Origin of the sequence: Aerococcus urinaeequi (assembly GCF_001543205.1) — a bacterium.
Classification (GTDB): Bacteria; Bacillota; Bacilli; order Lactobacillales; family Aerococcaceae; genus Aerococcus; species Aerococcus urinaeequi.
The window spans coordinates 576,714-634,384 of record NZ_CP014162.1; the positions used below are offsets into that span (position 1 = coordinate 576,714).

Annotated in this window: 51 protein-coding genes, 2 pseudogenes, 1 riboswitch and 1 other annotated feature (1 of these 55 only partly in view); of the genes and pseudogenes, 13 read left to right on the top strand and 40 right to left on the bottom strand. The window is 38.9% G+C overall.

Annotated features, from left to right (window positions below):
- Positions 1–113 precede the first annotated feature (113 nt).
- The 5 genes and pseudogenes from AWM74_RS09615 to rlmH form a co-directional block, all read right to left on the bottom strand.
- Positions 114–787, bottom strand: a pseudogene (locus AWM74_RS09615) (DUF6994 family protein).
- 102 nt (positions 788–889) lie between these two features.
- Positions 890–4,015: a type I restriction endonuclease subunit R gene (locus AWM74_RS02615; RefSeq protein WP_026466531.1), complete on the bottom strand. Its 3,126-nt coding sequence runs from the start codon at positions 4,013–4,015 to the stop codon at positions 890–892.
- Between the two features lie 40 nt (positions 4,016–4,055).
- Complete coding sequence (locus AWM74_RS09330; RefSeq protein ID WP_081665678.1) at positions 4,056–5,219, bottom strand: restriction endonuclease subunit S; 1,164 nt, start codon at positions 5,217–5,219, stop codon at positions 4,056–4,058.
- A complete protein-coding gene (locus AWM74_RS02625) occupies positions 5,212–6,714 on the bottom strand; it encodes a type I restriction-modification system subunit M (protein ID WP_026466532.1) in 1,503 nt (500 codons plus the stop codon). The genes AWM74_RS09330 and AWM74_RS02625 overlap by 8 nt, the downstream gene beginning before the upstream one ends.
- A 195-nt stretch (positions 6,715–6,909) precedes the next feature.
- Positions 6,910–7,389, bottom strand: a complete 480-nt coding sequence (rlmH, locus tag AWM74_RS02630) for a 23S rRNA (pseudouridine(1915)-N(3))-methyltransferase RlmH (RefSeq protein WP_026466533.1) — start codon at positions 7,387–7,389, stop codon at positions 6,910–6,912.
- 230 nt (positions 7,390–7,619) lie between these two features.
- Between rlmH and AWM74_RS02635 the strand changes: the two genes are divergently transcribed.
- Together AWM74_RS02635 and AWM74_RS02640 are read left to right on the top strand one after the other, a co-directional pair.
- Positions 7,620–8,957, top strand: a complete 1,338-nt coding sequence (locus AWM74_RS02635) for a TrkH family potassium uptake protein (protein ID WP_034258331.1) — start codon at positions 7,620–7,622, stop codon at positions 8,955–8,957.
- Between the two features lie 10 nt (positions 8,958–8,967).
- Positions 8,968–9,642, top strand: a complete 675-nt coding sequence (locus tag AWM74_RS02640) for a potassium channel family protein (RefSeq protein WP_026466535.1) — start codon at positions 8,968–8,970, stop codon at positions 9,640–9,642.
- A 436-nt stretch (positions 9,643–10,078) separates the two neighbouring features.
- Here AWM74_RS02640 and AWM74_RS02645 read toward each other — a convergent pair whose 3' ends face one another.
- The 11 genes from AWM74_RS02645 to AWM74_RS02695 all read right to left on the bottom strand — a co-directional run bounded on the left by AWM74_RS02645 (position 10,079) and on the right by AWM74_RS02695 (position 24,853).
- Positions 10,079–11,437 carry a S1C family serine protease gene (locus AWM74_RS02645; protein WP_026466536.1) on the bottom strand — a complete coding sequence of 453 codons (1,359 nt, stop codon included), beginning with the start codon at positions 11,435–11,437 and terminating at the stop codon, positions 10,079–10,081.
- A 111-nt stretch (positions 11,438–11,548) separates the two neighbouring features.
- Positions 11,549–12,364: an MBL fold metallo-hydrolase gene (locus AWM74_RS02650; RefSeq protein WP_026466537.1), complete on the bottom strand. Its 816-nt coding sequence runs from the start codon at positions 12,362–12,364 to the stop codon at positions 11,549–11,551.
- Between the two features lie 65 nt (positions 12,365–12,429).
- Positions 12,430–14,208, bottom strand: a complete 1,779-nt coding sequence (locus tag AWM74_RS02655; RefSeq protein WP_026466538.1) for a DUF2207 family protein — start codon at positions 14,206–14,208, stop codon at positions 12,430–12,432.
- An 18-nt stretch (positions 14,209–14,226) separates the two neighbouring features.
- Complete coding sequence (locus AWM74_RS02660) at positions 14,227–15,048, bottom strand: two-component system regulatory protein YycI (RefSeq protein ID WP_026466539.1); 822 nt, start codon at positions 15,046–15,048, stop codon at positions 14,227–14,229.
- Positions 15,049–15,050: 2 nt separating this feature from the next.
- Complete coding sequence (locus AWM74_RS02665; protein WP_026466540.1) at positions 15,051–16,616, bottom strand: hypothetical protein; 1,566 nt, start codon at positions 16,614–16,616, stop codon at positions 15,051–15,053.
- The gene (walK, locus tag AWM74_RS02670) at positions 16,603–18,498 is read right to left on the bottom strand and encodes a cell wall metabolism sensor histidine kinase WalK (protein ID WP_026466541.1); all 1,896 of its coding nucleotides are present in this window, start codon (positions 18,496–18,498) and stop codon (positions 16,603–16,605) included. Before walK ends, AWM74_RS02665 begins: the two co-directional genes overlap by 14 nt.
- Positions 18,499–18,507: 9 nt before the next feature.
- Positions 18,508–19,224 carry a response regulator YycF gene (yycF, locus tag AWM74_RS02675; protein ID WP_026466542.1) on the bottom strand — a complete coding sequence of 239 codons (717 nt, stop codon included), beginning with the start codon at positions 19,222–19,224 and terminating at the stop codon, positions 18,508–18,510.
- Between the two features lie 214 nt (positions 19,225–19,438).
- Positions 19,439–20,956: a C40 family peptidase gene (locus AWM74_RS02680; protein ID WP_026466543.1), complete on the bottom strand. Its 1,518-nt coding sequence runs from the start codon at positions 20,954–20,956 to the stop codon at positions 19,439–19,441.
- A gap of 377 nt (positions 20,957–21,333) precedes the next feature.
- Entirely contained in the window at positions 21,334–22,074 is a 741-nt protein-coding gene (locus AWM74_RS02685) for a CPBP family intramembrane glutamic endopeptidase (RefSeq protein WP_026466544.1), read from the bottom strand.
- A 61-nt stretch (positions 22,075–22,135) separates the two neighbouring features.
- Positions 22,136–22,564 (bottom strand): pyridoxamine 5'-phosphate oxidase family protein, encoded by a 429-nt coding sequence (locus tag AWM74_RS02690; protein WP_026466545.1) that lies wholly within the window; start codon positions 22,562–22,564, stop codon positions 22,136–22,138.
- Between the two features lie 141 nt (positions 22,565–22,705).
- On the bottom strand, positions 22,706–24,853 hold the full coding sequence (locus AWM74_RS02695) for a beta-glucosidase family protein (RefSeq protein ID WP_026466546.1): 2,148 nt from the start codon (positions 24,851–24,853) through the stop codon (positions 22,706–22,708).
- 262 nt (positions 24,854–25,115) lie between these two features.
- Between AWM74_RS02695 and AWM74_RS02700 the strand changes: the two genes are divergently transcribed.
- Entirely contained in the window at positions 25,116–25,859 is a 744-nt protein-coding gene (locus AWM74_RS02700; protein WP_026466547.1) for an alpha/beta fold hydrolase, read from the top strand.
- Positions 25,860–25,942: 83 nt separating this feature from the next.
- Here AWM74_RS02700 and nox read toward each other — a convergent pair whose 3' ends face one another.
- The 7 genes from nox to AWM74_RS02735 all read right to left on the bottom strand — a co-directional run bounded on the left by nox (position 25,943) and on the right by AWM74_RS02735 (position 33,240).
- Positions 25,943–27,280 (bottom strand): H2O-forming NADH oxidase, encoded by a 1,338-nt coding sequence (nox, locus tag AWM74_RS02705; protein ID WP_026466548.1) that lies wholly within the window; start codon positions 27,278–27,280, stop codon positions 25,943–25,945.
- A 415-nt stretch (positions 27,281–27,695) separates the two neighbouring features.
- The gene (locus AWM74_RS02710) at positions 27,696–28,916 is read right to left on the bottom strand and encodes an AI-2E family transporter (RefSeq protein ID WP_026466549.1); all 1,221 of its coding nucleotides are present in this window, start codon (positions 28,914–28,916) and stop codon (positions 27,696–27,698) included.
- A gap of 45 nt (positions 28,917–28,961) precedes the next feature.
- The gene (locus AWM74_RS02715; protein ID WP_026466550.1) at positions 28,962–29,987 is read right to left on the bottom strand and encodes a lipoate--protein ligase; all 1,026 of its coding nucleotides are present in this window, start codon (positions 29,985–29,987) and stop codon (positions 28,962–28,964) included.
- On the bottom strand, positions 29,984–30,868 hold the full coding sequence (locus AWM74_RS02720; protein WP_026466551.1) for an SIR2 family NAD-dependent protein deacylase: 885 nt from the start codon (positions 30,866–30,868) through the stop codon (positions 29,984–29,986). The genes AWM74_RS02715 and AWM74_RS02720 overlap by 4 nt, the downstream gene beginning before the upstream one ends.
- A gap of 74 nt (positions 30,869–30,942) precedes the next feature.
- Entirely contained in the window at positions 30,943–31,776 is an 834-nt protein-coding gene (locus tag AWM74_RS02725) for a protein-ADP-ribose hydrolase (RefSeq protein ID WP_034258333.1), read from the bottom strand.
- Between the two features lie 3 nt (positions 31,777–31,779).
- A complete protein-coding gene (locus AWM74_RS02730; RefSeq protein ID WP_026466552.1) occupies positions 31,780–32,118 on the bottom strand; it encodes a glycine cleavage system H family protein in 339 nt (112 codons plus the stop codon).
- A gap of 111 nt (positions 32,119–32,229) precedes the next feature.
- On the bottom strand, positions 32,230–33,240 hold the full coding sequence (locus AWM74_RS02735; protein WP_051218300.1) for an MsnO8 family LLM class oxidoreductase: 1,011 nt from the start codon (positions 33,238–33,240) through the stop codon (positions 32,230–32,232).
- 209 nt (positions 33,241–33,449) lie between these two features.
- Here AWM74_RS02735 and AWM74_RS02740 point away from each other — a divergent pair, with 209 nt between their 5' ends.
- Both AWM74_RS02740 and AWM74_RS02745 read left to right on the top strand, forming a co-directional pair.
- Entirely contained in the window at positions 33,450–34,649 is a 1,200-nt protein-coding gene (locus AWM74_RS02740; protein ID WP_026466554.1) for an NADH-dependent flavin oxidoreductase, read from the top strand.
- Positions 34,650–34,945: 296 nt separating this feature from the next.
- Entirely contained in the window at positions 34,946–35,713 is a 768-nt protein-coding gene (locus AWM74_RS02745) for a glucose 1-dehydrogenase (RefSeq protein WP_026466555.1), read from the top strand.
- A 74-nt stretch (positions 35,714–35,787) separates the two neighbouring features.
- Here the strand turns inward: AWM74_RS02745 and AWM74_RS02750 are convergent, their stop codons facing one another.
- On the bottom strand, positions 35,788–36,969 hold the full coding sequence (locus AWM74_RS02750; protein ID WP_026466556.1) for a cation:proton antiporter: 1,182 nt from the start codon (positions 36,967–36,969) through the stop codon (positions 35,788–35,790).
- Positions 36,970–37,016: 47 nt separating this feature from the next.
- Positions 37,017–37,113, bottom strand: a riboswitch (Fluoride riboswitch).
- 133 nt (positions 37,114–37,246) lie between these two features.
- Here AWM74_RS02750 and AWM74_RS02755 point away from each other — a divergent pair.
- Entirely contained in the window at positions 37,247–37,927 is a 681-nt protein-coding gene (locus AWM74_RS02755; RefSeq protein ID WP_026466557.1) for a 2,3-bisphosphoglycerate-dependent phosphoglycerate mutase, read from the top strand.
- Between the two features lie 65 nt (positions 37,928–37,992).
- On the opposite strand, the gene AWM74_RS02760 is transcribed toward AWM74_RS02755, so the two are convergent.
- The 5 genes from AWM74_RS02760 to budA form a co-directional block, all read right to left on the bottom strand.
- Entirely contained in the window at positions 37,993–38,508 is a 516-nt protein-coding gene (locus tag AWM74_RS02760; RefSeq protein ID WP_236702844.1) for an SRPBCC domain-containing protein, read from the bottom strand.
- 156 nt (positions 38,509–38,664) lie between these two features.
- Positions 38,665–38,844, bottom strand: a complete 180-nt coding sequence (locus tag AWM74_RS09620) for a VOC family protein (RefSeq protein WP_418151282.1) — start codon at positions 38,842–38,844, stop codon at positions 38,665–38,667.
- 118 nt (positions 38,845–38,962) lie between these two features.
- Positions 38,963–40,156: a dicarboxylate/amino acid:cation symporter gene (locus tag AWM74_RS02765; protein WP_026466559.1), complete on the bottom strand. Its 1,194-nt coding sequence runs from the start codon at positions 40,154–40,156 to the stop codon at positions 38,963–38,965.
- Between the two features lie 107 nt (positions 40,157–40,263).
- Positions 40,264–41,004: a M48 family metallopeptidase gene (locus AWM74_RS02770; protein WP_236702845.1), complete on the bottom strand. Its 741-nt coding sequence runs from the start codon at positions 41,002–41,004 to the stop codon at positions 40,264–40,266.
- 10 nt (positions 41,005–41,014) lie between these two features.
- Entirely contained in the window at positions 41,015–41,719 is a 705-nt protein-coding gene (budA, locus tag AWM74_RS02775; RefSeq protein WP_026466561.1) for an acetolactate decarboxylase, read from the bottom strand.
- A gap of 196 nt (positions 41,720–41,915) precedes the next feature.
- On the opposite strand from budA, the gene AWM74_RS02780 reads away from it, so the two are divergent.
- Entirely contained in the window at positions 41,916–42,431 is a 516-nt protein-coding gene (locus AWM74_RS02780) for a hypothetical protein (RefSeq protein WP_026466562.1), read from the top strand.
- 598 nt (positions 42,432–43,029) lie between these two features.
- Here AWM74_RS02780 and mmuM read toward each other — a convergent pair.
- The 3 genes from mmuM to AWM74_RS02795 form a co-directional block, all read right to left on the bottom strand.
- Positions 43,030–43,950 (bottom strand): homocysteine S-methyltransferase, encoded by a 921-nt coding sequence (gene mmuM / locus AWM74_RS02785; protein WP_026466563.1) that lies wholly within the window; start codon positions 43,948–43,950, stop codon positions 43,030–43,032.
- Positions 43,940–45,349 (bottom strand): amino acid permease, encoded by a 1,410-nt coding sequence (locus tag AWM74_RS02790; protein WP_026466564.1) that lies wholly within the window; start codon positions 45,347–45,349, stop codon positions 43,940–43,942. The genes mmuM and AWM74_RS02790 overlap by 11 nt, the downstream gene beginning before the upstream one ends.
- A 52-nt stretch (positions 45,350–45,401) precedes the next feature.
- Positions 45,402–45,629, bottom strand: a binding site (T-box leader).
- 104 nt (positions 45,630–45,733) lie between these two features.
- Positions 45,734–46,306: an LOG family protein gene (locus AWM74_RS02795; protein WP_026466565.1), complete on the bottom strand. Its 573-nt coding sequence runs from the start codon at positions 46,304–46,306 to the stop codon at positions 45,734–45,736.
- A gap of 163 nt (positions 46,307–46,469) precedes the next feature.
- On the opposite strand from AWM74_RS02795, the gene AWM74_RS02800 reads away from it, so the two are divergent.
- Together AWM74_RS02800 and AWM74_RS02805 are read left to right on the top strand one after the other, a co-directional pair.
- Positions 46,470–47,045, top strand: coding sequence for a rhodanese-like domain-containing protein (locus AWM74_RS02800; protein ID WP_026466566.1), 576 nt, complete (start codon positions 46,470–46,472; stop codon positions 47,043–47,045).
- A 209-nt stretch (positions 47,046–47,254) separates the two neighbouring features.
- Complete coding sequence (locus AWM74_RS02805; RefSeq protein WP_026466567.1) at positions 47,255–48,136, top strand: polysaccharide deacetylase family protein; 882 nt, start codon at positions 47,255–47,257, stop codon at positions 48,134–48,136.
- 245 nt (positions 48,137–48,381) lie between these two features.
- On the opposite strand, the gene rlmD is transcribed toward AWM74_RS02805, so the two are convergent.
- From rlmD to lacD, 7 genes and pseudogenes are all read right to left on the bottom strand, one after another.
- Positions 48,382–49,791: a 23S rRNA (uracil(1939)-C(5))-methyltransferase RlmD gene (gene rlmD, locus AWM74_RS02810; RefSeq protein ID WP_026466568.1), complete on the bottom strand. Its 1,410-nt coding sequence runs from the start codon at positions 49,789–49,791 to the stop codon at positions 48,382–48,384.
- 112 nt (positions 49,792–49,903) lie between these two features.
- Positions 49,904–50,401 carry a YehS family protein gene (locus AWM74_RS02815; RefSeq protein WP_026466569.1) on the bottom strand — a complete coding sequence of 166 codons (498 nt, stop codon included), beginning with the start codon at positions 50,399–50,401 and terminating at the stop codon, positions 49,904–49,906.
- A 36-nt stretch (positions 50,402–50,437) separates the two neighbouring features.
- Positions 50,438–51,022 (bottom strand): sugar O-acetyltransferase, encoded by a 585-nt coding sequence (locus AWM74_RS02820; RefSeq protein WP_026466570.1) that lies wholly within the window; start codon positions 51,020–51,022, stop codon positions 50,438–50,440.
- 194 nt (positions 51,023–51,216) lie between these two features.
- Positions 51,217–52,152 carry a 2-keto-3-deoxygluconate permease gene (locus AWM74_RS02825; RefSeq protein WP_026466571.1) on the bottom strand — a complete coding sequence of 312 codons (936 nt, stop codon included), beginning with the start codon at positions 52,150–52,152 and terminating at the stop codon, positions 51,217–51,219.
- Between the two features lie 185 nt (positions 52,153–52,337).
- Positions 52,338–53,087, bottom strand: a complete 750-nt coding sequence (locus AWM74_RS09285) for a 2-keto-3-deoxygluconate permease (RefSeq protein WP_236702855.1) — start codon at positions 53,085–53,087, stop codon at positions 52,338–52,340.
- Positions 53,067–53,336, bottom strand: a pseudogene (locus tag AWM74_RS09540) (PTS lactose/cellobiose transporter subunit IIA); the annotation flags it as partial. The pseudogene AWM74_RS09540 and the gene AWM74_RS09285, both read right to left, overlap by 21 nt.
- Before the next feature lie 24 nt (positions 53,337–53,360).
- Positions 53,361–54,353, bottom strand: a complete 993-nt coding sequence (lacD, locus tag AWM74_RS02835) for a tagatose-bisphosphate aldolase (RefSeq protein WP_026466572.1) — start codon at positions 54,351–54,353, stop codon at positions 53,361–53,363.
- A 207-nt stretch (positions 54,354–54,560) separates the two neighbouring features.
- Here lacD and lacA point away from each other — a divergent pair, with 207 nt between their 5' ends.
- From lacA to AWM74_RS02855, 4 genes are all read left to right on the top strand, one after another.
- On the top strand, positions 54,561–54,989 hold the full coding sequence (gene lacA / locus AWM74_RS02840) for a galactose-6-phosphate isomerase subunit LacA (protein WP_026466573.1): 429 nt from the start codon (positions 54,561–54,563) through the stop codon (positions 54,987–54,989).
- Positions 54,990–55,013: 24 nt separating this feature from the next.
- Positions 55,014–55,526 carry a galactose-6-phosphate isomerase subunit LacB gene (lacB, locus tag AWM74_RS02845; RefSeq protein WP_016897234.1) on the top strand — a complete coding sequence of 171 codons (513 nt, stop codon included), beginning with the start codon at positions 55,014–55,016 and terminating at the stop codon, positions 55,524–55,526.
- A gap of 11 nt (positions 55,527–55,537) precedes the next feature.
- A complete protein-coding gene (gene lacC / locus AWM74_RS02850) occupies positions 55,538–56,470 on the top strand; it encodes a tagatose-6-phosphate kinase (RefSeq protein ID WP_026466574.1) in 933 nt (310 codons plus the stop codon).
- 164 nt (positions 56,471–56,634) lie between these two features.
- Positions 56,635–57,390: a DeoR/GlpR family DNA-binding transcription regulator gene (locus tag AWM74_RS02855; protein WP_026466575.1), complete on the top strand. Its 756-nt coding sequence runs from the start codon at positions 56,635–56,637 to the stop codon at positions 57,388–57,390.
- A 105-nt stretch (positions 57,391–57,495) separates the two neighbouring features.
- On the opposite strand, the gene AWM74_RS02860 is transcribed toward AWM74_RS02855, so the two are convergent.
- On the bottom strand, positions 57,496–57,671 hold the end of the coding sequence (locus tag AWM74_RS02860; RefSeq protein ID WP_026466576.1) for a PTS galactitol transporter subunit IIC. Its footprint extends 1,228 nt past the window's final position; the window shows 176 of its 1,404 coding nt (coding positions 1,229–1,404); the start codon falls outside the window, past its right edge — the gene reads right to left on this strand; the stop codon is at positions 57,496–57,498.

The window sequence follows — 57,671 nt, forward strand, 5'->3', positions numbered from 1 at the left end:
ATTCGATATATAAGATTTTATCATTTGATGTAATCGTTATCATTATTTTTTTCCAATTAATCACCTATTTATCATAAATTTCCTCTCTAGACACTAGGTCACAACTGACATCTTTATTTAGATTCCATTTTATTTTTAATACGCTTATTCCGTGCCTCAATAAAATTCATCGTTCTTTCTTTATAAACAAGATATTCACTGACATCATTAAATTGTGGTCTTGTTTTAAATTCATCAAATGGCAAGTAAAACTTTATATTTCCATGATTATCCAATAAGTCATTTAGTAAGAAGAAGTTAACATAACCTTCAAAAGTCTCAAATAAATTAAAGAAACAATTATATCTTAGAAAGGTTTCATACAAGGGACTTTTCTCAGCTTTATAATAACGTCGAATACACTCTCATGTTAAGTCAAATCGATCATTAATTAAAGTATTTATACCTCTGGCCTGATTTATTGTATATTTACCATCTATTCGTTTATTGGGAAATAATATAAAGGCACCTTTGGTCGAACCCGCATCATAGAGTTCATTAACGTGTTTTGGAACTTGCTCAGTTATCTCTTTAAATTTTTTTGATTTTTATAAGAATGCGTAATTGAGTCACTACCTAAGAAAAATCCCCCTAATTCAGAGTTATGGTATAAATATGCACCTCTCTGACTATCCGACAACTCAAAAATTTTCCCATTAGGAAGAGGTTTATTCCAAAGAATTTTATGGTAACTTTTTAAAGTCGGGCTTGTACTATCTGGGTCACCACCTCTTGCATCAGATTGCATATTAAATTTAGTATCAATCAATACTATTATTCTCCCTTCATAAATTTTTATAAAAAATCTCCATATCCCTTACTAATAGGATATGGAGATTCTAATATGTCATCATGCGTTGGCTATCTGCATACCATCCCAATGTTCTGCTTGTTTAATAACAAGTTGGATGGCTTCATTATAGTTACCTGGGTATTTATATCTTTTCAATAGTCGCTTAATCGTTCGTCTGACATTCGCTCGACCAGATTCTCGCATCATCCAATCAGATGTCATTTCATCTGCAATGGAGTCTGTTAATTCCTTCGTTAATTGAATGAGTTGATCATTGGTATAGAAATCTTGCACGTTTTCTGGATTGCTCACCGCATGGTAAAATGCCATTTCTGCACGACTCAATCCAAGACTTTCATGTTCTTTCTCAAGAGCTATGGCTTCTTTGGCTAACTTCATCAACTCTTCTCGTGTCGTATGCAGATTGGATACCTTATATTCATCGCCATCTTCATTTACTACATCCGCAATGCCTGCAAACCGGTCGAGTTGTTCAGCATTATCGACTAAGCCTTCACGATACTTTTTCATAATTCGTTTTAGACGTTCTGAAAACTCTTCACCTTTTACGATATCCGTTCGTATGATTGCACGAATTTCATCTGTCAGTAATTTATTCAAAAGCTCTACTGATAAGTTTTTCTGTTCCATTTTCTCGATTTTTTCTAAGAAATTTGGATCGAAAAGACTAAATCCACGTTCAAAATCTTGAAAAAGATTAATGACCCCTTCACTTTGAATCGACTGATGTAAGAGTTCACTGATTTGTTCATTAATCTCAGCTTTTGAAAGTGCTGATGTACTGCTGCCAATTCGGTTCACACTAATTCGAACCGCTTCAATATAAGCTGCTTCTCTTTGTTCGGCTTCTGTTGTGACTGAAGAACATAACGTATGAGCTTGTTTTAATTGATATGCTTGGTCTTTAAAATCCTTCTGCATTTCTTCATTGTAGCTTAAGATATGGTCAATCCCATCACGAATTAGGTTTGCCATATCAGAATCGGTGATGGTTTTAGAAAAGATTTTAGAATAATTAAACCGATTAAAAAACACGTTACGACAAACTTCTAGTTTTTCTTGAAACTTTGGATAAGCTGAATCTCTGATATTCGCATTATCAATGGCCTTTTGGTCAGCTGTAGTATAGTCATTCATCGCTTCTTTTAATGCTTTGCCAATGCCTATATAGTCAACAATCAGGCCACCTTCTTTATCTTCAAAAACCCGGTTCACTCGAGCAATCGCCTGCATCAGGTTATGGCTTTTCATTGGTTTATAAATATACATTGTAGACAGACTAGGTACATCAAAACCTGTTAGCCACATATCAACAACAATAGCGATTTTCATCGGATCTTCGGTGTCTTTAAATTTACGTGCCAATTCATCCCGGTCTGCTTTTGATCCGATAATTTCTTTCCATTCAACTGGATCATTGTTATTTCCAGTCATAATCACTTCTACTTTATCTTGCCATTCAGGTCGCAGTTCTAGCATACGTTGGTACATTTCAATTCCAATGCGACGATTGTAAGCAACCACCATTGCTTTTCCTGTGAGCAGATGCTCTCGATTTTCTTCATAATGATGGATAATATCCTGCACTAATGTATCTATTGCTTCATCTGAACCTAAAAGAACTTCTAATCGGCTCAGCTCTTGTTTACTTTTTTCTATATCTGCTTCTTCTGCTTGTTCTGCAAGCTCCGAATATTTCGCATCGATTTGTTTTAAGACTTGGTCGTTTAAATTTAAATTGATGACACGGTTTTCATAGAAAATAGGCTTTGTCGCTCCATCTTCTACAGATTGAGACATGTCATACACGTCGATATAGTTCCCAAAGACTTCTTGGGTGTCTTTGTCATTTTCCGTCAACGGTGTTCCAGTAAATCCTATATACGTCGCTTTTGGTAAAGATTCACGCACGATTCGTGCCATTCCATGTTGGATTTTACCTTCTCGTGAAACCTTTTCTCTTAACCCGTATTGTGAACGGTGGGCTTCATCCGCCATTACAATCACATCTTGTCGGTTCGTTAATGGTCCTTCCGATTCAGCAAACTTTTGCATCGTTGAAAAGAAAATCCCATTTGATTTTCGATCATTCAGTAATTCTTTTAAATGACTTCGAGAATTCGCTTGAATAGGTGTTTGTCTTAAAAATTCTTGCACTCGTGAAAACTGCCCATAGAGCTGATCATCCAAATCATTTCTATCTGTGAGCACCACAAATGTTGGCTGGTCTAAGGCTCGCGTCACTAGCTGCGTGTAAAAGACCATAGACAATGATTTTCCGGACCCTTGAGTATGCCAAAACACACCACCACGACCATCTCCATCTGCCATCGCTTGGAGTGTCGATTGAACGGCTTTATGTACCGCAAAATATTGATGGTATTGCCCCATAATTTTAACAGTAGAGCCATCTTTATGTTCAAATAAAATAAAGTTTTTCAGGATGTCTAACAATCGATCCTTTTGTAAGATACCTTCAAGTAAGGTACTGTAATCTGCAAATCGAGTACTTTCGTAGTCTCCATCCGTTGTCTTCCATTCTTTATACCAAGATTCATTGGATGTGATGGTACCAACTTTTGTATAGGTAAAGTCAGATATGATATTGAACGCATTATAAACAAAGAGCTCCTCAATATCATGCTGGTAGTTTTTAATTTGACGATAAGCACTCGATACATCCGCGTGAATTGTGGAAGCAGACTTTAATTCAATCACAACAATAGGTAATCCGTTCAAGAAAAGTATAATATCCGGTCGTTTTTGTTCTTTTCCTATCATCGTATATTGATTGGTCACGATAAAATCATTCTGATCAACATTCTCGTAATCCACTAAATGAACCCGTGTCGTTTTTTGTTTGCCTTGTTCATAATGGCTCACTTCTACCCCATTTTGAAGATAGTTAAAGAATCGCTCATTTCGATTAACCAATAAACCAGCATCAATATGTTGGATTTGATAAATCGCTCGTTCAATGACATCTAAAGAAACAGCTGTATTTATTTGAACTAAACTATCTTTCAAAATCTCCTCAGCAATCGGCATTTTGTAGTTTGAACGCACAATTTCTTGTGAAGGAATAAACTGATAGCCTAAATCTTGAATTTCTTTTAAGAATACATTTTCCAGTCCTTCTTCTAAAAATTTAACATCTGCCATCGTCTCACCTCCTAATGAGAGTTTTAATTACAATTAATGTCTATTCGGCCTCCACCGTATCTTCAACTCGAAGTTCTCCTGACATGAGTTTAGGAAGAAGAGTATCACGAGATTCTGATAATTTGTTATTCTCTCTACGGATATTTATCGTGTATAATCTTATATCTTTTAGCCTTTTTAACACTTTATTGGTCTCAATATCAATAGGTAACGCAACTTCAAGATTATTTATATAGTCTTTATTAGCATGAGGAATAGCTGATCCAGTATTTTGATTTTTAACAGACTCTTGATTAATAAGGAGATACCAGTAAATATACTCGTTAACCATCTCATTAACATTTTTTAAAAAGCTAAATGTAGACCCCAAAATACCATGATATCCGTAGTAAATATTACCAGAATTTGCCCCATCCATTAACATGAAAATATCAAGATCATCTATTAAAATCCCATCATCACTAGATGTGAATGTTGCTTCATCACCATCTATATATTTTTTTACAAGATATGGTACAAATCCTTCTTTTTTCACTTCACTTATTGTTTTTGGTTTTTTACCTTTTATAAATTCAAATAATTCTCCCAGCTTTTTAGTTTCAAACTCTTCATCTTGAAATAATGCAGAATCCATAAACCATGATTTAAAAATTGTTTTAGCTTGTTCTTCAAGATTAGCAATGATAGCATTGTTAATCTCAATTTTATCATCTAAAGACGAAAGAATATTTGCTATTGCCTCTTGTTCTTCAATTGAGCGATGATTGTATTCTAAATTTTCAATCATCGTTTTAGTTAAAGCATTTCTAGTTGCTCCACCACTTGCTAACTGTAATAAGTATCTTTTTATATATTGAAGATAATAAAATACATACTTATAGTTAGCTTGTTTATCATCCACTCTAATGATCATTACATGTTGATTCACTCTTGCTGGTAATACTTGTTCTGGGACAATACTACACCTAGCTACAGAATCACCAGTAATATTTAATAAAATATCATTTTTTTCAACTATAACGTTCTTTAATTTTTGAGCTTGATCTTCATCTATAAAAGCTAACCCATTATAGTCGAAGTCAAAATCTAATATATTTTGACTTCTAATAAGAGAAATTCCAAAATCTTTATATGATTCTTTCCCACCACTTGGAGTTGCACCGCTAGCAATTTTCTTTGTAATTTCTTTTAATGGTTTAGACATCAAATCCAATCCCACCTAACTGTTCTCTGATTGTTTCTTCTAACTTGTGAGATTTATTGAATAATTCTCCTAGTTCAGCGGTTAACCCTTCCATCTTTTCTTCAAACGGAATTCCATCATCTTCCACTTCTTCTAAGCCAACATAACGACCAGGTGTTAAGACAAAGTTATTCTGTCCAATTTCTTCTAAATCTGCTTCATGAACATAACCTAATTTTTGAACGTCTTCACCTTTTACAAAATTACGATAAGCGTTCGCTATTTTATCGATATCTTCTACGGATAATTCGCGATGCGCACGAGTAACCATTTCACCTAAACTACGGGCATCAATAAATAAGGTTTTCCCTTTTTGAGTTTTATTTTTATTAATGATCCAAAGAGATACTGGAATTCCAGTCGAATAAAATAACCGATCCGGCATTGAAATAACTGCTTCAACTAAATCATCTTTGATAATATTCGCTCGGATTTCACCTTCACGTCCTCCTGCAGATAAAGAACCGTTGGCTAAAACGAGGCCTAATTTACCTTGAGGGGCTAGGTGGTAAATCATATGTTGCATCCACGCATAGTTCGCATTTCCTTCTGGTGGTGTACCATATTGCCAGCGTGTATCTTCAGCTAATTGATTTCCACCCCAATCGCTCATGTTAAACGGCGGATTCGCTAAAATATAATCTGCTCGCATACTTTGGTGCTGGTTATTATAAAATGTATCAGCAGCGCCTTGACCTAAATCCCCTTCTAAACCATGAATCGCTAAGTTCATTTGCGCTAATTTCCATGTATTGGCATTAGCTTCTTGACCATAAATAGAAAGATTGTTTACTCTACCTTGATGACGTTCGACAAATTTCGCAGATTGAACAAACATCCCGCCTGCCCCACAACATGGGTCATATACTCGACCTTCATAAGGTTCTAAAATTTCGATTAGAGTGCTTACGATTCCAGCTGGAGTGTAAAATTCACCGGCGTTTTTGCCTTCTAAACTCGCGAATTGAGAAATCGCATATTCATAGGTACGGCCTAGAATATCTTTTGAGTTTCCATGCTCTTTTAATTTTAAGTTATTAAATAAATCAACAACCTCTCCTAAACGACGTTTGTCTAATTCAGGTCGCGCATAGTTTTTAGGTAAGATTCCTCGTAAACGGTCGTTCTCTTCTTCGATTGAAACCATTGCTTGGTCAATTACTTGACCAATTTCAGGCGTTGTTGCTTGTTTCGCAATATAATCCCATCTGGCTTCTTCTGGGACAAAGAAGATGTTTTCTGCGATATATTCATCTCGATCTTCTTCGAAACCATCGCCTTCATCGACTAATTCTTGATGGCGTTCTTCAAAACTATCGGATATGAATTTTAAAAAAATTAAACCAAGTACAATGTTTTTGTATTCTGCAGCATCGACATTTCCACGTAGCTTATCAGCTGCTTTAAATATTTCTTTTTCAAATCCTAAATCTGCACTATTAACTCTTTCTGCCATTTAGACCGCTCCCTTGTTGTATACATACAATTATTATAATATATTTTAAATTTAATCAAATTTGATCACATAGGTTCTATATTAGCATCATTCCAAATTATAATGCTCATTCAAAAATATTGAAAGTAAGTCAAAAAAATATTATTCTAGTGAATTAGCATTAGATTGTGCTATGGTTTTACGTAAAAACCTCATTTATTTATGATATGGTTCGTTATTTTGTATTCTAAAAGCTCGGTATATTTGTTCTGTTAAGACCAATCGCATCAACTGATGAGGTAAGGTCATTCTGCCAAAAGAAACAGCTTGATTTGCTCGTTTATTGACCGCTTCACTCGTACCTAAGGAACCACCAATCACAAAAACTAAAGTTGATTTCCCCCGGGTCATTTGACTTTGCATTGATTTAGCTAATTCTGGTGAGGACAGCATTTGTCCGTTAATTGCTAGCAGATAAACATAATCATCCGGTTTTATTTTATTCAAGATACGTTCACCTTCCGCATTCTTCACCATTTCATCTTCCGATTCACTAGCGTTTTCTTTTGTTGGTTCGTCTTTCACTTCAATAATTTCAATCTTTGTATAGCGCGAAAGGCGCTTGCTATACTCTTCAATGCCTTGTTTTAGGTACTTTTCTTTCAATTTACCAACTGAGATAATTTTAATTAACATGCAAAAATAACTCCTATCATGCAAATATTTCGTTATTAACTTTTTTATTTTTTATTCTACTAGATTTTTCTGCTAAAGTGTTTATAATTAATCGTATTTGAAAAATGAGTCTTAAAATTTCTTAAAGTCATCAAGCTTTATGGGAGGTTATCACAATTAATTTAATACATAGGGCACTGCGTTATTTTCTAAAACCGGTAAGTCAATTATCAAGCGCAAAAAAAATTGCTTTGTCGTTTGCTGTCGTCATCTTTGTAGGTTCACTACTACTGAGTCTACCAATTAGCCAGGTGGCCACATCAGATGCAACATACTTTGATCATCTATTCATTGCTGTTTCTGCTGTCTGTGTCACAGGTTTATGGGTTGAATCCATTTTTGATACCTATAATACATTTGGACAAATTATTATGATGATGTTAATCCAGATCGGTGGTTTAGGTTTGATGACATTCATCTCGCTCATTTATTTTAGAATTGGCCAAAATGTCCGCATACGTGACCAAGTTGCTGTTTCCGGTGCTTTAAACAACAGTTCACTTAACGATATTGCCAATTGGCTAGGTAAAATTTTCCGATACACTTTTATTATTGAAGGTGTTGGTGCTTTACTCTTTGCTACTTATTTTATTCCTGAATATGGTTTAGGTCGCGGTACTTTTCTAAGTATCTTTATGGCGGTTTCTGCTTTCTGTAATGCTGGGTTTGACCCACTTAGCAATTCATCTATGATCGCCCTACAAACACAGCCCGTAATTAACTGGACTATTATTTCTTTAATTATTTTAGGTGGTATTGGTTTCTCAGTATGGTTCGATGTAACCAATCAAATCAAAAAGTTTGACCGGTCTAGACCTAAGTTTGCCTTAAAAAATGCGGTACGACATTTACGACCACATACTAAATTGGCATTAAAAATGACCATCCTAATCATTACGCTAGGGACTGTGTTATTTCTAGCCTTCGAGTGGAACAATACCGGCACAATTGGAGAGATGAGTATTGGTAACAAGTTCATGACTGCTGTTTTCCAAACGGTTACGATGCGTACCGCTGGATTTGCTTCTATCGATTATACTTTGGCACACCCTGTTAGTATATTGATATTCGTTGTTACCATGTTTATCGGTGGGAGTCCTGGTGGTACTGCGGGTGGTTTAAAAACAACAACATTTGCTTTAGTATTAATGCTAGCTATTGCTGAAATTAGACAAAAAGAATTTGTCAACTTTGATAAACATACGATTCCAGCTAAACTCTTGCGTCAGGCCTTCGTTATTTTCTTACTATATACCACTTTATTGATTATCGGTTCTGGTTTAATCTTAACTTTTGATCCTCAAGTAGATTTCTTATACGTACTATTTGAAGCCATTTCTGCTTTTGCAACCGTTGGTGTAACAGCCAATTTAACACCAACGCTTTCTATGGCTAGTCAAATTATTTTAATGGCATTAATGTTTATCGGACGGATTGGTCCAATGACTATGTTCCTTTCTTTATTACCAAGTAAACAAGATAAAAAACGTGATATTAAATATACAAACACAAATATTTTAATAGGATAGGTGTTATAAAATGGGAAAAATGAATTTAGTAGGTATTTTAGGTTTAGGTATTTTTGGTTCTACAATCGCTAAAGAATTATCCGAAAACGGCGTTGAAATCATTGCCTGTGACCTAGATGAAAAAAATGTTGACCGTTTAGATGGTTACTTAACAGTTGGTTCAGTTGGAGACTTTACTGATATAGAATATATGCGTAACCTTGGTTTTGGCCAATGTGATGCGATTGTTATTTCTACAGGTACCAACCTTGAAGCTTCTGTATTAGGTGTGATTAATGCAAAAGAACTGGGCATTAACCATATCATCTGTAAGGTTAAAAATAAAACAAATCGTAAAGTTTTAGAAGCGCTAGGTGTAGATACACTTGTACAACCCGAAAAAGAATCCGGTGTACAAATTGCTCGCCGTATGATCCACAATACCATTGAAGAAGTTATTAACTTAGATGACGAAACATCTTTAGTAGAATTCCGTGCGCCAGAAGAATGGGTGGGCAAATCACTCACTTCATTGAATGCACGTCAACGTTACGATATCAATATCATTGGTATCCGCAAACGTCGCCGTGAAGCATTAACCACAACCTTCCCGGCTGACTATATCATCCAAGCCGATGATATCTATGTCGCTATTGCTAATACTAACAAATTTGAAAAAGCTGACTATTTACATGAAATCCGTTAACAATCCTTATGCAACTATTAGGTTGGGACACTGCTGGTCTCAACCTTTTTTATTATTCATTTACCTAATGTTTATAACTATCCACATTTCCCACAAGCATTAGAGCTGATTTATCAGCATTTTGCAAAAAGTACAATCTATCCCCATACTTATCCCCACTATCCACAGAAAGGTTCACAATTCACAAAGCTTATATCTCAATGTTTTAAGCGGTACTAACATTTTATACACATCCACACCATTTTATCCACATCTATGTGGATAAGGTATGGGGATAAGTGGACAAGTCTCTAAGTTTTCTATCCCTCGATAAATCAAATGATACTTTCCACCTGATGCAAGTTATACCATCGAAAAAGCTCAACCGATATTAACTGACGGTTGAGCTTCATTTATATTATTTAATAATTCTATGTAATTGAACAGAATTTCTTCTTTATTGGGTTGCGGAACTGTTGTCTTGTGGTTGTAACTGTACAGTCGCTGTTTGTAATTCACCATTGCGGTAGAAGGAAACTTCTACACTTGCATCAGATTTTTGTTGGTATAAAGCTTGACGTAGTGATGCTGAATCCGTTACAGCTTCACCTGCAAACTCAACGATGACATCGTCAGCTTGTAAACCAGCTGCTTCTGCCGCCGATCCTGCTGATACTTCTGCAACATAAACACCACCATCAACATCATCAGGTAATTGTAAGTTTTGTGATTGATAATCTAATGACACTCGGTTAAGGTCAACCATAGATACACCTAATTCCGGACGAACAATTTCGCCATTGGCTTCCAGTTCACCAATGATTGTTTGCACCTCACCTGCTGGGATGGCAAAGCCCATACCCTCTACTTGATCACTAGAAACTTTCATCGAGTTAATCCCAATAACTTGTCCAGCTGCATTTAACAATGCGCCGCCTGAGTTACCTGGATTAATAGCAGCATCCGTTTGAATAACATTTGCCACCCAGTCAGATGTGCCGTCGCCATCTATATCAACAGCTACCGAACGGTCTAAACCAGAGATAATCCCTTGCGTTACAGTAGTCGCATACTCAGAACCTAAAGGTGAACCGATTGCAATAGCAGGTTCCCCTACTTTCAGGCTTTCAGAATCCCCAAATTCAGCAACTGTTGTCACAACATCTGAAGAAATCTCCAATACCGCTAAGTCAGTCCATGGATCAGAACCAACCACTTCAGCCTCAACTTGGGTACCATCAGCCATAATAATATTAATCGCATCTGCCCCGTCAATTACGTGATTGTTAGTGACAACATAAGCAGTGTCCCCGTCAACCTTGTAGACAACACCTGAACCCTCAGAAGAAGTTTCTAATTCTGAAGACTCTGTTGTAGTTTCTCCTTGAGTTGGTGAAGTAAATCCGAATAAATCATACGTTGACACAGACTCCGTCATGTTGACAACAGAGACAACTGAATCTTGTACATTAGCTACTGTTTCGGAAACGTCTGTAGTCACATCAAGTGAAGTCGATTGGACAGAAGACGCTGTATTAGCTGCTTGTGTACTAGAAACTGCCTCATCTACAATTGATTGCACTTCTTCTGTTGAAATCTGATCTTCTGTATCGTTGGCAGAAGTCACAGCATAGCCCCACACCAGAATTAATACAGCAGCAACTGCACCCCCAATTAAGCCTGATTGTAAGGCGGTTAATTTACGCTCTTTCTTTTCAGGTCTATGTGGTTCATTTGGGTTTTTAATTGGTTCATCATTTTGGTTATCCACTGATGACTGGTCGTTTAAATTATTTGGATTATTTGACTGAGACATTTGCTCATCTCCCTCGATTTTTATTTTAGCCTCTTAATACTTTGATTATAGTAGGTATATTTGAATTGTTTATGACTTTTTACAGGCGATTCTATAAATATTTATAAAAATTTATAAGGTAAACAAGCTTGTTGGCTTGTCTGGATTGGTGTCATATACCTCAAACTGATCATGAACACCAAGATCAGCCTGAACCATTTTTGATACACATGTTTGATGTGCAATCGACTTCATATTATTCTCTTTAGATAAATGGCCTAGATAGATACGTTTCGTTCTATCCCCAATCATATCAATCATGGCTTGAGCACCGGCATCGTTTGATAAATGGCCCTCATCACCAAGGATACGTTGTTTTAAAGACCAAGGATAAGCACCCATCCGCAACATATCTAAATCATGGTTTGACTCGATTAAATAGCCATCTGAATTCTTCAATAAGCCAATTAACCGGTCACTCACATAACCTGTATCCGTTAGAATGGTAAACTGTCGGTCATCCTTTTGAAAGGCATAAAACTGCGGTTCAGCAGCGTCATGGCTCACACCATAGGACACAATATCCACATCGCCTAAAGTTAGTATATCACCTTGCTCCATGACATGCTGTTTTTCTACTGGGATAACCCCAACCTTACTCCCAATTGCTTGCCAGGTCGCCTCATTAGCATAGACATTTAAATCATACTTACGCGCCAAAACACCCATCCCCTTAATATGGTCTGAATGTTCATGCGTAATAAATAAACTATCAATCTCATTGATATCGCGATTAATGCCCGCTAACAATTCCTTCATCTTTTTCCCACTAAATCCTGCGTCCACTAAAATCTTCCGCTTAGGGGTTTCAATATAAGTAGCGTTTCCGCTAGAGCTACTGCCGAGCATGGAAACACGCATTGTGAAATCATTATGTGCAGTCTCCATGATTGCCTCCTTCTAGATCTAAATACTGTTATTTTTTCATTTATTATTCTTCATCTTGTCACCGACTATTCAGCGACGTCATCATCCGAAACTTCCTCAGCCTGTGGTTGCCACTTCAATTTCCCTAACTGTAAATGGTCAATTGCTTGTGCCGAACCCATCAAAGGTAACTGGACAACCTGTGCCTCTTGTTCCAGCGCCTTAGCAACCTTCACATTCGACCCCGCAACCCAAGCATATAAATATTGATGGTCCAACCATTCTGCCGATTGACGGCCCCAAGCATCCGGATTCATTAACTGGCTGCCGATGCCCTTCAAATAGCCCTGCCACAACTTGTATAAGGATACCCCTTTTTCACTCCGCATTGGTAAGACATTTTTTTGTAAAAGGGCAACCAAAGCCACGCTGACAACCAGCAATAACGAAGCCCATACATTTAAAGCTTGCAGCTGCAATTGCCAGTAAATCACGAAACCTGTTCCAAATAACCATGCTACCATATAAAGGGTTAGAATAGCCATGTAAACTTGATTCATTTTACTATAAACACCGTCTTTGGTTAAGGGTTGTTTAGCTACTTGGTTAATCTTACGGACTAATTTCCGGCCAAATCGTGACATCATCGTCACCTTGCCCGTATTGTTAAAAACTAAGTCATTTAAAGACACCACATCACGACTGGTTTGGGTATTTTCTTGAAGCCTCGTTAATAATAATTGACCTGCTGGATTATTGACTTCCTGTTTCAATGTTGATACTTGAATATCCGTTAATTGGCCACGTTTATTAACTTCAAAATGGGCCGCAAAAACTTTTGCTTGAATCATCTCTAAGACTAACAAGACAATCTTTTGATGGTCCGAATACCCTTTACCCATTAACCGCGCCACAGTTTGCGGACCGTAAGCATTGGGTTGACTCTCCACAAAGCCTTTCTTATTCGGCACTGCAACCACAATTTGGCGCTTCTTCATATATAGATAAATGGTATAAGCAAAAATTAAGACAAATAAAGCCCCCGCCACAATCCAGATTTGCATGGTCTGGCGTCTTTGTAAACTAGTCGCTGCTTCTTGGCTAGCCTGCATACTTTCAATTGTCGCTTGTCCTTCTGAGTCTGCCCCCACCTTTTGGTTATCAGGTAGAATGGACACTGGCATGTACATTTGAAGGGCCACGCTTTCATCAGCTTTTAAGTTATCTACTGTGATTGTAAATGATTTTCTATCGTCAGCCCATTGCAAGTCCGTTTTGCCAGGACCTGAAATGATTAAATCAGATTGGTCTTTCGGCACGGCTTGCGGGAATGTGACAGTTAAAGTGGCTTGATCGACGTCATAGGGTAATGCTAGAAAGCTACTCTTTAAAATCGTCCACTCAGAATAATTGGTCCAAGCATCTGAAATCGTCGCTGAAACCTGGGTAATATGTGGTGCATTCGTCACCGTATTGTAGATGGTGATGTCCGCCCCTTGATCATCGGCAGTAGAAACCGTAAAAGTCCCCACTTCATTTGAATCACTCTCCACAAAAGTGAAATAAGAATCTGCCGACACACTCTTCATTTCCACGCCAAGATTGGCCAACTTACTCATATCAGTCAGGGAAATCCAGTGGTTAAATTCCTCAACGGTCCCCTTCACATCAAAACTAACCGTTTCATCTTGTTGCATGGTCCCATCAGCTTTTACATTCACAATCGCCGTATAGTCACTCACCGACACATCCGCTAGTACGCCTGTCTTATCCCCCGCAAAAAGGAACATTGCCACTAAGCTGGCTAGGATAATCGTAAACTGGTGCCAGTGATTACTGACTTTTTCTTGATAATTTTGAAACATGAATCGTCCTCTTTCCAATTACTGGGTCATAATTGCCCCATTGATACCATCTACAAATACGCGCTGAGTGGTTCCTTCATTTGTTAGAATCAATAAAGTCCACACCGGATGGTAGAGGGTTATTTCATCAAGCGCTAAGGTTTCGCGGTAAGCCAAGAATGAACGCAAAATAATAGACTCATCTGGAATACTGTTATTTAAAAAGGCATTTTCTAAGGCTTGTTGCTCACTAATTACAGTACGTTCCTCACCTTGAGACGCAGTTTCTCCAGTAATCGTTTGATCATAGGCATAAACAGCATAATCATCATTCACTTGAAAAATAATTTCTCCATTACCATCTGCAACCACTGCGCCTGAAGCAGTTTCTTGCATATAAGTAACCTTACTAGCTAGCTTATCATAACTTATAAAGCGGTATTGGCTGCCTTGGTATACTTCGCTATTAACAAACTGATTTAAACTTGATAAGGCACTATCTGAAAGCTCGCCTGATGGTGTCTCAGCAGTCACGCCTTCTAATTGAATAGGTGTATTAATTTGTGCCAGAATTTGGTTGGCATTTACTTCAACACTTTGTGTATCTTCAGTTAGTTCAGAAACAGTTTCTTCATTTAAAGTCGTATTCAATGCCCGTACAAAGGGTATCCGTAAAATTTCGTCTGAAATTTCATCGTATTGAATATTATTTGCTTTGAATTCTGTCACAATATCCATCGACTGATTTTCAATTGCTTGACTTGGCGTACCAACATATTTATTGATAAATATATTAATAAGAAATACATCTAGAATGAGGAAGGCTAGAATAAAAATAATCTCTACTTTTTTAAAGTTCATTTCTAGTTCCCCTCCCCATCACCATTACTATCAGATAGTGGTGGATTTAAAACTTGTGAATATTCAGTTTCCACCACTTCTGAAGAAAATGATTCCGAAATGCTTTCATCTAGTTGAGTTTTTGCTTCTTCCTCACTCACTTGTTGTCCAAGGTTTTCAAAGTAAACAGATAAGTCTACAGGCTCACCAGACTCTGTATAACTAGTTTTTAGAGAAGAATACTGGTCCATATCAATCAAGTCTTCCAGCATAAACCACTTATTACCAATTTGTACGTGCCATGATGGGACTAATTCAACTAAACGACTCATTTCAGGATTTTGTACCCAACGGTAACCTAGTATTAATTCAGAAATATCTTCATTCGGATAACCCGCATTATTCAACAAATCTAAGGCATTCACACCACTCATAACAGTATATGATTCAGACAAGTCCGTTACTTGCGTTTGAATAGTTAATGCTGACATGTAGATATTTTGAATCGTATTACCTGCCATAACAAATTGTGTTTTTGACACGTAATTATTACCAAATACAGGAAGTGAATTAATGTACTTACGGTAGGTCACCATTTCATTCTCTTCACCTCTAGCCTCAGCATATAGCCACGAAGTTTGGTCAGCTAGAATATCTGCCATAGCTGCAGAAGTTACTTCAATCTGTTGGTTTAGAGTTGTTTCCTCAACTTCAGCATTTTCTTGTAGTAAGACTACCTCGAAAGTTTCCATATTAATCGTTAATTGACGCCCTTCTGTATAGTAACGAGAAATATTATTCATTGAATAATCATGAATATCTTCAGGCGTTTCGAAAAAGTGATTCAAGAAATAAGTTGTCGGTTGTCGCTCTTGTAAATAGGTTAACCTGTCGATTTCTTCCGCTTCTTTTGTCACATATGACAAGCCGTTTGCTAACGTTACGGGTTCTACTGGAGACATTTGATCATCATAAGTAGCTAAATAATTATCGACACGTGCCATCACATCATCGATATTATCTGATATCGTTAATGAATAAGCAGTATTCGTCACTTCATTCATCAAATAAACTTCATTAGTATCCATGATATATACATAAGAGGTAACCGTCATTTCTTGGACTTCTTGTGGCAACCTAGTGGCATCCGCAATTAATAAATTAATTGGGGTCTCATTGATTAATTTATCTTCAACATATGCTTGAGTTTGCACATAATTTCGAATGTTATAAGCAGAATCTTCTTCAACATTATTTTCATAATCAAAGCCCGCAGCCACATGTTTCAATTCTTTGATTGCAGACATATTGTTAATGCCTACATACTCGCCTGCCCCATTATGTAATATAAGGGTTTGAGAAGCAGTAATTTCAACTTCTTCTTTAGAATTTTGATCAGTTGTTTCATTAGAAATGGCCATATTATTTAATTCCGTAGTCGTTTCACCACTTCGCTCTTGATTCAGTTGACTAAACCAAGAGTTTAAAGCACTAGGTCCATATAGATTACTTACAGAGGCTGCAACCGATACAAGCGCGAGTATGATTAATAGCGCATGAAGGACCCAATTCCAATTATTCTTCTTCATCGGCCCATTCATCCTCCCCTGCCCAATCATCACTATCAAACTCTTCAAATGGAAGAGAGATAAAGAAGGTGGTTCCTTTATTTTCAATAGAATTTACCCAAATTGTCCCATTATGTAATTCGATTTCTTCTTTAGCGATAGATAAACCTAAACCACTACCACCTTGCGCTCGTGACCGTGCTTTATCCACTCGGTAGAAACGATCAAATAGGTGCGGAATGGATTCTTGAGGAATACCTAGTCCTTGGTCTTGAATACTCAAAACAAGTTGATTGTGTGTAGACATTAAACGAACATAAATTGTCCCACCATCTGGTGAATACTTAATCGCGTTGTTCATAATATTATCAATAACTTGAATTAATTTATCCTGGTCAATTTCTACCCAGACCTCCTCCTCCATTAATTCACGTTTTATAATATAATTTTTGCCTTCATAATCTTCAGATTGAAGCATCATATCAAAGCGATCCAGAATATGGTTGACTAAGTCTTTGAAAATAATTAGTTCACGGTTGATAACTTGTTGTTTTGCATCCATTCGTGATAAATGTAGTAAATCTGAAATCATACGAATCATACGATCTGTTTCAGTCTGGATAACATTTAAAAATTCGACAGCAACTTTTTCATCTTTAATCGCACCATCAACTAACGCCTCACTATATGAACGGACACTGGTTAAAGGTGTACGTAATTCATGCGAAATATTAGATACAAATTGCTTGCGGTCACGTTCAATTTTTTCGTGTTCAGTAATATCGGTTAGCACCCAAACAAGTCCCGAAATAAATCCAGACTCACGTTGAATAACGGAATATTCTGCGCGTATAATAGTTTCCCCTTCATCATTTGCGTAATTTAGTAGGATTGAATCGTGTTGATCAAATAATTCTCTAAATGAGAACCGTTCAGATAAGTCAAGCGCTTCAATAATAGATTCTCCAATGACTTCTTCTTGGGTTTTATTCAAAATACTCAATGACCGGTCATTGATAATAGTGATTTTCCCGCGTCGGTCAGTAGCAATAACCCCATCCGTCATATGGCGCAGAACTGAATCTAAACGTTGTCTTTCTGCTTCAGTTAAGTCTTGAGCGTCCCCTACTCGAACAGATAGATAATTAATAGATTCTGCTAGTTGACCAATTTCATCCTCTGAATTGATATCTAGTGTAGTTGAATAATTACCTTCTGCAATCTGTTTTGTTTGATCACGCATTTTTTGTAAAGGATTAATAATTTGACTGGAAATTAATACAGCCAAACCAGTTGTAAAGACAAGTGAAATACCTGATGCAATCAAGAATAGAGACATTATATTTTGAATCTGACTATAGATGGTCTCCAGATTTGCAGTCACATTTAAAATACCAATCATGGCTCCAGAAGATGCCGTAGAAAAAATTGGTGTCACAAATTTTTTGATGCGAATTTCTTGGTTTGAGTCATAACCCGAAGTTTCACTTCTGATACCTGTATATAATGTTTCTTCTATATCTTCATCCACAGTTCTTTGCCCAATATAGGCTTGTGATGTAGGATTTGACGTTGCAAGTAAAAATCCATTACTATCGAATAATTGAATTTCTAATACACTATCATTATTAAAACGACGCAAGATCGAATTCACTTGCGTTTCTTTTTCATCCTCATTCAAATCTTCACCTTCCATCACCGTTTGTATATTATCAATGATAAAAGTTGTCTGACTATTTACTTGGTCATCAAACGAAGTTAACATCTCCGTTTCTAGAGAACGAATAAAATACGCTCCGACAATTTGGAGCGAAATTAGTAGTGTTAATATAAAAATAATGGGAATTTTAAAATGTATTGATTTGAAAAAAGGAATCCCAGTTTTTTTCCTTGTATTTGGCATGACTGACCTCTATTCTTGGGTTGGAATTTTAAGGAAATAACCAACGCCTCGTCTAGTAATTAAAATTTTTGGATGACTCGGATTTTCTTCAATCTTTTCACGTAAACGTCTAACGGTCACATCCACTGTTCGAACGTCACCGAAGTAATCGTACCCCCACACCGTTTGAAGCAAGTGCTCTCTGGTCATTACTTGGTTAATATGTTGAGAAAGATAATGCAATAACTCAAACTCTCGATGTGTTAACTCAACGTCTTGTCCATTTTTTGAGGCGATATACTCATCTTCGTGAATTAATAGATCGCCAATTTCAATAATATTATCTTTTTCAGCTGCCTCATCAGTCGCTACTGGTTCAGCAACTACCGCTGTACGGCGAATATTCGCTTTTACACGAGCTGTTAATTCACGGTTAGAAAATGGTTTAGTAACGTAATCGTCCGCCCCTAATTCAAGCCCCAATACCTTATCAATTTCACTATCTTTAGCAGTTAACATAATAATAGGTACTTGACTATCTTTACGAATTTGACGACACACTTCTAAACCGTCAATTTTCGGTAACATTAAATCCAATACCACTAAGTCAGGTTGGAATGATTCAAATTTTTCTAAAGCTTGTTCGCCGTCATAGGCGGTATCAATTTCATATCCTTCATTTTTTAGATTGAAGGATATAATATCTGAGATTGGTTTCTCATCGTCAACGATTAATATTTTTTTCATTAATTTGCTCTCCTTGATTGTGAACATCTGATCTTGGAAAAATAGCTAGAACTTATCACCTTATTTTAACACCTTTAGGTGAAATTGCCAATAATGCCTATTAAAGGGCTTTCATCCCTTTTAGTATCGCGCTGGATTTTAAAAAAATTCTACTAAAAAAAGGCCGAGGGGGGTAATCATCTCGACCTTTAGTATTTATTATTTAAATGATTGCTTAGTTATAAGCAGCCATACTTACAGCAAATGATGGTGCCCAGTATGGATTAATTGATTCTGAGTGAACTGTTTCACCAGGACGTTGTGAATGGATGTATTGTCCATTACCTAATGAAATTGCCACGTGGTATGGAGAACCATAAGAACCCCAGAAAATTAAGTCGCCTGGTTGCGCAGATGAAACTGCAATTTTTGGACCAGCATATTGTTGTTCACCAGTATAGCTACCTACGTTAACACCGTAAGTTTGTTTGTAAACATAGTTCACGAAACCTGAACAGTCGAAACCTGAAGGTGATTTACCACCCCATACATAAGGTACACCAACTTGTGCATAAGCATTGTTTAATAAAGCTGTTACATTACCTGATTGTGCTTGGGCTTCTGCCTCCGCTTGAGCTGCTGCTTCCGCTGCTGCTTGGGCTTCTGCCTCTGCTTGAGCTTCCGCCGCTGCTTCCGCTTGGGCTGCTGCTTCTACCGCTGCTTGTGCTTGAGCTGCAGCCTCTGCTTCGGCTACTGCTTGTGCATCCGCTGCTGCTTGGGCTTCTGCTTCCGCTTGAGCTGCTGCTTCTGCGTCCGCTTGCTCTTGAGCCTCTACTTCAGCTGCCGCTTGTGCGTCTGCTGCTGCTTGCGCTTCTGCTTCTGCTGCTAAAGCTTCTTCTGCTGCAACTTGTGCTTCGATTTCTGCGTCAGCAGTTCCAGTTTCTTCTACTGAATTTGCAACTGGTGCAACTTCAGCTTCTTCTGTAGCTACTGTTGATTCAACAGATGCTACTTCAACAACCGTTTCAGTTTCTTCTACTACTGGTGCTTCTTCAACAGCAGGTGCTGCAGCTAAGCCAGGAATAGCCAACGATTGACCAACTAAGATCAAGTCAGATGATAAGTTGTTTTGTACACGTAATTCAGACGCTGAAACGCCAAATTGACCTGCAATTTTATTGATAGAGTCACCAGCAACTACAGTGTAGTTGCCATTTACGTCTGCTACATAGTTGTTAACAGTTTCTTCTACTACTGGAGTAGCTTCTACTTCCGTTTCAACTGTTTCTTCAGCTACAGGAGCTATTTGTTCTACTGTTGTTTCTTGAGCTACTTCACCTTTAACTTTTAATTGTTGACCAACTAAAATCAAGTCACCTGAAATACCATTTAAATCACGTAAGTTTTGTGCTGTTGTGTCAAAATCTGCAGCGATTTTGTTTAAAGTATCACCTGCAACAACTTTGTATACGTTAGAAGCATCTGCAACACGTTTTGTGCTTGCTGCTACTGGTGCATCAACAGTTGGAATATTTAAAGAGTGACCTGCAATAATTAAATCTTGGTTATCGATTGTGTTCACTTCTATTAAGTCTGCAATTGATAAGTCAAATTTGCGTGAAATAGCAGATAAAGTATCACCTGATTCGATTGTATATACTTCGTCTGCTGAAACATTAGTGGTTGCAAAGGCTGCTAAAGCCGCTGACGTCGCTAACGATGTCCCTACCATTTTTTTTACTGAAAACTTCATTAAATTTCTACCCCCTGAAATTTCTAATTACAATAGCTATTATATACAAGCAAACTGCAATTTTCCGTAACAATCAGGTTACAAATCTTTTACTCTTTCTTACACTTTTCCTTATATTTAGGTAATACTTTTAGATTACTTTTGTCTTTTTTAGACTAGAATTATTTTAAAATATTAATAATCTATTAAGAAGGTTAATAAATCAATCTTTTAAAAAAGTCTTAAATCCAAATTATTCGTTTGTATTTAAAATAAAAAAGCTATGTTTTCGTAACATTAATGTAACATTACTTAAAAATAGCGTAAAAAAACCTCTTTAAACAAGTGCTTTTAAAGTTACACCACCGTTCAAAGAGGTCTTTTTTATAAATTTTTCATTAATATAAACCAAATATTAACATGATAGCACCCGGTAAATTATTCAAGAAGTGAATTAGGATGGCGTCATTAATATTTTTCTTCCGCCAATAAGCCATGAAGCAAGCTGCTCCTATTCCTGCATAAATAATAAATGAAATGATATTACCTGACAGATGCATACTTGAGAAGAATATCGATGATAATATAATAGCTACCGTAAAATTCTTATCTTTAAACATGCCTTTACTGATCATGGCGCGGAAGATAATTTCTTCCATTACTGGTGCCATCGTAATAACAGTTAATCCAAGATTCAAGGCTAACAGTATGTTGGTATTCCCTGCAAGTAATCCAAAGATTGCTTCATCATTTACAGTAGTTTCTTCACCGTAAATCCCTGACATTAAATAAGACATTGCTAGTTTAAACACTAAAACTGCTGCAAATATCCCTAAGTCCTTAAGCACATCATCCCAAGTTAAACTTATAACATTTTCAGGATGTTTCTTTTGATAACGACGGTAGAACCAATAGCTCACTGCAAACATATAGATAATGCTGACAATTCCTAGGATTGTTATCCATGTATTGTCTAAAAGGCTACCATACATCACATATAGTTGAGGAAGTGAGACAATTAGCGTGTAAACTAATGTCCACAAAATAACCTTAGCCCCGCCCACTATCCAGCCAATCCATTTTTGTCTAGTTGGATTCTGGTAGTAAGCTTCAGTATTTCTATTCTTCCTTTTCCCCATATAATTCCCCTAACTTTATTGACTAATTACAATTTCCTTCTATATAAAAGGTTAATTTATATTAATTTGCTGAAAATTCAAATGTACCATTAGTATGTGCTTTTAGATTCATATAGAAACCACTGCCTTCATATACTTGAAGTGCAACCACTGATTTACGGTCTTCTTCATCAGGATAGACATCTTTTACGTAAGGATTATCTTTTAATATGTCTTCTAAATATGATTGGTCAACTTCACGCACTTTACCTTCAACCGTAATAGCTTGAATGCCATTTTCATCATTGGACATACCTGAAATAGACACATTTTCGTTATCTTTTAATTGCGTATAGAATTCATTACCTGGCTTTGTCATAAAGAAAATACCATTTTCATTTGCAACACCAATATTAGCAAATCTCGTATGTGGCTTCCCATCGCTATCTACCGTAGCAAAAACTGCTGCGCCAATATTTTCTAATATCTTCATGTAATCTTGTAATTCCATTTTTCAACATCTCCTTTATTGTGCTTCTTTCCTCTATTGTATCGCAAATTCTAGAAATCCTTTAGTAGAATCTAAATCAAAAATACATAAAAACAACTGGAAAATGACAGATACCCTTTTCCAGTTGTGATAAGTTAAATTTTATTGAATTGTGTGCGTTAAAGTGAACGGTGTATTGTCACTTGCATTTCCTACATAGAACTTGTAATCACCAGGTTCAATGATAAAGTCGTGGGCATTGTTATCCCACACACCTAGTGGATGGTTAGTAGCGAATGGGTCAATGGTGATTGTGACATCAGTTGTTTCCCCAGCAGCTAGGTGTACTTTCTTGAAGCCAACTAAGCGCATCGGCGGTTGTCCGTCAACTGGAATGCCAACATAAACTTGTACGACTTCTGCACCATCACGGTCGCCAGTATTTGTTACAGCAACTTGAATATTAATTGGAGCGTGGCCATCTGACACTAAGTTATCTAGTCTAGCTTCTTCAATTGCAAAACTTGTATAAGATAAACCATGGCCAAAAGCAAATCCTGCCTTAATATCTTGACCTTGGTACCAGCGGTAACCCATTTCCAATCCTTCTGAGTAACGAATTGTTGGGAAACCCTCCCCTTCATCGACACCTGGATGACGTTCAGCATGTCCGTAAAAAATAGTTTCTTCATCGCGAGCTGGATAGCTTGTTGGGACTTTACCAGATGGATTTACATTACCAAATACTAAATCAGCAACAACATGTCCATCTTCAACCCCTTGATTCCATACTTCTAATACTGCCGAAGCTTTATGAATCCAAGGTAATACGACTGGACTTGAATCTTTTAATACAACAACCGTTTGCTCATTTAACCCAAGTAATGCATCTACCATTGTATCTTGGTCTTTTGGTTGGTGAGCTGTCTGCATATCCATTCCCTCTGTTGCGACTAATCCGGCCATAATGACTACTGCATCAGCATCCTTTACAGCTTCTTTCGCCTCTGCTAAGTTACTTAAATCATCCGCAACAATGAAAGCATTCACTTTTGTGTGACTGTCTAAACCGGCTAAAACATCTTCCATTCCCTGTTTAGGCGCAACTGTATATAATGGGTCCACTTTAGAAGAACCACCGCCACCTTGAGTGGCAAACTCAGCAAATTTTGATTGACCAACAATTAAGATGTTGTCGTGTGTTTTAGGATCTAGTGGCAAAATATTTTTATCATTTTTCAATAAGACAGCTGACTGTTCTCCAATGCGACGTGCACGTTGGCCGTTAGTCTCAGCATCAATTTCACCCGGATTATATTCACTTTCAAAGACATTAAATTTGAACATTTGCGTGAAGCGACGGATTAATGCTCGGTCGATTGTCTTCTCTTCAAGAGATTGGTCGGCTAAGGCAGCTTTAATATTCGTTTCATTTAACCACTTAGCATCAGGCATTTCATGGTCTAAACCTGCATTTAATGAAGCAGCAGCTGAACGTGCTGACCAGAAGTCCGTTTGAACATATCCTTCAAAGCCCCACTCGTTACGTAAAATATCATTTAATAAGTAACGATTTTCAGTGGCATAAGTACCGCGTAATCGATTATATGCCGACATAATAGAGGCTACTTCACCATCTTTTACTAACATCTCAAATGGTAGTAAGTATAATTCACGCAGAACATTTTCATCGATTTCTACAGAATAGCGGAAGCGTTCATCTTCTTGGTCATTTACTGCAAAGTGTTTACCCATAGCAATTACATCATGACTTTGAATCGCTTTAGTGATTTCAACACCCATCACACCTGATAGGAATGGATCTTCTGAAAAGTATTCAAAGTTACGACCTGAAATGGGTAGACGGTGTAAACACACGGCTGGACCCTCTAATACATGTTGGCCTAATGTTTTAGTTTCTTCACCAATAATATCACCGTAAGCATAGGCTAATTCTGGATCAAATGTTGCTGCAACACCGATTGTCATTGGTAAGGCTGTTGCTTTGGGGCTTGGTGTACCGTCTCCCATACCAACACCAACTGGTCCATTTGTAATCCGGTAACGTGGTATACCCAATTCTTCATTGGCTTTAACGTGACGTTCTACACGGATTTGACTAGCTAGCCTTGCCATTTCTTCTTCATCTGTAATTTCACTCATAGAGCCATAGATATCAATAGTTTCCATTGCACCATGTAATTGTTGGATTTTTTGATCAATATTCATATGTGCTACTAACAATTCTGCCCGTTTCTTTGCTTCTAAACTTGTATCTAGCCAAGGCATGTCTTTTGTATTCGTTTCCATAAATATCCCCCATTTTTTAACTTTTTGTTTCAGAACTTCTATAGTCCCTGAAACCCTTATCATCTTTCTCTATCATACAATAACTTTATACTTTTGACTAGTTTACTCAATTAAAAAGAGCAACATTTGCAAACTTCTTTGCATATAAAAGCAAGCTTAGTCTACTAACGTTAGCTAATTCTAAATATTTGCATTCTCCTAGACCTGTCGCTATGCTAACAGGTGAACAAAATATGAAACAATTGATTGTGAGGTAGAACAATTGAAAACAACCATTAGAAGACGACATATCGGTGAGATACCTTTACTTGAAGTTGTCCCTGTACAAGACCGCAATGCCCCTCTACCATTGATTGTCTATTACCATGGTTGGCAGTCAAATAAAGAATTAAACTTAACTCAAGGGCGTAAACTAGCACAAGTCGGTTTTCGTGTGATATTACCAGATGCCATGAACCATGGTAGCCGTAAGCAACCAGTATCCGCTATTCCGTCTTTAACCTTTTGGCAAAGTATCCAAAGTAACTTATTTGAATTTGGCGCTATTATCCAACACTTCAAAAGACTGAACTTAATTCTAGATGACCGGATTGGAGTTGGGGGGACTTCTATGGGTGGCTTTACTTCATCCGCTTTATTGACCCACCACCCAGAAATAAAGGTAGCTTCATGTATGATGGGGTCACCAACGCCAACCCAATATCGAGAGCGACTAATTGAACATGCTAGCAGGCTCTCCAACCGGTTTGTCCCAGATGATTTAAGAGATTTGACGGCTTGGGTTGACCGGTATGATTTGTCCACCCAAGTTGACAGCTTAGCGGGCAGACCCTTCTTGATTTGGCATGGTGAGCGTGATTGGCGGGTACCTTATGATCAGACTGCAACGTTTGTGAAAGACAACAACCACTTGGACAATATCATTTTTGTACACGAGGATGAAGATCATTTAGTTAAAACAGAAACCATGGATATGATGACGGCTTTCTTTTTAGATAAGCTTTAAGCAAGCCAACAATAAAAAAGGGCAACCTTTCCTAGCTGATGTTAGCTAAGAGGGTTGCCCTTTTTCAATTATTATAGATTTAATTATTCAGCTTTTAAAGCTGCTTTAGTGATGTAGTTGTATGGTTGGTTGAAGTGAGGTAAGAAGAACAAGTCTAATAGTGCTAATTTATCAACTGTTAATTGTTCTTGCACCGCTAATGAGAACATGTGGATACCCATTGATACGTCAAAGCGTGATACCATTTGCGCACCTACGATACGACGAGATTCTTCTTCGTATACGATACGTAATTTAACTTCACCGTTTTCTTCTGCTGGCATGAAACCTGGTAATTGTGTATCTTCGATGTCTGTGTAGTTTACTTTCAAGCCGTTTTTCTCTGCTGCACGTACTGATAAACCAGTAGATACTAATTTCAAGCCAAAGATTTCGATACCGTTTGAACCTTGAATCCCAGCACCTTCTACGTGGTTACCTAAGATATTTTGACCTGCAACGATACCTGAACGGACAGCGTTTGAAGCTAATGCAATATAAGCTGTGTCATTTACAGCGTTTGAGTAGTTAGTTGCACAGTCACCTACTGCGTATACTGAGTCGTCGTTTGTTTTGAATGTACGGTCTACTAAGTAAGCGCCGTTAACAAATGTATCTAAGTGGTCTGCACCTAATCCAGCGTTTGGACGGAAACCGATACAGTTGATGATAACGTCAGCTTTGTATTCGCCGTTAGTTGTTTTAAGACCTGTTACTTTACCGTTTTCACCTAAGTATTCTTCAGCTAATTCACCAAAGTGAGTGTGTACGCCGTTAGCGCGTAAGTTTTCGTCCATTGCTACTGCGAAGTCTACATCGTAGTAGTTCATTAATGAATGTTCTTCTGCGTCGAAGATGTGTACTTCTTTACCGCGACGAGCTGCTGCTTCAGCGATTTCAACACCGATGTAACCAGCACCGATAACACATACAACGTTAGCGTCGTCTGCTGCTAAGGCTTTGTCTACTTCTTGACCTTCTTGGAATAATTTTAGGAAGTGTAATCCTTCTAAGTCGTTACCTGGTAATTTAGGTGCGATCGGAAGAGATCCAGTTGCTAAAACTAATTTGTCATAGTTTTCTTCTAATTTTTCACCTGATTTAGTTTCTGCGTAAACAACTTTATTTTCAAAGTCAATTTCTTTTACTTCTGTTTCTAAAGATACTTTAGCACCTTTAGCTTCGAAATCTGCAGCTTTTGTATAGAATAACCCTTCGTAGCTATCGATTTGACGACCTACCCATAATGCGGTCCCACAACCTAAGTATGATAAGTTTGAGTTACGGTCTATTAATGTAACTTCTACGTCTTGATCTGAATCTAATAATGTATTTGCTGCTGAGATACCTGCATGGTTAGTTCCTACTACTACAACTTTCATTAAATGTTTCCTCCTCGGTGTACATATCTATTGCTCATTTATTTACAAGCTCAGAATAACACCATTTTTTTGGGATGACAAACCAAAGTTGTATAATTTGTAAAAGCTCACAAAGTCTATAGCAAGCAATTTTAAACGATAGTTTGTGAAAAACTTATTATATACCTTTAAAAATGGTTATTTTATTGCATTTTTTGTTATTTTTCTTAAAAATTATATTTCTTTAACCAAATTCGATATTTCACAAATTTAGAAATTTTAATACATTATTTGTACTTTCTACACTTTTATCCATCTATAAAAGAAAAAAGCACTCACAAATATCGAGTGCTCTTCCCCTATATATCAATGTTTCTGCCATTTTTCACTTGTGCAGATTTTATATGTGAAAAAGTTTGTGCATTTTTATACGATGTTATATTCTATCAATTTCTTTATCAGTTAATGTTTGGTGACGTAGACTCTCTAAAAATCGTACTTTTTGTTCAATATCCCGGTCACCTGTCTGTTGAATCATACGTTCACGGTAGGCTACATCAATCTTAATAATTTTATAAATAGAAGCTAAGAACGGCACCCCAATTAGCATACCTGGGATTCCCATCAAGCCACCACCAACAGTCACGGCGAATAAGACCCACATACTAGGTAGACCAATTGAATCCCCCACAACACGCGGATAGATTAAGTCTCCTTCCAATTGTTGAACAAAAAAAACAAAAATGAGGTAAACCACCGCATAGGTCGGGTTTAAAGCTAAGAGGATAACCACCCCAACTGCACCAGATAAGAAGGCACCTATAATCGGAATCAATGCCATCACACCTTGAAGGACACCTAACATCGCAGCATAAGGAACTTGCAGAATAAATAACCCCGCTGTTACTAAAGCACCTAAGATGATTGCTTCAATGACCATTCCTGAAATAAACTTAGAAAATGTTTCATTAGCAACTCGAGCCACATTTTCAATTAATTGGTGGATATCATCGCGAACATAAACCGTTAGCAACCGATCCACTTGTTTGGCCAATTTTTCCTTTGAAAAAAGAATATAAATTGCAAACAAGATACCCAAGAAGATATTAGTTACTGCACCAACAGAAGTGGTTAATACCGAAACAGATGTCGTCGCTAGACCTGAAGCTACATTGTTAATGCCACTTGCCACATTAGAGAAGATACTACCCCAATCGAGATTCGCTTTGTTTGCTAAGTCGTTCACTAAAGGAACCAAAGCATCTTGATTATTAAACCAATTTGTTAGATTTTCAATAGTCTCAGGTACCACTTCAATCAACGTCATAATCGCAGACGCCAATTGTGGTAACACAATTACAACCGTCGCCGCTATCACTAAACAGACAACTAAGATAGCTAAAATAATAGCTACTGGTCGTCTTGAACCTTTCAAATACTTATTTTTTGCATTCGGGTATAAGTATTTTTCAATCCAAGTCATCAATAAATTTAAGACAAAGGCAATCATTCCACCTAAAATTAAGGGAAAAATCACTGACCAAATCATCGTGACAATTTGTACAAGATAGGACCAATTGATGACAGCTAATATAAATACTGCAATCAAGGCCAACCATTGTATCCCTTGTTTTGTTGGGCCATTTAATTTTTTCAATTCAATTCAACTCTTTCTCTACTTTAATATATACATTTTAACATATTAGGCTAAAACTAGGTTAGTTAGAACAGTTGAATCAATCGAACCAAAATACGGCGTTAAGTCAATATCGTTTAATGCGCTCGCTACTGCATCTTCCCTTAATGGACAGCCTATGAGTAGGTTTTCTATATCTGCTATGTCTTTCTTTCCAAAAAAATCACCATAAATCCGACATTTTTGAATATGCCCCTTAGCAACTTCCAAGGTTACTTCAAGTGTTCCAACACCCGGAACGCGTATATCATTTTTGATGGCATAATTAGGATTATTCCCAAAATTCCAGGACCAATTCTTATATTTGTCCGCTACCATCTGGTCAATGATTGCCCAATCTTCATCACTAAGCGCATACCGTTTGGCCTGATTCATATCGTCTATCCCTAAGAACTCTGCGGCCATAAGATCTTTAAATTCAAAATTAGATAAGTTCTGATAAGCTGGTGCAAGATGACTTCGAATATCCGTTACCCGAGCGCGAACGGATTGAATCCCTTTTGAAATGATTTTCTTTTCATTAGGATTGAGGGCTTTGACCATAGCATCATAGTCGACATCAAGCATTAAGGAGAAGCCACCATATACTAAATTATTCTTCATGGTCATGGCAGCCCCTGAAATCTTTTTCCCAGCAATTTCTAGGTCATTACGGCCACTTTGACTCAGATCTTTCACCCCAAATTTTTCTAAGGCATCAATAGTTGGTTGATATAACTTGGCATAATTACCATAAATATCCGTATCACCAGGATATAGGAAACAGAAGTTAACGTGTCCTGCATCCTGATAGAGGGTTCCGCCACCGGTATCACGGCGGACTAGTAAGATATCATGTGCTTTCACATACGCTTCATTAACCTCTACTAAGGAATTTTGGAAACGCCCTACCTGGACAGTTGGCCCTACGATATAAGGTAACAATATCGGCTCTGTAATTTCAAGATGCTCTTGCACATAGACTTGGACCGCTAAGGCGTAAGCACTATCCATCATATATTCACCGTTTCGAATGGGTTCTATTACAATCATTCAACTAACGCCTCCTGCATTAAAGCATTTGCACCAATAATCGTTTCTGCAATATCCTCATCTAAACGATACGTTTGTTGTTTTAAGTGGTCAGGAATGCGGTATAATTTCTTATTCATTGGTACATACATCGCTTTAGGGTTTTTAGCCGTCATCTCTTGGAAAGGTGTCTTTACAAATTGTGGCGTGGTATAACCGACCCCGATATCTAAAAAGAGAATAGCTTGTCCCTCGTATTCATCCAAAAAGGCATCATAGCGCGCTTTTTGTGCAAAGAAATCTGGACTTTCAACCATCCCTTTACCTGCTTTTCGTTTATTTACTTCCATAACAGCCCCACATTTTGGACAACGCGGAATTAAATCATAAGGAATCTCCATATTTTCTTGCCTTGTTACCATTTCTCTAATTAAATCATCATCCCGGTAGGTTTCTTGATGGCACATTTGACTACACTGCATCAGGATATACTCTCCTTGAATACGGAAGACCTTATCCATATCATAATCAGCAGCCGCAAAGGCATTATCGGCATTGGTCGTAATAATATGATGTGGTTTACTTCTTAATAAATCTTTCAACGCAATGTAAGATTCTCCAACTGGTTGATCAAGATAATTTAAGGCGATAAAACGTGATTCAAAAGCCCAATATTCTTGCGTCGATGGAAAATCGAATAAACTAGCTTGTAACATATCGAAGAAACCATATTTCTCAATAAAGTCAGGGAAATTATTTTCAAACCGCGGCCCCACATAGGTAAAGCCATCTGCAGCCGACATGCCAGCCCCGATACCGATAACTACAGCATCTGCCTCAGTTATTGCTTCTTTTAACATACTTGCTTGATTTTCTGTAGGGTCCTCAAAGGATTTCCACATACCTATACTTCTTCCTTTCCTGTAAAAAGAGTAGGCAGCTAGTTTTTAGCCTACCTACTCCAAAAATGCGTTATTTAATTGATTAAAGCTTTTTGATATAAAGCCACATCTTCATCCAAGAAGACATTAAAGACAACCTGTAATGAACTATCCGTTTCCTTTAAATAATCTTGAACTGTTTGAATGGCAATATCTCTGGCTAATGCCTTTGGAAAATGAAACTCACCAGTTGAAATACTACAAAAAGCAATAGTCGAAAGTCCTCTAGCATCCGCTTCTTTTAGGGAATTTAGGTAGCAAGCTACCAACAAATCTTGGTTCATTTTTGACACAGGTTCCTTATAAATCACCGGCCCCACCGTGTGAAAAATGAATTTTGCTGGCAAGTTGTAAGCTTTTGTAACCATGACCTTCCCCACTGGCAGTTTACGGCCATTTAATGCCTTAGCCATATCCGTTCTTACCTGAGCACCCGCCATTGTATGGATTGTATTGTCTATACAATGATGGTTTGGAATATAGCAACCTAGTCCATTCTTATTGGCCGCGTTCACAATGGCATCCACCTTCAAGCGGGTAATATCCCCTTGCCAAAGAAAAATACGTTGGTCCAACTGGCTTTTTTGCCATTGGTCTGGGCTGGCAGCTGGCGCTAGCTTGGCTTGAAGTAGAGATTCTTCTGCCAGTAAGTATTCCGGGCTTGGTTGGTAGACATCGCGTACATTGACTAAACCTCTAAAAACCGTCCAGCGACTGTGGTCATCAGGGATGGCGGTTATGTCTAGGCTATTGTCAGCTTGGACGATGCCTGCCCTTTTCAAATCATCTCTATAGGCTTTTTGATGATTGGTTAAATTTGTTTGCTGGTCCGATAGGTATTGGATGAGTTGGTTGAGCTGTTTTTCCATGTGCTAGGCTTCTGGTAGTTTGTCGTAGGCGTCTTGGTCTACGTTGGTCATTTTGTAAACCCAGCTTTCATCGGCTTTTTCTGAGTTTAATTGTTCTGGTGCGTCTTCTGTCGCCTTGTTGATGGCTGTGATGGTTCCTGCTAATGGCGCTTGCAGTTCTAAGACTGTTTTAGATGCTTCTAAGTTTAAGATGGCTTGGTTTTCTTCGACTTGGTCACCCTCTTTGGTGATAAATTCTACGTAGCCAACGGTACCAATATCATCTTGCAATTCTGGTGTCATGATAAATGTGAATTCGTCTCCGTTTTGTTCTACCCATAAGTAATTTGCTAGTTTGCGCATGTTGTTTCCTCCTAAAAGATTGATTGTTTTGTTATATTTTTCTTATTTATTTTTTATAGAATATAGTTTTAAAACTTAGCTGATGCTATACACATATTCTCTAGATCAAGACTATAAATCAAAAGCTTGAGCAATCAATTCTAAATGTTCTTGCCGGCGCTCGACGCCTGGGACAGTTGGAATGACCATAAATTCATCGGCAGCTGTCAGCTGAATAATTTGCTCGATTTGACCTTTGACTTGTTGAATATCTCCTATAATCAGTTTTTTACGGTTACGGGCCATTTTCGCATGGTCGGCTTCCGTAAATTGATAATTGGCTGCTTCTTCAATCGTTGGCAAGTGGTCAAATTCACTGTAGTCTTTTTTCCCAAGAATCCATAGCTCAAAAGCTCGCTGAAGTGGCTTGATATCAGTTCCCTCTGGCACAACAGCAATGAAGGCTGAAACCATAAATTGAGGCTTAGCTAAAGTGACTGATGGTTGGAAGTTGTCACGATAGATTTTCGCAATCCGCCCAGCTGCTTCAATAGCATCCTCATCCTGGTTAAACAATAAACTGTAGACGTAGCCAATACCTAAGCGGGCTGCCTTATAAGCAGATGCTTCACTGGCTGATAAGGTCCACAAGGTTGGTGGTGTAGCAGGTCTTGGATAGACTTGCAGGTCGCCATAGTTATTGGGTGCTTGGCTAACAAGATCCCTTACTTCCCACATGGCTTCTTCGTTATCTTTGTAACCCTTAAGATTGCTGTCTAAAGCATCTCGAACCGCTTGGCGGCCTGGATTATTGCCCATGCCTAAATCTACACGACCAGGATATAAATGGGCAATCGTATTAAAAACCTCTGCCACTTTTAATGGGGCATAATGAGGTAGCATCACCCCACCTGATCCGAATTTAAGCCGCTTAGTCTGACTTAATAGATAAGTCATCATGATTTCGGGGGCAGCCGATGGGTAGGCTGCTAAACTATGGTGTTCAGCAAACCAAAAACGATGATAGCCCAATTCTTCTGCTCTTTTAGCTAAATGAAGGGTATCATTGTAAGCGTCTGTGTCATTTTTTCCTAGGTCACGAGCGACGAAATCAAGGATATTAAATTTCACTGTATCCGTCATGAATCTGTACTCCTTTACTTTTACAAACTGTTATACTACGAGTTTATAATTCTATTCACAAATAACAGGACTAGCCTTTTTAACTATTATCATGATATCATATAAACTGTTCAAATATTTGCATAAAATGCTTTTTTTTGAATACGCATACAAAATATGCATTTTTCAAACATTCACTTCGTATGCGTTCATAGAAAGGAAATCAAATGATGACACAAGATTATAAGACATTATTAGAATCAGTGACCCTACCCAACGGTCAAGTCCTTGAAAACCGCTTTGCATTATCTCCAATCGTTACCAACTCTTCTACTCAAGAGGGTTTCATTACCCAAGAAGACCTTGATTACGCCAGTCGTCGGGCCAAATCTGCCCCTATCCAAGTGACAGGTGCTGCTTATATTGAGCCTTATGGTCAATTATTTGAATATGGTTTCTCAGCTGACGATGATCGCGCCATTCCTGGTTTAAGCAAAATGGCTGACGCAATGCAAGCTGAGGGTGCTAAAGCTATTCTGCAACTAACCCATGCTGGTCGTTTTGCCAATCAAGCAATTCTTGATTACTATACTGTTTACGGTCCAAGTCCGCAGACATTGCACACACCAATCGACCACCAAGTGCTCGAAATGTCACCACGAAAAATTAAACAAGTGATCCGTCAATACGGTGATGCAACCCGCCGTGCGATTAAAGCAGGTTTTGCTGGTGTAGAGATTTCTGCAGCCCAACGCTTACTCATGCAGACTTTCTTCTCCCCTTACTCAAACCAACGGACAGATGAATATGGTAGCCATACTTTAGAAAACCGGGCACGTTTTGGCTTAGAAGTCTTTAAAGAAGTTCAAAAAGTCATCAATGAAGAAGCGCCTGAAGGCTTTATTCTTGGGTTCCGCGGTACGCCTGAAGAAACACGCGGGAATGAAATCGGCTATACTGTTGAAGAATTTAACCAATGGGTGGACTGGATCCTTGAAGTGGCAGACTTAGACTACTTAGCCATTGCCTCTTGGGGACAAAACATCTTCCAACACACCGTTCGTGCTAAAGGCCAATATTACGGTCAACCTGTCAATAAAATTGTCCATGACCACTTAAATGGCCGTGTGGTAATGATGGCAACAGGCGGTATTAATTCTCCAGGGAAAGCCATGGAAGCTATCCAATACGCAGATATGGTGGGCATGTCTTCCCCATTCATCACAGAACCTGACTTTGTTAACAAGTTGACTGCTGGAAAAGCTGATGAAATCGACTTACAGCTAACCAATAAAGATATCGATGACTTAGCTATTCCCAAAGCGGCCTTCAAGGATATCGTTCGTATGATGGATTACGGTAAAGGTTTACCAAAAGAAGCCCGTGATAAATTACGTGAACACGAAAATAATTATGATGTGAAAAAATAGTTCAATATATTATCTAATTGTAGCTGAACGTTTATTAGCTATACTAAGCACTAGGAAAATCCAAATCCCTTATATAACATGCGCTTTAACTTGATAGTACACTATCAATGACAAGTGCATGTTTTTTATTTCGATTTTGTGATGATAAAACTAGCAATAATTTACGAAATTTCTTACAATATAATTGTAGATAGGAAAGGGCTTACATTAAACAAAACAACTTATATTATTATTTTTTTAGTCTAATTTGCGAATGCTTGAACATATGATCGGTCGACAATCTTAGGAGGATTATCATGACAAAATTATTAGATAAAGTAGCCGTCGTTACAGGGGCTGCCTCGGGAATTGGTAAGGGTATTGCAGAAGTATACGCTAAAGAAGGTGCTAAAGTAATCGTCGCAGATTACGATATGTCAGGTGCTGAAACTGTTGCTGAAGGAATTATTGCTGGTGGTGGTCAAGCATCTGCTGTTCAAGTAGATGTATCAGACAACGATCAGGTAGTCGCTACTATCCAAACAGCCATCGATACCTATGGTGGATTAGATATTTTAGTCAACAATGCCGGTATCATGGATAAAAACGAACCCGTTGCTGAAATTGATACCGAAAAGTTTGACCGGGTTATCGCAGTTAACGTGAATGGCGTCATGTATGGGATGCGTGCAGCAATTAATTATTGGCTCAACGAAGATAAACCAGGTAACATCATCAACATCACTTCTATCGGGGGCTTAATCCATGGTGTTGCAGGAACAACCTATGTTGCTTCTAAACATGCCGTATCTGCAATGACAAAATCAACCGCATTTATGTATACCAAACAAAACATCCGGGTGAATGGGATTGCGCCAGGTGCTATTGCTACAAATATCGCTTCAACGATGACAGATTTAAGTGACTTTGGCAACAGCCGTATCGGAGGCGTGAGTGCCCTAAACCCTGGCATTGGTCATCCAGAAGATATTGCCCATGCAGCAGTCTTCTTAGCTTCAGACGATGCTAAGTTCATTAACGGTGATATCATTACCGTAGATGGCGGTTTCACTGCACCATTTTAATTCATTCATATTTTACACATTCTCTACTCAAAAAAAGCTGGTACTCATTTTACGAGTCCAGCTTTTTCTATATATTATCGGTCATCCTTTAATAGACGATTATGTGTTTGATCAATCAGAATTGCACCAAGAGGCGCGGTCACTAAAATAGCCACAACAGATATGGTTAAGATTGTTTGACCACTTGCTAATCCCATAGCTAAGGGTACAGCACCTATAGCGGCTTGTACGGTCGCTTTAGGTATATAGGCAAAAACAGCAAATAATCTTTCTGCTTTATTTAATTTTGTTCCTGCAAGAGACAGTAAAACACCAGCTGCCCTAAATACTAATAATAAAATAATTAATAATACTGCAATCATGCCAGAGTCTTTGACTGATTCAATGGACATACTGGCGCCCACTAATACAAATAAAACAATTTCAAAGGCCTGCCACAAATGATTGAAACCTATTTGTACGCCTTTAGCTTGAACTGGATTAACTCGAAGCATCATGAATCCCATAGCCATCACTGCAAGCAAGGCTGAAAAACCAATAGGCCCGGTCATCACTTTTTCAAGTCCGTCAAATAGCATAGCAATACCGAATGTTAAAATAACGGGATAACCACCTGATAGTTGATATTTTTCAATTAGCAAGGATAGTAGCCAACCGACCACCAAGCCACCAGCAATACCTAATATAATAGACGTAGGCATGGCAACCATACTTAACCAATGGAATTCCCCCGTTTGGGCTAGGGCTGTTAAAGCAGTGAAAATAATGATGACGAAGATATCATCCATAGAAGAACCCGCCAGAACCATCTGCGGTACCCCTTTTTCCTGTCCATATCCCTTACCCATTAGATCTAACATACGGGCAACAACAACGGCTGGTGATGTAGCGGCAATAACAGTACCTAGAATTGCTGCAGATAGGTAAGACATATCAAAAAATAGTGGCGCTAATATCATCGTACCAATAATTTCTATGGTAGCTGGTAAGAAGCTCATCAATATGGCTGGACGTCCTACTTTCTTCAAATCTTGTAAATCAATACTTAAGCCTGCTCTAAGTAAGATAATCACCAATGCAATTCTTCTTAAGTCACTTGAGATAGCTAAGGTCTCCTGACCAATCAAGTTAAATATAGCCGGCCCCATTAATAGACCCGCAATAATATAGCCAACTAAACTAGGTAAATTTAGGGCATCAAACAAGCACCCCAATAGATAACCCACAATAATCATAAATCCTAACGATAGTAACATCTTTTCCTCCTTTTGCAGGCACAAAAAAAGCTGACAGTCCTGCAATTTTACTTGCAGAAGTCATCAGCCTTTCAGCGGTTCGGTATAAGATGATTTTTAATAACCATCCACTTGACCAGGGAGAACCTCATTCCCTTTTCTATATTCCTTAGTATAGGGTTTTCTTCAATATAAGACAAGCCTTTAGTGACAATTTCTTGCTATCAATTTGCCGTGGGTGTATAGTGTAGGCGAACCTAAAAATCAGTCCAAAGTATCCATGAAAGGATGGGACAATATGGCTAAATTAGTATTTATCCGCCACGGGCAAAGTGAATTGAACTTACAAAATGTGTTTACAGGTTGGTTAGATCCAGCCTTAAGTCCACTAGGAGTAGAAGAAGCCAAGTCAGCGGGTCTCGCGCTTAAAGCAGAAGGTTTAACTTTTGATGTCGTACATACCTCCCTATTAACACGCGCCATTCAAACAACTTTTTATACACTAGAAAATCTAGATCAACTTTATTTACCAGTCCACAAACACTGGCGGTTGAACGAGCGCCATTACGGTGCCCTTCAAGGTTTAAACAAAGCAGAAACAGCTGCGATTCACGGTGACAACCAAGTACATATTTGGCGTCGTTCCTATGATGTACGTCCACCACAAGCCACAAGCAATACCTTTGACCGACGTTATCAAGACTTAGATATCGACCACTTATTAGCTGGTGAAAGTTTGCAGGATACTCTAAATCGAACAATGCCTTACTGGGAAGACCTTATTGCAGCTGATTTAAAAGAAGGTAAAGATGTCCTTGTCGTTGCGCATGGTAACAGTTTGCGATCTCTAACGAAGTATTTGGAAGATATTTCTGATGAAGATATTCCAAACTTAGAAATCGCAACAGGTGAACCGATTATTTATGATATTGATGAAAAGTTACATATTTCTAATAAAAAAGTTTTAACCAAAAAATAAACTAGCAAATAAAAAAATAGCTCGGAATTTTTGGCAGATTAGGCCACTAATTTCTAGGCTATTTTTTATTTTCTAAATATCTCTTCATAAGCTTGCGTTAACGCTACTAATTCATCCGGTAATGGCCATTGTGGTGGTTGTCCATTCATAATTTGAACGAATACATTAAGACAATTATGCCAACCTGTAGCAGTTTGCACTAGCCAAGCTAAGTCAGAAAATGTATGGTAGAAATGTAACTTTGAACCAGATGCTGTTTCAGAAACTTCCATACGCATCACATCTCGACTATCTTCAATAAATTCAAAACCATCAGCTAGTGAAAACTTGGTAATCACCCCTTGATAAAGATTACCTTCTCCATCATCAAATTTGATGAGCCCTCCAACTTGACCATCCATCTCTCCAGTTGCGAATGGATACCATTTTGAAAAAATGACTGGATCAGTCAAAGCATCAAATACAGCTTCTTTTGACTGATAAAATTCCCTTTCAAAGTATAGAGAATATGAACTTTCATTTTCAATTAACTGCCCAAATAACATGTTGTTTCCTTTCCCTAAAGCTAAATTTATTAGCATTTGGATTTCAATCCTCTTCATCTACATCATCGCTTAAATGTGTACTGACTTTTCTCGTCATTTTTCAATACTTACAGACACAAGTTGCTATGATAACCCATATTTATATTTTAGCCAACCACACTGCTCAACTTCTTTAACAACTGTCAACTTTTCCTAGTAATAATCAATCTCCCCCTGATTATTACAATGAATTGTTAAAGAGATTGCTTCATTAAATTGGAAGTGGCAATAGGGTCCACCACTTAAAGAAATATATAGCTGGCTATTTAAAGTACACGTTGCCACAATAAGATTTACCGAGCAGACGCCACTAATCCTTATACAGTTTACCACAAGCAGGTGAAAATTCGAACTCCCGATATCAAATCAAGTCAAGCACCCTATTTTGTCATAAAAAAGAATCCAGCTTTCATACTGAATCCTTTATTTATTATCTATTAAATTACTTTACTTATTCGGCTTTTTTATCTTTTTTGTAGATGGCATCGATGATAACCGCGATGGCGTTATCACCTGATACATTTGTTGCGGTACCAAATGAATCTTGCGTGATATATAGAGAAATCGCTAATTGATTGAAAGCTTCTGTTAAACCAACCATTGGTAAGAATGGTAAAGCTGACATGATAGCCCCACCTGGTGCACCTGGTGCTGCGACCATAGCGATTCCTAATACCATGACGAAAGCAGCCATTGTACCAATTGAGATTGGCATTGAGTACATCATTAAGATGGCTGTCACACAAGATATGATGGTAATCATTGAACCTGCTAGATGGATAGTGGCGCATAGTGGCACAACGAAGTTAGCAATTTGCTCAGAGACGCCATTTTTCCGGGCAATTTCAACGTTTGTTGGAATGGTTGCGGCAGATGATTGGGTACCTGCGGCTGTTAACCAACCTGGAATTTGATTCTTCATCATTTGAATTGGGTTCTTACCGGCGTAAGCACCAACCACGGCGAACATGAAGGTTAGGTATAGTAAATGTAAGAAGATGGCAGTGACTAATACCCGCCAAAAGACTGACATAACAGCGAATACTGAGCCTGAATATGACATGTCTGCAAAGTTGAAGAAGATATAGAATGGCAGGAATGGAATCACGACTGTTTGTAAGGTTAAATCGATAACCTTACCGAAGTCGGTAAATACTGTCATTAAAGATTCTCCGCGTCCTCTTGCTCGTAGCCAAGAAATCCCTAAGCCTAACATAAAGGCGAAAATGATGGCTGCGGTAACTGAAAACATGGGTTCTAGACCAATTGAGAATAAGGCGGTTGCCCCTTCGCCTGATTCTTGGATGGTATTTGCCAAATCGGAGGTGATAAACATCGGAAATAAATTGCTGGCCACAGTATAGGCTAGGATACCGGCAACGAATGTTGACCCGTAGGAAATGGCTACGGTAATCCCTAAAAGTTTGCCCGCACCTTCTGCTAGTTCAGCGATACCTGGAATAATCAGGCCGACAATCATCAATGGAATGATGAAGGACAGGAACTCAGAGAATAATCCGGATAATGTTTTTAATACTTGGAAGAAAATTTCTGGTAGAAAGCCAAATTGGCCGACGATGATCCCTAATATAATTGCAATTACTAATTTCAAGGCTAACGGTATTTTAAACCCCTTCTTTGCCATATGAACAACTCCTCTAAATCATTTCTTTCTCAAAAAGAAAAAAGTCCCAAATCAACTTGGGGCTTAAATTATTTTTATGAGATTACTGCTTTTATTTTAACAGATTTTTAATGAAATACACTAGGTAATTTCGACAAAATTGCATTCGCTTCTTGCCATTTCGGAAAATATTGGTCCATTAGCTGGTAGAAACGCTTGGTATGGTTAGTTTCTAGTAAATGAACTAATTCGTGAACAACGACTGATTCTAGGCAGATCAATGGTGCAGTGACCAAGTTCAAACTAATCCAGATGCGTTTCTTCTGGATATTGCAGGTCCCCCATCTGGTTTTCATTTGCTTGACCCGAAATTCATTGGCCCATACGTCCATATGGGCCATCATTTTAGGCCCGGTAATAGCTAATTGGTCTTTCAACGCTTGTCTGTAAAAGGTCATCATGACTTGTGTCCGCTCAACCTGGCCCATACCTGGTTTGACAGTTAAAACTAGCTGGTTATCCATTAATTGGCAAGACGTCGGACCCGGTTTTTCAATGACTAGTAAAGGATAGGCTTGGCCCCATAAATAATGGCTTTCGCCGGTTTCATAGCGTTTGACTTGGTCTTGGTAGCGGCTTTGGATATCCGCCTGCATCCGCTCAATTTGGGCTAAGTTGTTTTCCACGAAGGCGACAATAGCAGCTTTACTGGCATAATTGGGTGCTGAAATGCGCAGGTATCCATGAGGCGGGACGGCTTTTAAGGTCAAGTTTTTATAGTTGGCCTGCTTGGTTACTTGAACGGGATAGCCCGCGATGGTCATATCAAGTTTAATAGCTAGCACCTCCCCGTGCGCTTTTTTTGGCAAAATGACTACCTTATTCACTCTCGTTAATCTCTGTAATGAGGTTATCGTAATTGACTGTGGCATTCATGAAAGCTGTATTATCAGTTGCGAAATGCTGGTGGAAGTCGGTGACGGTTTGGACGGATACATCTGCATGATTAATCCTATAATCAATGATGTGCCCACCAAAGTTCTTGTCTTCGCTGATAAAATGGCAATGAAAGCCTTGTTTAACTACACCTTCAAATAGGTAAGGACCGTAAATCCCGATGCAAGTACCCTTGACGTTTTCTTGCTTGAATTCGGGTTGCTTACGACTGGCTTCGATAAAGCGCGGGAAAGGTTCTTCAACGCGCGGGATGACCCGGGTATGCATGAAATCAAAAGACCCTTCGATGCGGATGACTGAAAATGTCGATAAGGATTTCAATTTCCCTTTTAGGTACTGATGCCATTCGTCTAGGGTAAATAATTCGTTTACGGTGAAGGTTTGGTCAGGCGTAAAGTCAGTAACGGCTGCATACGGAACGGTTTCGTCCCCTTTTAAAACAACTAATTCACCGTTTTCCTTGGCCTGGTATGCCTTGCCTCCAATCACGATTAATTCCCCATCTAAATGGTCCATGGTACCAATCCCATAGTTGCCCTCTTTTAATAAGGCTTCTATGGTCATCGACCCATCGAAAAAGCCCGCCATTAAGTCGCCTAATGTTTGATGTTGAAATAGTTTCGCCATATCTGTCTCCCCGTATCGCTTTCTGTGCACAGTTCATTTTCATTTTATTTAAACGATGTCACTTCTTGTCATGACCATACTACCTTTTTTACCCTCGTCTCGCAAGCTGTTGTAGGAATGACAGCTTGAAATTGTTGACCCTTTTTCCTATACTAACTAGTACTTACTAGACAAAAAATTTGAAAGGAGTGGTTGGATGATTTCGCACGAGTTGCCTTTGATGCCGATTGGCGAGGAGGAGAAGCGGTGGATGGCGGAAATTACTGGTGATGATGAGACTTTCGTCTTGAAGCGGGATTTTCAGCCTGAGATCCGGCCCGGCGTGTGGGAAATTTATGATGGTTGGTACCAAATTCACGGCCAATTTCCTGGCATTTCACCCTTCGAGAAGGAATATGTCCTCGTGCAAAATGGGCAGATGACCCGACACCTTGACTTTCGCTATATGATCAGTGCCCTACCGCAAATTAAAGCCTACGAAGAGCAACGAAAAGAACGGTTAGCATACCAAATCACCAAGATCCTGGATGAAATCTACGAAGCAGTACCCTACGACGGGGTTTCAGACGCCATTTTAAGCCAAAAAGAGGACATGTCGATGGTGGAAACATCTAGCGAATTGGTCAAAGGTCTAGCCAACGTCTTGAAACAAAAAGACGACATCATCAAAAAATACCAGACATATTACGACCAAGCAGAAGACTTGTGGTAGATAGATAGGAGCTGCGACAAAAGTCGCTGCTCTAATCTTCCAAAGGTTCCTTTCTTGGTGTCGGCTCTTACACCTTAAAAAGCCGAACAATTACCGGAAGTAATTGGCGTATTTTGGAAACCATCGAAAGAGTTTGACTTTTGTGGGACAGCCGACGGAACGCAGCGACATACGGATGCCTTGCGTAAGAAGAGCCTGATATTACGACTTGTGGTAAATAGTAATTAGGGGCCTGACACTAATGTCAAAGCCCCTTTTTCTATATGACGAATTTACAATTTAAGTGCAACACATAAAAAATTCAAAAAAAGATCCACAGTTTTCCTTTAAAATAGATGTACCACCAACTACAGAAAGGAAGAAAACTATGAATCCATATTGTCATCTTACCATTTCAAAGTTTTGATTTTCCTCACAGTACTCACCACCTTACTTGATTTGTATACAACAAACCATAAATGAAAGCAGTACGAAAGTCATAAACAAGGCTTGAAAGAAATACTCGGGGTATGACCACCCCACTACTAAAAGACACAAAACCCATCATACTCTATTTTGCATAAAGAATGATGGGTTTATTTTATTATGTTTATTCCAACTAAAGAATTGCGGAAAAGGTTTCCTTCAACAAACTGATTTCTTTGGCTGATGTGCAGCAACAGCCGCCGATCCATTTGCATCCTGACTCATGCCATTTCAATGCTTCGTTTGAGAATACTTCATCAACCGCATGACTGTGCGTCCATACTTTTGTAGTGGCATCGTAGGTCGCTCCCGAGTTTGGATAAGCAACTAATGGCTTTGTCGCAATCTCCTTCAGATATTCCAAGGCCGGCAAAACTAAATCCGGCTGCACGCAATTGACGCCGTAGGCAATGATTTGCTCGGACGACTCTGCCAATAGCTGGAATACACGCAGATCGGTCCCATCGCATAAATGGTGATCGTCCTTCAAAGTCACCGTCAGCCAAGCTGTCGTCTTGGGATGTTGGGCTAGCAACTCAATCACAGCCTGGATTTCCGTTAGATCCGGAATGGTTTCGATGGCCAGCAGATCAGCCCCGGATTCCAGCAGCAACTCTAACCTTTCGCGATGGAAATCGACCAATTCGGTTTGCGACAGACCGTAATTGCCCCGATATTCAGAGCCGTCCGCCAAATAGGCTCCGTATGGTCCGACCGAAGCCGCCACCCATTTTTCTTGCAGGCCTTGGCTTTTCGTTTGGGCCTGTTTCGCTAGTTCTACCGTTCTTTTGATCAGAGCCCGGCTTTCTTCGGTTGTATGGCCCAAACGCTCGAACCCGGCAACCGTCGCTTGATAGCTCGCTGTGATGGCGATGTTTGCCCCGGCATCGTAATAGTTCTGATGGACTTTTTCAATTTTATCCGGTTCGTTCACTAATGCTTTCGCGGTCCATAACTCATCATTCAGGTCCAAGCCTTGCTCCTCCAGACCTAAGGACATCGAACCATCGATGAGGATCACTTTTTGATTCTTTTGCCACTCTTTAAAATTCATCGGAAAGCTCACCCACTTCTTGATTTTCGATTGCTACAGAAGCCTTTTTGCTGAAGAATAACTGGTAATAAAAGAAGCACAAGATCGTGAATGGGATGCCGATGATCAAGGCAATCCGCTGGTTCGGATCAAACGCGATGCCGATGATCGAAACGGAGCAAAGGATAATGACGAGCCACGGAACGATTGGATAGAATGGTGTTTGGTAAGCCAGTTCATCCAGTTTATGCCCCGATTTCAGATAGTATTTGCGGAAATTCAGTTGTGCCCAAGCGATGCTCAACCAAACCGCCACGACCGCGAATGCGGAGATGGATACCAAAGCCAGGTAAACGGTGTCCGCGGAATAGATGCTGGAAAATAGGGAGAGAAGCCCACCCAAAATGGTCAGCAACAACCCGTAAATCGGCAACCCGCGTTTGGATAATTTGGCGAGACGTTTCGGCAATGTTCCTGCATTGGCCAATGACCACAGCATTCTTGATGCTGCGTAGACCCCAGAGTTTGCGCCGGAAAGGACTACAGTGATCAGGACGAGGTTCATGATGTCTGCTGCGTATGGGATACCCATCAAATTCAGGATGACGGTCACCGGACTTTCATCCAAATTAGCCGCAGAATCCGGAAGCAGCGCACCGATCACAACAATCGTCCCGATGAAAAGGACCACCAAAATGACGATTGTCTGCAAGATTGCTTTCGGGATATTTTTCTTAGGATCCGACGTTTCACCAGCGGCTACGCCGATCAATTCCGCACCGGAAAAAGCGAAGTTAGCAGACAGTATCGCCAAGAAAACAGAGCCTGCGCCTTTCGGGAACCAACCGTTTTCCGTCAGATGGCTGAAAAGTGGTGCTGATTCATTTCCCTGGATCGGTATAAATCCGAATATGCCACCCAGACCCAGGATAAGGAAAAATGCCAGTGCGAGCACTTTGATCAGCGACATCCAAAATTCGCTGACGGAAAACCAACGCACATCAATAATGTTTGAAAGTACAATAATGCCGATAAAAAAGATGCACCAAAGCCAACTGGGAATGCCGGGGAACCAGCGTTGTGACAAAATCGCCAAGGTGATGAACTGCGAACCCAATGCCACTGTCCACGTCAGCCAATAAAGCCACGCCACCACGAAACCTGCTCCGGGATGGATGTATTTTGAAGCGTAGTTGTGGAACGAACTCGTACTAGGCTCGTGGACCGACAATTCGCCCAAGCACATCATGACCAGCGTCACCAAAAATGCTCCGATCAGATACGCAATGATTGTTCCGATCGAACCCGCCGTTTGAATGAGATACCCCGAACTCAAGAAGATTCCAGTTCCGATTACCCCACCCAATGAAAGCATAACTAGATGCTTTGATGTCATTTCCCTTACAAATGATTGCTCCATATTTTTCCCTCCAAAAATATATTAAAATATAAAAAAAAAGCACTCCCCCTATTGAAAGGGCGAATGCTCGCGTTACCACCTTTGTTCATAATCATAAAGATTATCTCAGCAAGGGACTGTCATCCCTTCACGCGCTATCGGGCGTACCCGTCACTTGCTAAGTTTCCCTCACACGTGATAACTCAAAGACCATTTTCGCTGATTCCGAAACATCTGCTTTCACCATTCGCAGACTCTCTATGGTTTCTTTCCCAGCTACTTATCTCATCAAAGTTTCATATATTTTTAATAAATATACAAGAATGATGGATGGTTGTCAATTATTTTGTGCTTACTTTCATTTGCCATTACTGTTAAAGTATTTATATCGAAACCTGTATATATCTATTTCCACTTCGCTTCTGCTGTCGGTTCATAAGCAGCCATTTTCTCTAACAAGACTTCTGGATCAGTTTCAACCAACAACATATCCCGGTATTGTTGATGCATAAACCCATGATCGACTTGAAAATCCAAAAAGTCCAACAAGCCATCATAGTAGTTATTCACATTCAAAATCCCGATTGGTTTATCGTGATAACCAACTTGCTTCCAGGAAATCACCTCAAACAACTCTTCCAGGGTCCCTGGGCCACCCGGCAAGGCAATAAACCCGTCAGACAAATCAATCATCTGTGCCTTTCGCTCGTGCATCCCTTGAACAACAAACAATTTAGTCAGGTCAGGATGTTGAATATTGTTGTCCGCCAACTTCTGTGGCACAACCCCCATCACATCGCCGCCAAAAGCCAAAGCCCCGTTCGCTACAGCAGCCATACAACCCACATTTGACCCACCATAAACCAAAGTCCGCCCTGATTTAGCAATCACTTCGCCGACCCTTGTCGCCATCTCTTCATAAACTGGGTCATCTCCAGTAGCCGACCCCAAATATACCGCAACACTTTCAAGTTCCATCCACAACACCCCTTCTTTCCCAATATTTTAGCCAAACCCTCAGCATCTGACAAGTACCTCCCCTGAAAAAGGGCGAAAGGCATCTTGTTGGCATTCACTATCAAGCACCCACATTGACTCACCCCACGCATCCTGTCATAATTTAAATAGAAGAGGTGGTTATATGACAACAACATTAGATAAAATTGCATACGAAAACTTACAAGACGAAGTAGTGGTGGATATCCGTGACAATACAACCTTCCGCCAAGGTCACTTGCCGAATAGTTTGAACGTCACAGCCAAGCAAAAAGACAAATACTGGGATGGCTTGGTCAAAAACAAAGAGAACCTTGTCATCCTTACAGATAAGGAAGAATCGCTCGCTGACTTTGAAGACCTAGATCCAAACGCTTATATTCTTTTTGAAGATATCCCGCAAGAAGTATTGGTTACAAGTGCAGAAATCACAGCGGCAGATTTCTTACAATTATCTGATGACCAGGATTATGTCTTATTAGACTTACGTCACCCAGATGAAATTACCCGCCCAGCACCAGAGAAAAACTTGGTCAATATCCCACTAGAAAAGCTAGCCGATAACTTAGAAAGAATTGATAGCGACAAAGATATTTACCTACTATGTGGATCAGGCGGCCGTGCCACAGCAGGCGACGCCTACTTAACAGCACATGGCTACAACAAAACACATGTCATCGAAGGCGGCATCAAAGCAGTCATTCAAGCCCAAGGGGAATAATTGTTTTAGCTGTATTTTAGTTTGCTATGTTGCTTTACTGAGGGGAATCTCCACTAATATTATTAAAAAGATAGTGATTGCCAAGTCAGCGATCACTATTTTTTCATTTGCGTGATTGTTTTTCTGAAATTTAAATGATTTTTTTCCGTAATCTTTTATATATCAGTGTATGATAGATATATATTATACGTTATAGGGAGGAATAGGACATGTTGAAAAGATTACCCGTTCTATTATTAACAGGTTTGCTTTTAGCTGGTTGTGCTGGAAATGAACAAGAGAATGGCGATGGGTCCCAAGAACAAAGTACTTCTAGTGAATCTTCAGAGGCGTCCACTAATAATGGTAGTGAGGATGCGGAAATCACTGACCAAGATGAGGATACTAATGAAGATACAGATAATCAAGTAGCTAACTACTATATCGACCCTGAGACCTCAAGTGTATTGCCGGCTAATGAGGATGCGAACCCTAATGTTGTACTCGCCACTGTCGATGATGTACCAAGGAAGTTACCCGAAACACCAACGTCGTCAGTAGAGGAAGCACAAGCTATGGCCAACCGCGGTATTTACGGGCTTTTCTTCGTCAACGGTATGTACTTACAAGGTGAAGATGGCGAAGAAGGCCGACAAGCATTAAAAGAGATTGCCGACATGGGTCATGTGATTGGTAACCACACGCTTACGCATTATAGTCTTGACCAAGTACCTGACGAAGAAACCTTGCGTCACGAAATTATTGGTAACCAAGATATTATTGAAGAAGTTATTGGTTATCGCCCACAATTCTTCCGTCCACCACACGGTATTGAAATCCCAGAATTAGAGGGGATTTTAGAAGAAGAAAACATGGTGGCGATGAACTGGTCGTATGGTTTTGATTGGGACGAAAACTATTCAAACCCAGCAATGCTAGCAGATGTCATGGTGAACACTGAATTCTTATCTCCAGGCGCTAATTTATTAATGCACGACTTAACTTGGACCAACGAAGCTATGCCGGCCATACTAGACGGTATTCAAGCCAAAGGTTACGAATTTGTTGACGCCCGTGACATCGCCACACGAGACGAAATGGCTGACTTATAATCCAACCACTTGATTTTAAAAACATTTATACACGCAAAAAGATAGTGTCTATTTAAGTTAACATTCACTATCTTTTTATATTGGCTATTAATTTGACTACATTGAGAAGTTACTCATCATAATTAGCATATATTTATATTCTGTAACTATTGAATGTATTCGTGGACTACCTTAAAGCCACCGGCTTATCTATTAATCATCAAAAGTTACTAAATAGAGTTGAAACCACAGGATTCATGTTTTAATTAATCTTTTATTTCTTTTTTCTTTAATAACACGATGTTTTCTAAATGTGCGGTATGAGGGAATTGGTCGATTGGTTGCACTTCTACGACTTCGTAGCCAAAGTCGAGTAACCAAACTAGGTCGGCTGCTAAACTTTTCGGTCCGCATGACACGTAGACAATGCGGTCGGTGCCGAATCGACCGATGGCACGCATGACTTTACCGCCCGCCCCGTTACGTGGTGGGTCTAATAATAATAAGTCTGGTTGTCCCCAAACATCTGGTAAAACCCGCAATCCTGCTCTGGCATCTGAGGCCATAAAGAAGGTATTATCTAGGTTATTATCCGCGGCATTTCGTTTAGCTGAGTTGATTGAGTTTTCTACGATTTCAATCCCAGCCAACGATTTAGAAGCGGCTGCTAATGGTAATGAAAAAGTCCCGATGCCACAGAATAGGTCTAATACTTTCATATCCTCTTTGACCTGAGCCATGTCAATCGCTGTTTCGACCATCTTATTGGCTTGGACAGGATTTACTTGGAAGAAAGTATCTGGCCAAATACGGAATTTAAAACCTTGTAGTTCGTCGTTGATATAGTCACGACCGTGAATGAGATAGACATCATTGTCATACGACCGTTCGGTACCTCCATTTTTCTTCAACCATTGGAAGGAAACAATCCGTGGTTGCGCGTTTAGAAGGCGTTGGGTAAGGTCTTCGATGGCTTCAGTATAAGCATCCGGTGCTTCTAAAGCGTAAATGGCGACCATGATTTCCCCTGTTGCAAATGATTGACGCATCAATAAGTTGCATAGCAAACCTTCTTTAGTATCTTTATCCAAGCCTGGGAATTGGTAGTCTTTTTGCCATTTGGAGACAACTTTTTTAATGGCAATCATCTCTTCTGGGGCTAGGATGGAGTCTTCTAAGTCGATAACTTTGCGGTAATTTCCTTGTTGGTGCATACCTAAAGACCCGTCTACGCCAAAAGTTAATTCCATCTTGTTGCGGTATCGGTAAGGATTATCCATGCCGATGATGGGTTTGACTAGGTTGGTATCAAAGCCAGCTTCTGCTAAATAACCCTTAATTAGAATTTCTTTGTGGGCTAGCTGGTCTTCGTATTTCATAAATTGTAGGGGCGCACCGGCAGCCATTTCTCGGTCTACTGGCATATCCAAATTCCGCATGGGACTTGGTTCCAGCAATTCGTCAAATGATAGACTGGCTTTATGACGTCCTTTGGCATTGGGCACAGTCACGCGGACTTTGTCGCCTGGGACGACATTATCGATAAATAGTAGTAAATGTTTTCCGTGGGGGCCTTTTTCTGGCGGATGGATATAGCGCACAAACCCCACGCCTGTATGGTCCAGTTTCTCAACTGTCACTTCAAGAACTTCTGTCGGATATAGATCTTTCTTCACTTTTTCACACCTCTTCTGGCAATTGTCAAGAAATTATAACAGTTTATACGAAAAAAGACTAGGTTTCCCCAGTCTGATTTCTACTATTAACTACTATATATGTGACGGTAATTTATTCCCCGCGGTAGCGCATTTTCAACCCATTTAGGAAGTTACGTGCGTACCGGTCGCCACATGGTTTGTAGTTGCGGTGACCTTCTTTACGTAAGACGGCACCTAATTCACTTTTGGTTAAACGGCCGCCAGCATCTTCCATGATTTCATGCAAATCTTCTGTGGTCAATGACAAGGCAATCTTCATTTTCTTCAATAATAGATTGTTGGCATTGTCGTCAGTTAACTCTAGCTTTGGTTCCGGGGCCCCTTCACGGACGCCACGTTGGGAAGTGATAATCCCATTTAAAAAGCGTTCAAAGTGTTCATTATTCAATACTTCTTCATACTCACGCTCATATTCATTTTCGTTTTCATTCGTCCGTGTAGCAGTAGTAAAAGCACGAACTTGATCAGCTGTGACACTTGCCCCACCCATGTCGAAAATTTTTACAACATCTTCGTCTTTGATATCTAAAGCATAACGCAAGCGCGTTAGTCGGTCATTATTATTCATTTTATCTCAACCTCTCTCAATAGTTATTATAGCAGATTAACCGTCACGACGGGCATCTGCTTCAGTAATTTCACGGATTGGCTTACAAGGGTTACCGAATGCAATCATGTTGGCTGGGATATCTTTTGTGACTACTGAACCGCCACCAATGACAGCCCCGTCCCCAATCGTTACACCTGGCATGACTTTCACACCACCACCAAACCAAACATTATTGCCGACTGTTATTGGTTTAGCATATTCTAAGCCTTTATTACGTCTTTCAACATCTAGCGGGTGGCCGGCTGTATAAAAGCCGCAGTCTGGTGCAACAAATACGTTATCTCCGAAAGTGACTTTAGCCCCGTCAAGGATAACTAAATTGTGGTTGGCATAAAAGTTTTCCCCGATTTCAATGTTGAACCCATAATCACAATAAAATGGCCCTGCAATTTCAAATCTCTCGCCCGTTTTGCCTAGTAACTGGCGGATAATGTCTTGTCGCTTTACTTTTTCACTAGGCCGTGCATGATTAAAGTCATAACACAATTCCTTGGCATCCGCTCTGGCGTCTATTAATTCCTGGTCATAGTTGGCGTCATAAATCAGCCCAGCTATCATCTTTTCTTTCTCAGTTGTCATGAATGAAACTCCTTATATCGTTAACCTATTTCTTAATGCTTAGTATAACAAAATCTATTTATAACAAGAAGTAACTTCCTTAACCATTAATGACTCAATTAACTAGACTAGCAAATATGTTAACCACGCAATTTAAATGTTAAAAAGGCCGAGACTTATGTCTCGACCTTTCAAGATAAGCTAATTTGACTAGCTTAATTCTTTTTTTGATGAAGTTTATTTACAATTATTGGTGCAAGTATACTAGTGATTATGGCTGCCATCAAAACTTGTGCAGTAGCTGATGTCACATCGCCTGCCACCGCTGGTAAAGCTGTACCAACCGTTGCTGGAACAGCCGTAGACATACCTGCGACTGTAGCGATAGATACGCCGGCTAATCCATCATATTTCAATACTTTCTTATCAATAAAGTACATCAATGGCATAGATAAAACCATGAAAATAATTGTCACAATAATACCAGAAAGACCTGATCGAATAGCTTCAAACATATCCATTCCTTGACCAAGTAACCAACCAAGTAACATTAAGGCAGCTGGCATTACTGGACCAAATACTTTTCCGAATTCAGGATCTAAATTACCTAATATAATTCCTATCACCAAAGGTAAGAAGATAGAAATGATTGGTGTCCACTCAATACCACCAAAACCACCTGAGATGTACGCTGATAACATAATCATTGGTAAGGCTGGCAAGGCCGGAATAACCGCAAAGGGGTAAATAGAGGCGTCATCCTTATCCCCATACATTTCGGTTAAAGCCAAGTGTACAGCTGGATTAATCGATAAAATAACCGCTAAGAAACCTAATCCAGAAATCCCCCAAACACCTTCAAGACCGAATAATAGCAGAAAGATTACCCCAAAAATGATGGAAATACACATTTTAATAAGCACTAACGCTCCTTGGTGTTTCATCAAATGGCCTAATTTTTTTAAATCAACTGTTGTACCTGATGCAAATACCAATAAACCAACGATATAATTCGTCCCTGAATTAGAGAAAAAAGCTTCTGTTGGCCCACCCATATCAAATAAATTAGGGAAAAATGAATAAATCACCATAGACACAACCATTGGAACTAGAAAAGTCCCTGCTGGAATTCGACGCATAAAATTAATCAATCACATAAACTCCTTTTGTTTTTATTTTATAAATTTGTACATCAAAGCCATCATACTATGCAGAAATATTGAATACAAGGGCTTTACTAGTATTCAATATTTTTTAAAACATCTTGACGAAGAAAAAGAGACTGTAAAATCCAGTCTCAAAATCTATTACTATTTGTTTTAATCTAGTTATCTATCTATTTTTTGATATATTTATCGTGAATTTTGTTAACAATTAATGGCGCAACAATCGATGTAATAATTGTAGCCATTAATACTTGCGCTGTAGCAGAAGTTACGTCTTTAGCAACTTCAGGCAAGGCCACTGCAACTACTGCTGGCACGGCTGTTGTCACACCTGCAACGGTAGATAAAGCAATTGCTGAATACCCTTCATAATGTAATACTTTTTTCTCAAAAATATAAGAAGTTGGCATTTCTAATATCATGAAGATGATTGTTACAATAATACCAGAAACCCCTGACTTAATTGCTTCAAACATATCCATATTTTGACCAAGCAACCAGCCCAATAACATTAATGATGCTGGCATAACTGCACCAAACACTTTACCGAATTCTTTATCTAAGTTCCCAAAAATAATCCCTATTACTAATGGTAAGAAGACAGAAATAACTGGCATCCAATCTACACCGCCAAAACCACCGTTGATATAGACACTCATAATAATTAAAGGTATTGCTGGAAGTGATGGAATTACCGCAAATGAGTAAATCGCTGCATCATCCTTATCCCCGTAAGAATCAGTAATAGATAAGTTGATAGCTGGATTTGAAGACAACATCACAGAAACAAATCCTAAACCTGAAATCCCCCAGATACCATCTAACCCAAAGAAATTTAAAAAAATAAATGAGAAAACTGTCGCAATTACGATTTTAAAAATGACTAAGGCACCCTGGTGTTTCAGTAATAAGGTCGTCATCAAATGATCTTGTCCGTGAACCATAATAAAACTTAATTCAATATTTTCTCCACTTGCTTCTTTAGCTAGCATATCTGTTTGAGCATTATGGGCATCCATCAAGCTTTCATTCGCTTCGCCAACTAATCGTTCGGCTGCTTCAAAATCACCATTGCGTGCTTTGGATAAAGCTTCCACCAAAACTGATCGGACTTCACCTGCATACGCGACAATTTCAAAACCTATCATAGTTGCTTCTTCTTTATCCATAACTGCTACTTCCGTTAAATGTTTTTATTTGCTTGCTATTTTGCTTTGCCAAGAGGTTGCCGTTTCATTTAAAGTGTTATTCAATTCTTCGATATTAGCTACCCCTTGTGTGCTCAACCATTTACGAGCAGCTTCTTCTCCATCATTTGCAAAAACAGCAACTGAATCTTTCCAAGTAGCTCGGCCACACAATACACCATTGAACCCTGCACCAGAATCTTTAGCAAACACCAAGGTATCTCTAAATAGTTTTGAACTCACTCCTGCACTTAGATAAATGTAAGGTAGTGTTGTTGCCTCATCTTGCGCTTTAAAGTAACCTTTCGCTTCTTCAAGTGTGTACACCGGTTCTTCTTCTGTAAAACCTTCTACGAAGTTCATGTTCACTGGCACTTCCACTTTTAATACGTCTACATCATATCTGTCTTTTGAGAATTCTTTCATTGCTTCTAATACTTTTCTTGGTTTCACTTTTGCATATTCTTTAGATTTAGCATCCTCAATATCTTTGTCATAAGTTAAAATTTCTAAAAAATAAGGGATATCTTCTGCCTTACATTCAGATCCAATCCGTTCAACAAAAGCTTGTTTTTGTTCATTAATCTCAGCTTCTTCATCCGCGTCATAATATAATAGAAATTTTACTGCATCTGCTCCTTCTTCTTTAATTCGTCTAGCAGACCAAATAGGTAATAAATCAGGCAATCTACCAGGTTCTGAAGCATCATACCCTGTTTCTTCATAAGCCAACAATAGGCCGGCAGTAGGCGCTTTCACTTTTGCCGCTGGTAAACCATATTCAGGGTCTAATAAGATAGACGAAGCGTATGGTGTCAACTCTTCAGAAATAGCTTCTTTGAATGTTTCAACCGCCTTTTGAATATCATCTGTTTCTCCTGCTTGAGCGATCATTTTCTTCAATGACCCCCGTTGATCAATAGCTAGCGCGGAAATAAATCCTTCTTTAGTAGATAATTGTTTTAATTTATTTAGTTTACCTTCTGATACGAATTTCATAATATCCTCCTTGTGGCCTTTTGTTAATTTATGTTGTTTTATGTTTCTTTTTGTTTAACTAGATATTATAATGCTTTCACCCACTAGTCAAGGCCTTTTGTAATATTTTTATTTTACTTGTTTATTTTTTTGATTGTTATTGTTGATATTTGTTTATTTTTGATCTACAATATGTTTGTAAATAAATTAAATTTTGGAGGTTATATTATGAAAGTGTATCTTGGTGCTGACAAAGACGGAATGCAATTAAAAGAAGTTATTAAACAATACTTACAAACAAACAAGATTGATTTTGAAGATCTATCAGAAACACCTAGCATCGATTTTGTAGAATCTACTACTAAGGTAGCTCAACAAATTCTAGCGGATGATAATGCCCGCGGTATTTTATTTGATCGATATGGTGCTGGTTCATACATTTCAGCTACAAAAATCAAAGGGATTATTGCCGCCGAAGTTTCTGATGAACGGTCTGCTTATATGACAAGAGAACACAATAATTCAAAAATCATTACATTAGGTGAACAAATTGTGGGGCACGAACTAGCAGAGAACATTGTGGATGCATTTCTATCTGCCGATTATGACGGTGGTCGTCACCAAATCCGTGTAGATATGTTAAACGCTATGTGCTAAGAGAATAGAATCGGAGGTAAAATTATGAAAATTGCAATTGGTTGTGACCATATCGTGACAGATATTAAAATTCGCGTATCAGATTACTTAGTAGAACAAGGTTATGAGGTGGTTGATGTAGGTACCCATAATCACGTGAGGACCCACTACCCTATCTTTGGGCGTAAAGTTGGTGAGGCAGTAACAAATGGTGAAGCTGATCTTGGTGTCGTCATTTGTGGTACTGGTGTTGGGATTTCAAACGCCGTCAACAAAGTGCCAGGCGTTCGTGCAGCTTTGGTAAGAGATATGACAACTGCTCAATACTCTAAGCGAGAATTAAACGCCAACGTTATCGCCTTCGGTGGGATGATTACTGGTGAATTATTAATGGAAGATATCATTTCTGCCTTTATCCAAGAGGAATATCAACCTTCTGAGGAAAATAAAACCCTAATCAACAAAATTACCCACCTTGAATCAAGCAATCATTCAGACAACCCTGACTTATTCACTGAATACCTTGAAAAATGGGACCGTGGCGAATACCACGATTAAGCGGTGATTATATGATTTTGACTGTAACCTTAAACCCTTCCGTTGATATCTCATACACCATCCCCGACCTGCGATTAGACACAACAAATAGAACTGACCAAGTGGGTAAGACAGCTGGTGGCAAAGGGATTAATGTGACTAGGGTCATTCATGATTTAAATAAAGCCGTCACCGCCACTGGTTTTATCGGTGGACATTTAGGTGAAGGCATTGTCTCGGAATTAAATGAAAACGGTATCAAATCAGATTTCTTATCTATCGAAGGTGACACCAGAAATTGTATTGCCATCTTACATGATGGCCAACAAACCGAAGTCTTAGAATCAGGCCCTACCATCACCGATAATGAAAATACGGCCTTCTTAACTCACTTCAAACAAGCTGTTGACTATGCTGATGTCATTACCATTTCTGGGTCTTTACCCAAGGGTTTAGAAGAAGATTACTATGTAAAACTGATTCAATTTACCAATGATTTAGACAAGAAAACCGTGCTCGATACGTCCAAATCTAATCTTTCAAGTGTACTAGAAAGTCCATTTAAACCTACTGTAATCAAACCCAATATCGAGGAATTGTCCGATTTATTAGGTCAAAAAGTGAGTGCAGATCCAGCCGATTTAAAAGCTGTCTTAGCTGATGAATTATTTTCGGGGATTGAGTGGATTGTCGTGTCTTTAGGAGGCGACGGGGCTTTTGCTAAACATAACAACCGCTTTTATAAGGTAAATATACCAACCATTCCTGTTGTAAATCCTGTTGGCTCTGGTGATGCAACAGTTGCAGGGATTGCAGTGGCCTTAGAGGATAATTTAGATGATATTCACCTACTTAAACAAGCCATGACAACTGGTATGCTAAATACTATGGAGAGTATCACGGGCCATATCGATATCAATCATTTTGATGATTTATTTGATCGCGTGACTATAATCGAATATTAATTCATTTTGTGCTCTTTTCAAGTATACTATGTATTTGAGAAGAGCATTATTTCGTTATATTATATATATACGACCTATTTTCTATGACGATGCTATTGAAGCACTGGCTAATAATAATTGAAAAATACCTATAACGAATTACCGGAAATGAGGTGAACTCAACAATGTTAAAAAAGAAAAGACATGAACTAATCTTAGATTTACTTAAACGAAACGGCACCGTATCCGTAACTGATATCGTCGACAAGTTAAATGTATCAGATATGACTGTGCGTCGAGACTTAACAGAACTAGAAGAAAGTGGTTCATTAAGACGGGTTCATGGGGGAGCAATTTCACTAGGCGAATATCCAAAAGAAGAACTATCTCATGATGCTAAGAAAGTCATTAATATCAGCGAGAAAAACCGTATCGCTGAAAAAGCAATTGAGCTAATTAATGACGGTGACATCATCTACATGGGCCCTGGTACCACCATGGAAATCATGGCTCAAAAGATGGAACGGCAAGATTACGAGGTATACACCAACTGCTTACCCGTCTTCAATACCCTGGCTGATAAAGACATCAATGTCTACCTACTAGGGGGTAAAATTAAGAATAATACCCAAGCTTTTAATGGCTATATCACCCTTTCTGTACTGGAAAACCTAAAATTCCACAAGGCCTTCTTTTCTGCCAACGGGGTCACCAATAACAGCATTATGACTGCCACCCTTGAAGAAGGAAAGACGCAGGAACTGGCTCTGAATAATTCAACTGAGAAGTACCTACTGCTAGACGCCTCTAAAGTTGGTAAAGAGGACTTCTTCACTTACTATTCTTTAAACGACGTGACTGCCGTAGTCATTAATAATGATGAAGACCACCGCTATGAACAGATTGTGAAGCATTCAAACATCCTATTAGTTTCTGAATAGGCGTCATTTACCCTTTGAAAAATGACTACCGCTATAAACAAAAGCAAACCCGCAACATCTTCAGACGTTGCGGGTTTGCTTTTTCTTTATTTTGTTGATGAATGCTTATGCTTTTTTCTCTGCATATTCAGCATTACGTTTCTTCATTTCTTTTGCATACCAAACGAATAAGACAAGGTAGATAACAACCGCTAAGGCTGCATACAAGATCATTTCGATATCCCCTTGTGAAGCTTGTCCAACAAAGTAAGCCACAAATTTTTCAATTGGCCCTTCTAAGG

What these genes read in the sequence shown, in the direction of transcription:
- AWM74_RS02685 (WP_026466544.1), bottom strand. Translation starts at nt 22,074, where the DNA reads ATGGGGAAAAGGAAGAATAGAAATACTGAAGCTTACTACCAGAATCCA.
- AWM74_RS02820 (WP_026466570.1), bottom strand. Translation starts at nt 51,022, where the DNA reads ATGACAACTGAGAAAGAAAAGATGATAGCTGGGCTGATTTATGACGCC.
- budA (WP_026466561.1), bottom strand. Translation starts at nt 41,719, where the DNA reads ATGGCGAAACTATTTCAACATCAAACATTAGGCGACTTAATGGCGGGC.
- AWM74_RS09285 (WP_236702855.1), bottom strand. Translation starts at nt 53,087, where the DNA reads ATGACGACCTTATTACTGAAACACCAGGGTGCCTTAGTCATTTTTAAA.
- AWM74_RS02765 (WP_026466559.1), bottom strand. Translation starts at nt 40,156, where the DNA reads ATGGCAAAGAAGGGGTTTAAAATACCGTTAGCCTTGAAATTAGTAATT.
- AWM74_RS02780 (WP_026466562.1), top strand. Translation starts at nt 41,916, where the DNA reads ATGATTTCGCACGAGTTGCCTTTGATGCCGATTGGCGAGGAGGAGAAG.
- AWM74_RS02650 (WP_026466537.1), bottom strand. Translation starts at nt 12,364, where the DNA reads ATGGAGACTGCACATAATGATTTCACAATGCGTGTTTCCATGCTCGGC.
- AWM74_RS02805 (WP_026466567.1), top strand. Translation starts at nt 47,255, where the DNA reads ATGTTGAAAAGATTACCCGTTCTATTATTAACAGGTTTGCTTTTAGCT.
- AWM74_RS02690 (WP_026466545.1), bottom strand. Translation starts at nt 22,564, where the DNA reads ATGGAATTACAAGATTACATGAAGATATTAGAAAATATTGGCGCAGCA.
- AWM74_RS02800 (WP_026466566.1), top strand. Translation starts at nt 46,470, where the DNA reads ATGACAACAACATTAGATAAAATTGCATACGAAAACTTACAAGACGAA.
- AWM74_RS02655 (WP_026466538.1), bottom strand. Translation starts at nt 14,208, where the DNA reads ATGTTTCAAAATTATCAAGAAAAAGTCAGTAATCACTGGCACCAGTTT.
- AWM74_RS02745 (WP_026466555.1), top strand. Translation starts at nt 34,946, where the DNA reads ATGACAAAATTATTAGATAAAGTAGCCGTCGTTACAGGGGCTGCCTCG.
- AWM74_RS02640 (WP_026466535.1), top strand. Translation starts at nt 8,968, where the DNA reads ATGGGAAAAATGAATTTAGTAGGTATTTTAGGTTTAGGTATTTTTGGT.
- AWM74_RS02660 (WP_026466539.1), bottom strand. Translation starts at nt 15,048, where the DNA reads ATGAACTTTAAAAAAGTAGAGATTATTTTTATTCTAGCCTTCCTCATT.
- AWM74_RS02665 (WP_026466540.1), bottom strand. Translation starts at nt 16,616, where the DNA reads ATGAAGAAGAATAATTGGAATTGGGTCCTTCATGCGCTATTAATCATA.
- AWM74_RS09330 (WP_081665678.1), bottom strand. Translation starts at nt 5,219, where the DNA reads ATGTCTAAACCATTAAAAGAAATTACAAAGAAAATTGCTAGCGGTGCA.
- lacD (WP_026466572.1), bottom strand. Translation starts at nt 54,353, where the DNA reads ATGAAATTCGTATCAGAAGGTAAACTAAATAAATTAAAACAATTATCT.
- AWM74_RS02815 (WP_026466569.1), bottom strand. Translation starts at nt 50,401, where the DNA reads ATGAATAATAATGACCGACTAACGCGCTTGCGTTATGCTTTAGATATC.
- yycF (WP_026466542.1), bottom strand. Translation starts at nt 19,224, where the DNA reads ATGAAAAAAATATTAATCGTTGACGATGAGAAACCAATCTCAGATATT.
- AWM74_RS02730 (WP_026466552.1), bottom strand. Translation starts at nt 32,118, where the DNA reads ATGCGCAAACTAGCAAATTACTTATGGGTAGAACAAAACGGAGACGAA.
- rlmH (WP_026466533.1), bottom strand. Translation starts at nt 7,389, where the DNA reads ATGTTAATTAAAATTATCTCAGTTGGTAAATTGAAAGAAAAGTACCTA.
- lacA (WP_026466573.1), top strand. Translation starts at nt 54,561, where the DNA reads ATGAAAGTGTATCTTGGTGCTGACAAAGACGGAATGCAATTAAAAGAA.
- walK (WP_026466541.1), bottom strand. Translation starts at nt 18,498, where the DNA reads ATGCCAAATACAAGGAAAAAAACTGGGATTCCTTTTTTCAAATCAATA.
- lacB (WP_016897234.1), top strand. Translation starts at nt 55,014, where the DNA reads ATGAAAATTGCAATTGGTTGTGACCATATCGTGACAGATATTAAAATT.
- AWM74_RS02760 (WP_236702844.1), bottom strand. Translation starts at nt 38,508, where the DNA reads ATGCTAATAAATTTAGCTTTAGGGAAAGGAAACAACATGTTATTTGGG.
- AWM74_RS02645 (WP_026466536.1), bottom strand. Translation starts at nt 11,437, where the DNA reads ATGTCTCAGTCAAATAATCCAAATAATTTAAACGACCAGTCATCAGTG.
- AWM74_RS02615 (WP_026466531.1), bottom strand. Translation starts at nt 4,015, where the DNA reads ATGGCAGATGTTAAATTTTTAGAAGAAGGACTGGAAAATGTATTCTTA.
- AWM74_RS02790 (WP_026466564.1), bottom strand. Translation starts at nt 45,349, where the DNA reads ATGGAGCAATCATTTGTAAGGGAAATGACATCAAAGCATCTAGTTATG.
- lacC (WP_026466574.1), top strand. Translation starts at nt 55,538, where the DNA reads ATGATTTTGACTGTAACCTTAAACCCTTCCGTTGATATCTCATACACC.
- AWM74_RS02695 (WP_026466546.1), bottom strand. Translation starts at nt 24,853, where the DNA reads ATGGAAACGAATACAAAAGACATGCCTTGGCTAGATACAAGTTTAGAA.
- AWM74_RS02680 (WP_026466543.1), bottom strand. Translation starts at nt 20,956, where the DNA reads ATGAAGTTTTCAGTAAAAAAAATGGTAGGGACATCGTTAGCGACGTCA.
- AWM74_RS02735 (WP_051218300.1), bottom strand. Translation starts at nt 33,240, where the DNA reads ATGACGGATACAGTGAAATTTAATATCCTTGATTTCGTCGCTCGTGAC.
- AWM74_RS02855 (WP_026466575.1), top strand. Translation starts at nt 56,635, where the DNA reads ATGTTAAAAAAGAAAAGACATGAACTAATCTTAGATTTACTTAAACGA.
- AWM74_RS02725 (WP_034258333.1), bottom strand. Translation starts at nt 31,776, where the DNA reads ATGGAAAAACAGCTCAACCAACTCATCCAATACCTATCGGACCAGCAA.
- AWM74_RS02720 (WP_026466551.1), bottom strand. Translation starts at nt 30,868, where the DNA reads ATGTGGAAATCCTTTGAGGACCCTACAGAAAATCAAGCAAGTATGTTA.
- AWM74_RS02795 (WP_026466565.1), bottom strand. Translation starts at nt 46,306, where the DNA reads ATGGAACTTGAAAGTGTTGCGGTATATTTGGGGTCGGCTACTGGAGAT.
- AWM74_RS02715 (WP_026466550.1), bottom strand. Translation starts at nt 29,987, where the DNA reads ATGATTGTAATAGAACCCATTCGAAACGGTGAATATATGATGGATAGT.
- AWM74_RS02740 (WP_026466554.1), top strand. Translation starts at nt 33,450, where the DNA reads ATGACACAAGATTATAAGACATTATTAGAATCAGTGACCCTACCCAAC.
- AWM74_RS02750 (WP_026466556.1), bottom strand. Translation starts at nt 36,969, where the DNA reads ATGTTACTATCGTTAGGATTTATGATTATTGTGGGTTATCTATTGGGG.
- nox (WP_026466548.1), bottom strand. Translation starts at nt 27,280, where the DNA reads ATGAAAGTTGTAGTAGTAGGAACTAACCATGCAGGTATCTCAGCAGCA.
- AWM74_RS02755 (WP_026466557.1), top strand. Translation starts at nt 37,247, where the DNA reads ATGGCTAAATTAGTATTTATCCGCCACGGGCAAAGTGAATTGAACTTA.
- mmuM (WP_026466563.1), bottom strand. Translation starts at nt 43,950, where the DNA reads ATGAATTTTAAAGAGTGGCAAAAGAATCAAAAAGTGATCCTCATCGAT.
- AWM74_RS02625 (WP_026466532.1), bottom strand. Translation starts at nt 6,714, where the DNA reads ATGGCAGAAAGAGTTAATAGTGCAGATTTAGGATTTGAAAAAGAAATA.